This window comes from Oribacterium parvum ACB1 (assembly GCF_000238055.2).
Lineage (GTDB): Bacteria > Bacillota > Clostridia > Lachnospirales > Lachnospiraceae > Oribacterium > Oribacterium parvum.
In genome coordinates this window covers 125,088-182,758 of record NZ_KE148312.1, presented here as the reverse complement: position 1 = coordinate 182,758, position 57,671 = coordinate 125,088, and the positions used below count along the sequence as shown (strand labels likewise).

Annotated in this window: 51 protein-coding genes and 5 pseudogenes (2 of these 56 cut by a window edge); 5 read left to right on the top strand and 51 right to left on the bottom strand. The window is 39.3% G+C overall.

All coding sequences use genetic code 11. From position 1 onward, the window contains the following. The 18 genes and pseudogenes from HMPREF9625_RS00870 to HMPREF9625_RS00785 form a co-directional block, all read right to left on the bottom strand. On the bottom strand, positions 1–1,285 hold the 5' portion of the coding sequence (locus tag HMPREF9625_RS00870) for an ABC transporter ATP-binding protein (RefSeq protein ID WP_009535170.1). 233 nt of this gene lie to the left of the window's left edge; 1,285 of the gene's 1,518 nt are visible here — the first part of the coding sequence; it begins with the start codon at positions 1,283–1,285; its stop codon lies off the left edge, out of view. A gap of 2 nt (positions 1,286–1,287) precedes the next feature. After that, entirely contained in the window at positions 1,288–2,997 is a 1,710-nt protein-coding gene (locus tag HMPREF9625_RS00865; protein ID WP_009535171.1) for an ABC transporter ATP-binding protein, read from the bottom strand. Then, positions 2,990–4,777 carry an ABC transporter ATP-binding protein gene (locus tag HMPREF9625_RS00860; RefSeq protein ID WP_009535172.1) on the bottom strand — a complete coding sequence of 596 codons (1,788 nt, stop codon included), beginning with the start codon at positions 4,775–4,777 and terminating at the stop codon, positions 2,990–2,992. Before HMPREF9625_RS00860 ends, HMPREF9625_RS00865 begins: the two co-directional genes overlap by 8 nt. Positions 4,778–4,878: 101 nt before the next feature. Next, entirely contained in the window at positions 4,879–5,451 is a 573-nt protein-coding gene (locus HMPREF9625_RS00855) for a TetR/AcrR family transcriptional regulator (RefSeq protein ID WP_009535173.1), read from the bottom strand. A gap of 154 nt (positions 5,452–5,605) precedes the next feature. After that, positions 5,606–5,869: a hypothetical protein gene (locus HMPREF9625_RS00850; protein ID WP_009538353.1), complete on the bottom strand. Its 264-nt coding sequence runs from the start codon at positions 5,867–5,869 to the stop codon at positions 5,606–5,608. A gap of 115 nt (positions 5,870–5,984) precedes the next feature. After that, positions 5,985–7,730, bottom strand: a complete 1,746-nt coding sequence (locus HMPREF9625_RS00845; RefSeq protein ID WP_009535175.1) for an ABC transporter ATP-binding protein — start codon at positions 7,728–7,730, stop codon at positions 5,985–5,987. Further along, positions 7,723–9,513, bottom strand: coding sequence for an ABC transporter ATP-binding protein (locus tag HMPREF9625_RS00840; RefSeq protein WP_009535176.1), 1,791 nt, complete (start codon positions 9,511–9,513; stop codon positions 7,723–7,725). Before HMPREF9625_RS00840 ends, HMPREF9625_RS00845 begins: the two co-directional genes overlap by 8 nt. After that, positions 9,503–10,972, bottom strand: coding sequence for an ABC transporter ATP-binding protein (locus tag HMPREF9625_RS00835; RefSeq protein WP_009535177.1), 1,470 nt, complete (start codon positions 10,970–10,972; stop codon positions 9,503–9,505). The genes HMPREF9625_RS00840 and HMPREF9625_RS00835 overlap by 11 nt, the downstream gene beginning before the upstream one ends. Next, the gene (locus HMPREF9625_RS00830; RefSeq protein ID WP_009535178.1) at positions 10,957–11,670 is read right to left on the bottom strand and encodes an energy-coupling factor transporter transmembrane component T family protein; all 714 of its coding nucleotides are present in this window, start codon (positions 11,668–11,670) and stop codon (positions 10,957–10,959) included. Before HMPREF9625_RS00830 ends, HMPREF9625_RS00835 begins: the two co-directional genes overlap by 16 nt. Beyond that, on the bottom strand, positions 11,660–12,256 hold the full coding sequence (locus HMPREF9625_RS00825; RefSeq protein WP_009535179.1) for an MptD family putative ECF transporter S component: 597 nt from the start codon (positions 12,254–12,256) through the stop codon (positions 11,660–11,662). The genes HMPREF9625_RS00830 and HMPREF9625_RS00825 overlap by 11 nt, the downstream gene beginning before the upstream one ends. 127 nt (positions 12,257–12,383) lie before the next feature. Next, complete coding sequence (locus tag HMPREF9625_RS00820) at positions 12,384–13,022, bottom strand: TetR/AcrR family transcriptional regulator (RefSeq protein ID WP_009535180.1); 639 nt, start codon at positions 13,020–13,022, stop codon at positions 12,384–12,386. Positions 13,023–13,162: 140 nt separating this feature from the next. Beyond that, a pseudogene (locus tag HMPREF9625_RS00815) lies at positions 13,163–13,381 on the bottom strand (nucleotidyl transferase AbiEii/AbiGii toxin family protein); the annotation flags it as partial. Further along, a complete protein-coding gene (locus HMPREF9625_RS00810) occupies positions 13,378–13,977 on the bottom strand; it encodes a type IV toxin-antitoxin system AbiEi family antitoxin domain-containing protein (RefSeq protein ID WP_009535182.1) in 600 nt (199 codons plus the stop codon). The pseudogene HMPREF9625_RS00815 and the gene HMPREF9625_RS00810, both read right to left, overlap by 4 nt. A 106-nt stretch (positions 13,978–14,083) precedes the next feature. Beyond that, positions 14,084–14,242, bottom strand: a pseudogene (locus tag HMPREF9625_RS11405) (DNA-binding protein); the annotation flags it as partial. Then, a complete protein-coding gene (locus HMPREF9625_RS00800; protein WP_009535183.1) occupies positions 14,243–15,121 on the bottom strand; it encodes an SPL family radical SAM protein in 879 nt (292 codons plus the stop codon). It lies immediately after the preceding pseudogene. A gap of 18 nt (positions 15,122–15,139) precedes the next feature. After that, positions 15,140–15,682: a ClbS/DfsB family four-helix bundle protein gene (locus HMPREF9625_RS00795; RefSeq protein ID WP_009535184.1), complete on the bottom strand. Its 543-nt coding sequence runs from the start codon at positions 15,680–15,682 to the stop codon at positions 15,140–15,142. Between the two features lie 12 nt (positions 15,683–15,694). Beyond that, positions 15,695–16,309 carry a GyrI-like domain-containing protein gene (locus HMPREF9625_RS00790; protein WP_009535185.1) on the bottom strand — a complete coding sequence of 205 codons (615 nt, stop codon included), beginning with the start codon at positions 16,307–16,309 and terminating at the stop codon, positions 15,695–15,697. Between the two features lie 63 nt (positions 16,310–16,372). Beyond that, a complete protein-coding gene (locus HMPREF9625_RS00785) occupies positions 16,373–17,272 on the bottom strand; it encodes a helix-turn-helix transcriptional regulator (protein ID WP_009535186.1) in 900 nt (299 codons plus the stop codon). 198 nt (positions 17,273–17,470) lie between these two features. On the opposite strand from HMPREF9625_RS00785, the pseudogene HMPREF9625_RS11545 reads away from it, so the two are divergent. Then, positions 17,471–17,596: pseudogene (locus HMPREF9625_RS11545) on the top strand (relaxase/mobilization nuclease domain-containing protein); the annotation flags it as partial. 257 nt (positions 17,597–17,853) lie between these two features. On the opposite strand, the pseudogene HMPREF9625_RS00775 reads toward HMPREF9625_RS11545, so the two are convergent. The 3 genes and pseudogenes from HMPREF9625_RS00775 to HMPREF9625_RS00765 all read right to left on the bottom strand — a co-directional run. Further along, a pseudogene (locus tag HMPREF9625_RS00775) lies at positions 17,854–18,513 on the bottom strand (KilA-N domain-containing protein); the annotation flags it as partial. Between the two features lie 310 nt (positions 18,514–18,823). Continuing rightward, positions 18,824–21,118, bottom strand: coding sequence for an ABC transporter permease (locus HMPREF9625_RS00770; RefSeq protein WP_009535189.1), 2,295 nt, complete (start codon positions 21,116–21,118; stop codon positions 18,824–18,826). Further along, a complete protein-coding gene (locus tag HMPREF9625_RS00765) occupies positions 21,118–21,819 on the bottom strand; it encodes an ABC transporter ATP-binding protein (RefSeq protein ID WP_009535190.1) in 702 nt (233 codons plus the stop codon). The genes HMPREF9625_RS00770 and HMPREF9625_RS00765 overlap by 1 nt, the downstream gene beginning before the upstream one ends. A gap of 352 nt (positions 21,820–22,171) precedes the next feature. Between HMPREF9625_RS00765 and HMPREF9625_RS00760 the strand changes: the two genes are divergently transcribed. Continuing rightward, positions 22,172–22,798 (top strand): TetR/AcrR family transcriptional regulator, encoded by a 627-nt coding sequence (locus tag HMPREF9625_RS00760; protein ID WP_009535191.1) that lies wholly within the window; start codon positions 22,172–22,174, stop codon positions 22,796–22,798. Between the two features lie 624 nt (positions 22,799–23,422). Here the strand turns inward: HMPREF9625_RS00760 and HMPREF9625_RS00745 are convergent. From HMPREF9625_RS00745 to HMPREF9625_RS00655, 19 genes are all read right to left on the bottom strand, one after another. Next, positions 23,423–23,707 carry a CD1845 family protein gene (locus tag HMPREF9625_RS00745; protein WP_009535193.1) on the bottom strand — a complete coding sequence of 95 codons (285 nt, stop codon included), beginning with the start codon at positions 23,705–23,707 and terminating at the stop codon, positions 23,423–23,425. Positions 23,708–23,865: 158 nt separating this feature from the next. Continuing rightward, the gene (gene rlmD, locus HMPREF9625_RS00740; protein ID WP_009535194.1) at positions 23,866–25,668 is read right to left on the bottom strand and encodes a 23S rRNA (uracil(1939)-C(5))-methyltransferase RlmD; all 1,803 of its coding nucleotides are present in this window, start codon (positions 25,666–25,668) and stop codon (positions 23,866–23,868) included. Between the two features lie 118 nt (positions 25,669–25,786). Beyond that, positions 25,787–26,833, bottom strand: coding sequence for a DUF1304 family protein (locus HMPREF9625_RS00735; protein WP_009535195.1), 1,047 nt, complete (start codon positions 26,831–26,833; stop codon positions 25,787–25,789). After that, complete coding sequence (gene glgB, locus HMPREF9625_RS00730; protein WP_009535196.1) at positions 26,772–28,856, bottom strand: 1,4-alpha-glucan branching protein GlgB; 2,085 nt, start codon at positions 28,854–28,856, stop codon at positions 26,772–26,774. Before glgB ends, HMPREF9625_RS00735 begins: the two co-directional genes overlap by 62 nt. 168 nt (positions 28,857–29,024) lie before the next feature. Next, the gene (locus HMPREF9625_RS00725) at positions 29,025–30,335 is read right to left on the bottom strand and encodes an alpha-amylase family glycosyl hydrolase (RefSeq protein ID WP_009535197.1); all 1,311 of its coding nucleotides are present in this window, start codon (positions 30,333–30,335) and stop codon (positions 29,025–29,027) included. Between the two features lie 68 nt (positions 30,336–30,403). Beyond that, positions 30,404–31,573, bottom strand: coding sequence for an aminotransferase class I/II-fold pyridoxal phosphate-dependent enzyme (locus HMPREF9625_RS00720; protein WP_009535198.1), 1,170 nt, complete (start codon positions 31,571–31,573; stop codon positions 30,404–30,406). Next, entirely contained in the window at positions 31,570–32,052 is a 483-nt protein-coding gene (locus tag HMPREF9625_RS00715; protein WP_009535199.1) for an Lrp/AsnC family transcriptional regulator, read from the bottom strand. The genes HMPREF9625_RS00720 and HMPREF9625_RS00715 overlap by 4 nt, the downstream gene beginning before the upstream one ends. A 285-nt stretch (positions 32,053–32,337) precedes the next feature. Further along, positions 32,338–33,048, bottom strand: a complete 711-nt coding sequence (locus tag HMPREF9625_RS00710; protein WP_009535200.1) for an AIR synthase family protein — start codon at positions 33,046–33,048, stop codon at positions 32,338–32,340. 331 nt (positions 33,049–33,379) lie between these two features. Next, positions 33,380–33,805, bottom strand: coding sequence for an ATP synthase F1 subunit epsilon (gene atpC, locus HMPREF9625_RS00705; protein ID WP_009428699.1), 426 nt, complete (start codon positions 33,803–33,805; stop codon positions 33,380–33,382). An 11-nt stretch (positions 33,806–33,816) separates the two neighbouring features. Further along, on the bottom strand, positions 33,817–35,208 hold the full coding sequence (gene atpD / locus HMPREF9625_RS00700) for a F0F1 ATP synthase subunit beta (protein WP_009535202.1): 1,392 nt from the start codon (positions 35,206–35,208) through the stop codon (positions 33,817–33,819). Positions 35,209–35,227: 19 nt separating this feature from the next. Continuing rightward, the gene (gene atpG, locus HMPREF9625_RS00695) at positions 35,228–36,133 is read right to left on the bottom strand and encodes an ATP synthase F1 subunit gamma (RefSeq protein WP_009535203.1); all 906 of its coding nucleotides are present in this window, start codon (positions 36,131–36,133) and stop codon (positions 35,228–35,230) included. A gap of 12 nt (positions 36,134–36,145) precedes the next feature. Then, the gene (gene atpA, locus HMPREF9625_RS00690; RefSeq protein ID WP_009535204.1) at positions 36,146–38,167 is read right to left on the bottom strand and encodes a F0F1 ATP synthase subunit alpha; all 2,022 of its coding nucleotides are present in this window, start codon (positions 38,165–38,167) and stop codon (positions 36,146–36,148) included. Positions 38,168–38,173: 6 nt separating this feature from the next. Then, on the bottom strand, positions 38,174–38,662 hold the full coding sequence (locus HMPREF9625_RS00685) for a F0F1 ATP synthase subunit B (protein ID WP_009535205.1): 489 nt from the start codon (positions 38,660–38,662) through the stop codon (positions 38,174–38,176). Positions 38,663–38,698: 36 nt separating this feature from the next. Next, a complete protein-coding gene (atpE, locus tag HMPREF9625_RS00680; RefSeq protein ID WP_009535206.1) occupies positions 38,699–38,914 on the bottom strand; it encodes an ATP synthase F0 subunit C in 216 nt (71 codons plus the stop codon). Between the two features lie 208 nt (positions 38,915–39,122). Then, on the bottom strand, positions 39,123–39,809 hold the full coding sequence (locus HMPREF9625_RS00675; RefSeq protein WP_009535207.1) for a F0F1 ATP synthase subunit A: 687 nt from the start codon (positions 39,807–39,809) through the stop codon (positions 39,123–39,125). A 276-nt stretch (positions 39,810–40,085) separates the two neighbouring features. Continuing rightward, entirely contained in the window at positions 40,086–41,273 is a 1,188-nt protein-coding gene (locus HMPREF9625_RS00670; protein WP_009535208.1) for an SH3 domain-containing protein, read from the bottom strand. 203 nt (positions 41,274–41,476) lie between these two features. Continuing rightward, the gene (locus tag HMPREF9625_RS00665; RefSeq protein WP_009535209.1) at positions 41,477–41,662 is read right to left on the bottom strand and encodes a hypothetical protein; all 186 of its coding nucleotides are present in this window, start codon (positions 41,660–41,662) and stop codon (positions 41,477–41,479) included. A 154-nt stretch (positions 41,663–41,816) separates the two neighbouring features. After that, a complete protein-coding gene (gene lepB / locus HMPREF9625_RS00660; protein WP_009535210.1) occupies positions 41,817–42,383 on the bottom strand; it encodes a signal peptidase I in 567 nt (188 codons plus the stop codon). Beyond that, positions 42,376–42,684, bottom strand: a complete 309-nt coding sequence (locus HMPREF9625_RS00655; RefSeq protein ID WP_009535211.1) for a hypothetical protein — start codon at positions 42,682–42,684, stop codon at positions 42,376–42,378. The genes lepB and HMPREF9625_RS00655 overlap by 8 nt, the downstream gene beginning before the upstream one ends. 427 nt (positions 42,685–43,111) lie before the next feature. Here HMPREF9625_RS00655 and HMPREF9625_RS00645 point away from each other — a divergent pair, with 427 nt between their 5' ends. Together HMPREF9625_RS00645 and HMPREF9625_RS00640 are read left to right on the top strand one after the other, a co-directional pair. Beyond that, positions 43,112–43,870 carry an exodeoxyribonuclease III gene (locus tag HMPREF9625_RS00645; RefSeq protein WP_009535212.1) on the top strand — a complete coding sequence of 253 codons (759 nt, stop codon included), beginning with the start codon at positions 43,112–43,114 and terminating at the stop codon, positions 43,868–43,870. 14 nt (positions 43,871–43,884) lie between these two features. Further along, entirely contained in the window at positions 43,885–44,679 is a 795-nt protein-coding gene (locus HMPREF9625_RS00640) for a phosphatase (RefSeq protein ID WP_009535213.1), read from the top strand. 217 nt (positions 44,680–44,896) lie between these two features. Here HMPREF9625_RS00640 and rpiB read toward each other — a convergent pair whose 3' ends face one another. From rpiB to HMPREF9625_RS00585, 11 genes and pseudogenes are all read right to left on the bottom strand, one after another. Further along, complete coding sequence (gene rpiB, locus HMPREF9625_RS00635; protein ID WP_009535214.1) at positions 44,897–45,364, bottom strand: ribose 5-phosphate isomerase B; 468 nt, start codon at positions 45,362–45,364, stop codon at positions 44,897–44,899. Between the two features lie 96 nt (positions 45,365–45,460). Beyond that, a complete protein-coding gene (locus tag HMPREF9625_RS00630) occupies positions 45,461–46,759 on the bottom strand; it encodes a UDP-N-acetylglucosamine 1-carboxyvinyltransferase (protein ID WP_009535215.1) in 1,299 nt (432 codons plus the stop codon). Between the two features lie 156 nt (positions 46,760–46,915). Beyond that, positions 46,916–47,578 (bottom strand): HAD family hydrolase, encoded by a 663-nt coding sequence (locus tag HMPREF9625_RS00625; protein ID WP_009535216.1) that lies wholly within the window; start codon positions 47,576–47,578, stop codon positions 46,916–46,918. 19 nt (positions 47,579–47,597) lie between these two features. Further along, positions 47,598–48,377: a DUF6553 family protein gene (locus HMPREF9625_RS00620; RefSeq protein WP_009535217.1), complete on the bottom strand. Its 780-nt coding sequence runs from the start codon at positions 48,375–48,377 to the stop codon at positions 47,598–47,600. Between the two features lie 219 nt (positions 48,378–48,596). Next, positions 48,597–49,253, bottom strand: coding sequence for a YesL family protein (locus tag HMPREF9625_RS00615; protein ID WP_009535218.1), 657 nt, complete (start codon positions 49,251–49,253; stop codon positions 48,597–48,599). Continuing rightward, a complete protein-coding gene (locus HMPREF9625_RS00610) occupies positions 49,254–50,807 on the bottom strand; it encodes a BCCT family transporter (RefSeq protein ID WP_051019845.1) in 1,554 nt (517 codons plus the stop codon). It abuts the gene before it with no gap. A 157-nt stretch (positions 50,808–50,964) separates the two neighbouring features. Continuing rightward, positions 50,965–51,899, bottom strand: a pseudogene (locus HMPREF9625_RS00605) (galactose ABC transporter substrate-binding protein). Positions 51,900–52,058: 159 nt separating this feature from the next. Further along, positions 52,059–53,030, bottom strand: coding sequence for a substrate-binding domain-containing protein (locus HMPREF9625_RS00600; RefSeq protein WP_009535221.1), 972 nt, complete (start codon positions 53,028–53,030; stop codon positions 52,059–52,061). Next, positions 53,027–54,994: a cache domain-containing sensor histidine kinase gene (locus tag HMPREF9625_RS00595; protein WP_009535222.1), complete on the bottom strand. Its 1,968-nt coding sequence runs from the start codon at positions 54,992–54,994 to the stop codon at positions 53,027–53,029. The genes HMPREF9625_RS00600 and HMPREF9625_RS00595 overlap by 4 nt, the downstream gene beginning before the upstream one ends. Beyond that, entirely contained in the window at positions 54,994–56,619 is a 1,626-nt protein-coding gene (locus HMPREF9625_RS00590) for a response regulator (protein WP_009535223.1), read from the bottom strand. Before HMPREF9625_RS00590 ends, HMPREF9625_RS00595 begins: the two co-directional genes overlap by 1 nt. Beyond that, the gene (locus HMPREF9625_RS00585) at positions 56,616–56,933 is read right to left on the bottom strand and encodes a hypothetical protein (RefSeq protein ID WP_009538355.1); all 318 of its coding nucleotides are present in this window, start codon (positions 56,931–56,933) and stop codon (positions 56,616–56,618) included. The genes HMPREF9625_RS00590 and HMPREF9625_RS00585 overlap by 4 nt, the downstream gene beginning before the upstream one ends. A 228-nt stretch (positions 56,934–57,161) precedes the next feature. Between HMPREF9625_RS00585 and HMPREF9625_RS00580 the strand changes: the two genes are divergently transcribed. Beyond that, on the top strand, positions 57,162–57,671 hold the 5' portion of the coding sequence (locus tag HMPREF9625_RS00580; protein ID WP_009535225.1) for an ECF transporter S component. The gene runs 81 nt beyond the window's last position; 510 of the gene's 591 nt are visible here — the first part of the coding sequence; its start codon is at positions 57,162–57,164; its stop codon lies beyond the right edge, outside the window.

Genomic DNA, 57,671 nt, shown 5'->3' with positions numbered 1-57,671 from the left:
TTGGTTCATCATAGATGAAAATCTTTGCCTGTTTCATCATTCCACAAGCTATTGTCAATCTTTGTTTTTCTCCTCTTGATAAAGCAAACGGATGCTTATCAATGTATTTGTCTAAGCCAAGTACATTCAAAATAGACTTTGCCTTTTGCGTATTTTCTTTTTTATCTTTACTTGAAATGCCAAGCAGCATTTCATCAAGTACACTTTCCGAAAATAACTGATAGTCTGAATCTTGAAAGACAAAATAGAACATATCCATTAAATCTTTACGATTCAACTCTTTATCTTTTTCCGCCCATATTTTCCCCTCTTTTATCTTCTCAAGTCCTGAAATCACCCTTGCAAAAGTAGTTTTCCCGGTACCATTTAAGCCGATAAGACCAATGGCTTTTCCGCACTCCATATTGAAATCAAGATGATTTAAGATGTACTTTTTTTGCTTATTTCCAACCTTAGTTGTACTTGGGTAACAAAATTTCAAGCCTTTCCCACTGATACTTTCATCATTTAATTGATATAAATCTTTCTTCTCCCTTATCCTGTATTCTTCTAATTCAAGAGTTCTTAGTCCATTTTCATCCCAAAACGCCCCTTCAAGATGGATAACTTCTTCCCGACTCAAGTCCTGTGCAATTTCTCCCTCTTTCATCAAAAGAAAACGGTCAAATAAAGACTTTACATAGTACAAACGATACTCAATTAGAACAACCGTTGTTCCTTTTTTCTTTAATTTCTCCAAAATGAAAAACAGGTCAAATGTTGCTTTCATATCCAAATTTGCTGAAGGTTCATCTAAAATTAAAACTTTCGGATTCATCGCATAGATGCTTGCAATAGCTATCTTTTGTTTCTGCCCGCTTGATAATTCAAAAACAGATTTTCCTTTCAGTTCCGGAATATCCAGCTCTGCATATACTTCTTCTACTCTCTGTTTGATTTCCTCTCTTGATTTGCAGATAGTTTGAAGACCAAAAGCTATTTCTTCATCTGTAGTTGTCGTAAAAAACTGACTTCTTGGATCTTGAAATACAGTCCCTACAATATGCCCTATTTCATGAAGTAATAATTTGCTTATATCTTTTCCGGACACAAAGGCTTCTCCTTGCATTTTGCCTTTGTAATAATGCGGAATAAGACCATTTATTACACTTCCAAGAGTGCTTTTACCACTTCCACTTTTCCCTGAAATTAAAACAAATTCCCCTTTTTTAATTTCAAGATTGATATTTTTTAAAGCAGTTCGTCCATCTTCCCATTCATAAGAAACATCTTTTAACAAAATCATGGTTACACCTCATACTGCGCTTTCCATAATTTTGTGTAGTAACCATTTTTATCAAGAAGTTCTCCATGCTTTCCTTTTTCAAGTAAATTTCCTTTTTGAAACACAAGAATTTGCTCAGCTTTTTGAATGGTTTTTAAATGATGAGCCACCACAAGTACAGTTCTATTCTTTGCAAGTTCCGTAATGGCATCTTGTATCAAAGATTCATTTACAGGATCAACATTACTTGTCATTTCATCAAGAATTAAAATCGGTGCATCTTTCAGAAACGCTCTTGCAATGGATATTCTCTGTCTTTGTCCACCTGAAAGAAGCCCACCATTTTCTCCAATATCCGTTTCATAAGCTTTTGGTAAACTCATAATGAAATCATGTATCCTTGCCTTTTTTGCAGCTTTAATGATTTCTTCTTTTGTTGCCTCTTTTTTTCCTACTCTGATATTTTCCTCAATTGTATTATCAAACAGTTGAACATTCTGCATAACAATGCTGATACGATTCAAAAGCTCATCATAAGGAATATCCCTTATATCAGTTCCTCCGAGTGTGATTTTTCCTTTATGCACATCATAAAATCTTAATAACAGGTTAGTTATCGTCGTCTTGCCACTTCCCGACTCACCAACCAGTGCAGTCATTGTTTTTTCAGCAATATCAAAGCTCAAATTTTCCATTTTAAATTCATCTTTTTCATAGGAGAAATCTATGTTTTCAAAAGCTATATCATTATCTTTTGGAATAATTCCATCCACTATATCCGGTATTACATCTGCATATAAAATTCTTGAAAGTCTTTCGTAACTATCTACCGCCGAAATATAGTACATATAGTGTTGTTCCATAGAAGCGAACGGCTTATAAAACTCTTTTGAAATTACTGCAAAGATAATAAAATGAAGGACATCAAGATTTCCCTTTACAACAAATATTGTTCCTGCAATTAAAAGAACCAAATATCCCATATCCAGCAAAAAACCAAAGATAGATAATTGTTTTGCTTTGAATCTTGAAGCTGCTTTGCTTGTTTCTCCAAACTTTTTTGTCTTATTCATAAGCTCATTATCCAAGCTCTTATTGTTTGAAAAACTCTTTAGTACAGGTATTCCTCTAACATATTCAACAAATAAACTAACCATATCAAGAAGTGCTGAGTTGTTTTGATTTTCAATTCTTTCTGATTGCTTAATTGTCAGATATAAAAAGATAAGTGCAATCGGAACGGATACTGCCATTATCAGTGCCAACTTCATATCAATATTTGCAAGACCAATAAATACGACTGCAGCTATCAAAAAATCACCAAACATTCTTGACCACATGTGTCCTACAACAAGGGACATATTATCAACATCTTTGTGTAAAATCGTATTGATCTCACCCAGTCTTTCGTTGGTATAAAATCCCAAACTGAATTTTTTCAATTTAATAATCATGCGTTCTCTGATTTGCTGAACAATATCAAAACCTGCACTGTGCTTTTTCATATCCGCAACCATATTGCAAATACCTTTGAAGACTACAAGTAATCCAATCGCAATAAAATATTTATATAGGCTTGCTAAGCTCGTTCCATCAAAGATTCGGAACAGTATAGAAAATACGATAACAATCATGGCTATGGAGCTTAGTCCATAAAGGGCAAAGAATACACTTGATATAATCAAATCTCTCTTGCCGGTTTTTGTAAGTAGTTTTAACATTTCTCTAAACATTTTCTGTTACCACCTCCGTACACTCGCAATCCACTCCGTTCCCTGCTCGTGAAAGACTTTCGTCTTTCAAATTCCATCTGTCTACCTTGTTCTGTGCTTCAACCATATCCTTATAAAAATCACATCTTTTCATCAGCTCTTCATGGCTTCCTGCATCAAGAACAACACCCTTATCCATAACTATAATTTGGTCTGAATCTCTAATCGTGTTTAGATGATGAGCAATTGTAATGATGGTTTTATCCTTACTTAAATCGTCAATTGCTTCGCCGATTAGTCTTTCATTTTCACTATCAACAGCTGCCATTGCTTCATCTAATATCAAAATCGGTGCATTTTTCAGTATCATTCTTGCTATGGAGATTCTTTGTTTTTCTCCACCAGATAACTTAACTCCCATTTCACCTACTCGTGTTTCATATCCATTTGGCAATGCTGAAATAAATTCATGGCATCTTGCTTTTTTAGCCGCTTCTATGACTTCTTCTTTTGTTGCATTTAGTTTTCCGATTGCTATATTTTCAAAAATGCTTAAATCAAAAAGGATAACTTCTTGTTGCACACTGCCAATCAGCATTGAGATGTTTTCTTGACTATATTCTTTTATATCTTTCCCATTTATCAGTATTTGTCCTTCATCTGCATCCCAAAATCCCATAAGCAAATTAGATACCGTACTCTTTCCACAACCGCTTGCCCCTACAAAGGCATTCAAGCTATTTTTCTTAAAAGTCAAATTGATATTTTTAAGCTCAAAGCCATCTTTTCCGTATGCAAAATTCACATCTTTAAATTCTATGTTTCCAAATTCTAAACCTTGTTCTGTCTTTTTATTTGGAAGTGGAACGGTTAAAACTTTTCCAATCGCCTTTAATGCCTCCCTAAACACAATAGAGAAATGTTGCAATGTAGCTGTCTTACTTATAGATGCAGTAAACGCAGAGGATAAAATAATTGCAAGGATAAAATTAGGCGTTGTAATATTCCCCTGATAAAGAAAGATACTTCCCAAAATCATGACAATTACCACTCCAATTTCCATAAATATGTCAATGAGTCCCATTGGAATTGTAATTGCTCCCATGCTCTTTTTAACCCAGTAAATATATTCTCTTGCCGTTTTTAATGTTCTTTCACTAATCTCCTCTTCTTTAGCAAAAGCCTTAATAACAGAAATATTTTTTACATATTCCATTAGCTCTTCTCTCATCTTGTTTTCATGGTTAAAGTAAATAGCAAAGTTTTTATCCATTGTTTTCTGTGAAAGAACTTTTACCAAATACATGAGTGGAACTCCGGCAATCATACCAAGTGCAAGACGCCAATCCACAAAAATCATAGCTACAAAAATAATGGTAGGCAGAAGTGTAACTGACATTATTTCCGGAAGACCATGGGCAAGGTATACTTCCACTTGCTCTACATCATGTTGAACGATATTGGTAAGCTCTCCTGTATTATGTTCTTTGAAAAATCCTAAACTTAGTTTTTTTAAATGACCAATAATATCTAACCTAAGTTCTGTCAATTTTTCGTATGCTTTCTCATGGGCAACCTTTGTTGCAAAATAATAAAACACACCTTTTAATACAAACGATATAAAGATTCCCAAGAATATATACTTTAACTTCCCTTCGTTAATATTGTTTGTGATTAAAGAACTAATCAAATATACAAGTAAGATTTGTGGTATCAAATCACATACTATTTTTAAAGCAAGAAGTGAATTGGATAAGCCATTTTTCCCAATCACTTTTTTCCTTAATTCTTTTTCCGGCATGAACAACGCTCCTTTCAAAATTGAATAATATTGAATTTTAATTCAGTATTAAGGTTTAAAGTAAGACTTTGCTGATTACGCAAAGTCTATTTTTGTGCTGATTACAGGGATTCCACTCCCTTGTAATAACACCTTGCAATAAGTTTTAGCATATCTTTTGCCCACTTTTCACTTTGATAGTGCCTTGCTATTTCAAGAAGCCCCTCTGTAAAGTTACTGGCTAAAATATGGGCAAGCATCGGATCATATTCCTCTTTTGATTGTCTTTTTAAGCTTACTTCAATATGAACCTGCATTTGCGATATGAGTTTTTGTTTTGCTTCTGTATGCTTTGTCCCTGAACTTTTATCCATTAAAATAATTAACTTCTTACGCTCTTTTAAAAGTTCATGAATATAATTTTCTCCAACTTCATCAAACCTTTCAGAAGCAGAACCTTTTTCCAAAGATTCTTCCTCATTAAAAGCTGACTCGAAGTTTATATAAACAGAACTTACTACTGCATCAAACAAAACTTCCTTATTTTTGAAATAGGTATAAATGAGCGCCACAGGAATATCTGCTTCCTTTGCAATTTCTGTTAATTTGGCACCTCTATAATCCTTTTTATAAAATACTTTTTCTGCTGCTTCCAGTATTCTATTTCTAACTTCTTCTTTTAATACTTGTGCCATAGCACACCTCTTTCTATGTTAATATTGAATTTATATTTAATAATAAATTTAAATTCAATATTTGTCAAGAATAGAGTAAAGATTTTGTCAGTTGATAAAGAAATAAAAAGAGAGTAATCAATAATCCTTTGACACAATGGTTTCGACTAAAAAACTATGCAAAGGAGACTACTCTCATAGCGGATGAACCGACAGAAAACATTTCTTTTTTAATTTCCGCATCAGACTGTATCTTATGAATTTTAACGACCTTACTCTTTTTCAAGAAATAATGTAGTGTTACAGCAGCTTGAACAAATTGGGCCGTGATCGTTGCAAGGGCAGCACCTTCAATAGCGTATTCACCCATAACTGTTTGTCCTATAATTTTTCCGGCAAATATTCTGTCCATCAAGGGATATAGACCGATGACTATCATTCCTATAACTGCTGGAACTGATAGCTAAAAGAGTAAGTCTATCGGTCTTTTGGTTAGTAGTTGTTCTTTTATATCCTGTTTCAAGTACTTACTTCCATTTATAATAAATATATTCTTACAGTATTTTTACGCCATTATTTTTATTTTGCAACTCTACCATATTTTTATAAATCCCATTTAAAGCAATTAGCTCATTATGGGTTCCTTGTTCTGCAATATTCCCTTCCTTAATTACAATAATATTGTCGGCATCCCTAATCGTATTTAATCTGTGAGCAATAACTAATAAGGTTTTATTCTTTACCAATTCACTGATTGCTTCCTGTATATAGCTTTCATTGTCCACATCAACACTTGCTGTTGCCTCGTCAAGAATTACAATAGGAGCATCTTTTAATATGCAGCGAGCAATAGAAATTCTTTGTTTTTCGCCACCGGATAGAGTTGCTCCTCCCTCTCCAATCATTGTGTCAAATCCATCAGGAAGTGCCATAATAAAATTATAGCATCTTGCTTTCTTGGCTGCTTCTATAACTTCTTCTTTCGTTGCATTTTCTTTCCCCATGGCAATATTGTTAAAAATCGTATCTTGAAATAAATAAACTCTCTGGAAAACCATACTGATTTCCGACATCAATTCAGATAGGGAAACATCCTTTATATTCACTCCTCTAATCAAAATTTCACCGGAATCCACATCCCAAAATCTTGCCAAAAGATTTGCTACTGTGGATTTACCTCCCCCGGACTGTCCCACGAAAGCCGTCATTGTATTCTTGTTCATCTCAAAACTCATATCATGTAAAACCTCTTTTTCGCCATAAGAAAATTTAACATGATTAAAAGAAATTTCAGGTTCTGAGGTATCCGATTTTGAAATATGTTTTTTGCCTACATCTTGTAATTCAGTTTCATTTAACACTTCTTCCATGCGATCCAAAGCGGCGTTCATTACAGTAAGCCTTGTCGCTTCTCCGTAAAGTGTTTTTAAAGGGCTGAATAAGTCAAATACAAACAAAATAAGCCCCAACATATACGGAAGTCCCAAAACTCCTTGATAATTAAGATATAGAGCTACTGCTAAAATAAATGTAATCCCAATTCCATAAATAATATTTAAACCGGTTGTCCATGGCGTTATTTTATTTTCAAATTTTATAGATGTGTCCTTTGAGGATACAAAATTATCTGTAAGGGATTTCGAATTTTCACCTAAAAGGTTGTAACTTTTAATAACACTGATCCCCTCAGCAAATGATAAAACTGCATCCGTTAGTTTTTCACTTTGTTCTTGTCTAATAGCCGACTCCGATAAAGACATCTTATTCATACTATTTGCAAGCAGTGTTGCAACCAATGTTACACACACCGCAATCAATCCAATTCTATAATCTAAAACAAACATGAATACTGTTAGCACAAGCGTTGATAATACATAGCTCATCATATTGGCAATCGTACTCATGGAAACTTCTTCAATAAAAGCCATATCCGAACTTAAAACGGAATTTATTTTCCCCAAATTTCCTGCTGTAAAATATCCCATAGGGAGCTTTCTAAGATGATTTCCAAGCTCCATTCTTTTATCAGCAAAAATCATAAAGCCGGCTGCACTTTGTAATTTATCACTTAAGAAGTGAACCACTGCTTGTAATAAAACCACTAAAAAAAGCCCCACCCCTACATATAGAAAAGTTTTGGAGGTATTCGTTTTTTCATAAAATCCAATCAAAACGGTAAATGCAATAAATATCGGCATTTTACTTAATATAGATTCCATAAAGGCAAATATAAATGCAGACCTTATTCTGTTTTTGTATTTACCTGATAAATTTAAAATTCTTGAAATTAGTCTAAACATTTTTTTCACCTTCCTTTCTGCTGATTTTCCAATCTTTACTAAATAGCGTCGCATCCCATAATTTGCGATATTCTGCTGAAGATTCTAATAAGTCCTTATGCTTTCCATTTGCAACTAAACGACCATGATCCATAACCAGTATCTGATCTGCATCTACAATAGATGGCAACTTATGTGCAATAACAATTAAGGTTTTCCCTTTTACAAGTTCACGAATAGCCGCTTCCATTTTTTCTTCATTTTCCGGGTCTGCGTAGGCTGTTGCCTCATCAAGTACAACAATCGGAGCATTCTTTAAAATAGCTCTCGCTAACGATATTCTTTGCCTTTCTCCACCGGAAAGCATCTTTCCGGCATCCCCAGCTAAAGAATAAATACCATTCGGAAGTCTATTTAAGAATTCCATGCACTGGGCTTTTTTAGCTGCTTCCATAACCTCATCATCACTGGCAGCTAAATTACCAATGCGAATATTTTCTAAAAGCGAAGTATTAAATAGATACTGGTCTTGTGCTACATAAGAAATTTGCTTATTGAGAGATTCCAATCTTATATCTCGTAAGTCTTGTCCACCAATACTTATGCTTCCATCTAAAACATCATAATAATGAATGAAAAGTTTAGCCAAAGTACTTTTTCCTGAACCGGATTCGCCAACAATCGCTGTCTTTTCACCGGCTCTTGCCGTAAAACTTACATTATGAATAACATTCTTAATATAGGTTTTGGGCTGTCCGTTTTCTCCCATCTTGCTTAACGGATAGCCAAAGGTAACATTGTCATATAAAATAGTATGCCCTGTTCCCTTAAAATCATTTTCTCCCTGTTTTAAAGGAGCCATATTTAAGGCTTGTTCTAAAGCAGAAATCTTATAATTTAACTGTGGCATAGTTGGTAAAAATCCAAGCGCTTTCAGTAGTGGTAATCCTATACTTAAAGAAAGGCATAATATCAGTATTAAGTTAGAAAGACTTGCATAGCCCATGTATACAAAGTAACCACCAAGCGGCAATGTTAAAATAATCGTGCATGGAAGGAAAGCACTGTATAACGCCATCCATGGCCATGCCGTCTTATACCAAGCGAGTGCATAATCTCTGTAATTACTGATATCTTTAGAAAGGCGCTCATAAGACTCTGTTTGCTTATTAAATACTTTTACAACTTCCATACCGTTTACATACTCAATAATGGTATTATTCATTTTTCCACTTGCCATATAATATGGTCCCATTTGTTTCATACCTACAGAGTACATAATCATCATGGCAAGAATGCTAACCGGAATAGAAGCTAATGACATTAACGCTAATCTCCAGTCAATAAAAAACATGGAAACATAAACCATAATAGGTACAATTAGGTTCGCTATTCCTTCAGGAAGGGAATGGGCTAAAAGCACCTCTAAACTGCCAATATCATCCACGAACATTTTTTTGATTGTACCAGTCCCTTTTTCTTCAACAACACCCAATGGCAGATTTTCCATTTTTTTCTGTAAGGATGTTCGAAGTCCAAGCAGCGTGTTGTATGCTGCTTTATGGGATACATTAAGACCGAAACCTCCTAAGACAGCTTGCAACACGAAACAAACTAAAATGCTTGTCAATAAAAGAGCAAGTCTTTCCAATTCTAATTGCTCACCTAAAATAAGCGGATTGATAATCGGATAGGCAAATAGAAAGGGTAGCACACCCATAATTACACTAATAAGCATAATAAAACTTGCTAAGTGAATTGATTTTTTATGCGAACCTGCATATTCAAAAACCTTATTTAACATAGTTTTTCTCCTTCCATAAATTTCCTTTTTTATCCATAAAATCCATGATTAACGCTTCATTTCCCTTTACAGATATTTTTTTATAATCCTTATCACCGAGCATTAAGACGGAATGACAGGTTTTAAATAACAGCTCTAAGTCATGAGTAATTATTATAATTGGAATCTCCTTTGCTTTTTCTGTCATTAAATCGGACATAATTTTCATACTTTTATAATCAAGACCTGATGTTGGTTCATCCAAAATTATCAGCTTACGACCGGATAAAAACGAAGTAATAATCGCCAATCGTTGTTTTTGTCCACCGGATAATTTCTGCGGATGATTGGTTTTTTTATGCCACAGGTCTGTATCTTTTAGATATTCTCGTATTTTTTCTAAATCACTTTCCGAGTTTTTATCTTTACAAAATATCAATTCATTTTCTACGGTGTCTAAAAAAATCTGAGCATCTACATCTTGTAACACGCAATATGAGTTTCTAAGCCTTTCTCTTTGTTTTTGTCCATAGCTGACATCTAAATATTTTTCAGATAATCCACACAATGCTTTTGCTAAGGTACTTTTCCCAATGCCATTAGGCCCAATCACTCCCATTATTTCGCTCTCTCCAAGCTCAAAGGTTAAGTTTTCTATCAAGGTTCTTTTCCCTTGATGGATACAGGCGTTATTTAATTTTATGTAGCTTTTAGCCACAATCGGTTCTTTTTCTGATATCAATTCTCTTTCATTAAGCGTTCTTAACTCAAGCTCCTTACACTTATCATTCCTAAGACTCCCATTCGGAAAAATATCACATATTGTACCGTCTTTTATATAAATCAATCTGCTAAAAATCTCTTTTAAATAATAGAGCCTATGTTCCGCTATAATTATTGTCTTTCCCATCGCCTTCAATCTGAGAAGTATTTCACTGAAATGTTTTATACTATCGTAATCAAGACTGCTTGATGGCTCATCAAAAAAAATAATATCCGTATCATAGATAAGAGTTCCGGCTATAGCTACCTTTTGCCTTTCGCCTCCTGATAATTCAAAAATAGATTTTTTGCTAATATGGCTTATTCCTAACAAGTCCATTGCTTTTTCAACTTTTTCTTTTAATGTATCCCTGTCCAATCCCAAATTTTCACCCACTAAAGCAATTTCATCTTCAACTACATCACAAAAAAATTGATCTTTCGGATTTTGAAATACATTGCCAATATATTTAGCTAACTCTCCCTTTTTATATGTCGTTATATCCTTCCCTAAAATCTTAATTTCCCCGTCCAAATCACCGTCATAAAAGGATGGAATAAGTCCGTTTAGCAGTCTTAAAAGTGTCGTTTTTCCACATCCGGAAAGACCTGTTAAGACTACAATTTCGCCTTTTTTTACAGACATTTTTAAATCTTTTAATATCAAATCCTCTCCATAATGAAAGGATCTGATTTCTGCCTCTAAAATATTTTCCATAAACTCGCCCCCAACAAAATCATCCCTCCGACCATCATTGCGATATCAACAAATGTAATTTTCACCTCATGAAAACTTGTTTTTTTCCCATCGTATTCCATTCCTTTTGATATGATGGAACAAGTTAAGGTGTCACTTATGTCTATGCACTTATACATAAGAGGAACAAAATACAACTCAAAGGTTTTAATTGGTTTGAAAATGCTTGCTTTAAATCCTCTAATTTTCATGCCATTATTTATTTCCTTCATTCGAATAGAGATTTCCGGAATAAAACGAAAAAACACTGTAATTCCTATACCTATTCCACCATCCATTCCAATTTTTCTAAATGCAGCAATTAGATGTGAAGAGCTATAGGAAGACAGAACTCTTCCCAAGATGAAAAGTGGAGCAAACTTCAACACTATAAGTAGCATTGTATATATAGAACCAATCAAAACATTTCCTAAATGAGGTTCCAGCAAATAAATAAGTCCCCATACTATAAGCAAGGAACATATCGTTCTAAATGCTTTTTTAATTGAAAATAAGAATAACAGCCCTAAAACAAAAATAAGGGAAATTAAGTATTGGGTTTGTTCTCCTATTGTTAAAACAACAGAAAATAGCAAAATCAACCCAACTATAGTAAGCGGGTTGATTTTGTCTGATAGTTGGTATTTGTTTATATTATTTTTTTCATCTCTACAAAACACTTTTCTTCTTCCTATCGCTAAAAAATTTATTGTAAATATATGTTCCAAAATAGGCGCCTATAACGGAAGCCACAATTGCAATCAATAAACAAATCAAGATATTTTTAGGTGTGTAAAAATTGGAAAGGAATGTTGCGTAATCGGTTGTAAACATCTTTGGAAATTGCTTTGTAAGTCCTTCTACACCAAATACAAACGTAAAATACATAGCATGTAAGGAATAGATAAACATACCTGCTCCAAACGCAGCCCCAATCTTCCTATTCTTATTCTCATAATTTTCCTTTTTACCAATTACAAGTTCTGCTAAAAGTCCTGCAATCGTACAAACAGCAATTACCGGCCACATTCCCATGAGAACATAGAAAACACCCATCAATAGGAAGTATAAAAATGCGGTACCTCTTTGCCCGACCTGCTTACACATAATAACAAAGACCGGTGCTACAATAATTGTTGGCAGGGCTGATGATAAATATAAACTTGGAAGCATCCCAAACGATCCCGTCAAAAAACCTAATCCCATTGTTAATACAAACCCAATAACAGAAAATACTGCTATTTTTACAATACCTTTTAAATTCATAATTTTGTCCTCCTTGTTTTTTCAATTCGATATATTTCTATTTTCATACAGAAACAATATCCGGTTTTATTTTTATTCTTCTACATTCCGAAATATAACTAAGTTATGTTTCGGGCAAAAAAATTGTTTATATTCCTCGTATCTTTTTCCATCCCTCATTAAAGAACTCCGAAATCAAAGTTGCATTCAATTTCACTTCTTCTTTACTTTTAGAATGAACTGCTACTTCCGATAACGCATAAAAGTACGCATGGTTGATTAGATGAATTCCTCTATTAGTTATCACATTATTTACATGATCCACTCCGTATATCATACTTAAAATTTCAAAGTGATTTTTATCTTCTTTCTCAATAATTCCGTCTAAAAAGTTGTTAAATTTTGTTCCATAAGAACCAAAGACCAGTAATTCAAATGCATCTTTATGTTCAAAGAAATATAGAACCATTTTAATAGCACCTTGTGCTTTTGATTCTAAAATCTTGGAAATCGTTTCTTTCTTTATATGACTTTCTCTTTTATAAACATCAAAACTCTTATCTTCATACATAGCATAAGAGCTTTGTATCTGATTCACGATTGGCTCTACTAATTCGGTGAAAAGAGCTTCCTTATCTTCAAAATGACCATAAAAAGCACCTGTAGTTACACCCGCCGCTTTGCAGATTGCTCTTAAATTAGCTTTTTCAAATCCCTGTGTTTTAAAAATATTCTTTCCACAATCCAATATTTTTTTATGAGTTGCTTCGTAATCGCCATTAGCCACGTTTTACTCCTCCTTTCTCCAAATATAACTTAGTTATATTGTACTGCCTGCCATCTCAAATTTCAAGAACAAAAGTTGTACTATTTTACTTTTATATGTCAAAAAGTATCGAGAATACTACAAGGAACATAAAGCAAATCCATCTGAGTATCCATATCCATCGTACTACGCATATCAACACCGATAAGAGAGGAGATAAGAAGTCCTCCTTTTAATATAAAATTCTCACTATATTTTGATTTGGAGAGTTTTTCAAGTATTCCTTCAAACAAGCACATCTGAAGTAGAGAGTTCGGATTAACTCCCGTTTTCTTAGATATGTTCCTAATCGCTCCTTTTATCTGTTCCGATGTTTTCATAATAACACCTCCGTATATCGTTTTAAAGCTTGCTCCATATTCATCTTAATAGCATATTTCGACAGTTTTAATAAATTTTTCTCCTTACCTGCAAAGTAAGATTTTATTGCTTCGCTAAATACTTGTGCATCTATTCTGTCCTTATCTTTGATAATATCAAGTATGGTTCTTTCTTTGTCATACACTGATATTTCTCTGCCAAAAGGACTGGTTATAGTTATTTTCCCAATATCGTAATAATCTTTTTTTACATACTTAAAAATAATATTATCTCTTGCCGACTTAACTCTGCTGACATTATCTCCTACCTTTACAGTCATCACATAAATAAGGGGCATTCGTGTTGATAATCCTTGTAAATATGCCGCTGTTTCGTGAGAAAAAATACCTTTGGGTATTCTGTATGAGAAATAAAGATACTCATCAATATTCTCATCCGGAAGTGCATAGAGTCCGTTGGCTATTTTTTCAAGTTCTTCTTTTATGGTTAATTCTTTTAGGATATCCTTATGAATACCAAGATTTAAGGCTTCTCTGGTAGTTATAATCCCATTATTTTCTTTTATTTTTTTTAGCAGCAGTTCCCGTTTACTCATTCCTATCACCGCCTTTTCGTTCTTAAATTATAGTATTTATAAGAACAAAAGTCAATATTTTAAAAAAAAGAGCCGGTGCAATCCGAAGACCGCACCGACCATAAATTTATCTCTCCGTTTCTTTTGGCTTTTCTTTACTTTCTTTAGATTTTTCCTTATCTTCCGCCTGATATTTCTTGATAGCTCCAAGGACGGATTCTTTCTTTTCCTCCTGTCCTTTCATCTGTTCTTTCGCCTTTAAGAGCTTTGAGGATAATATCCTTAGTCAAACTTCATCAAAAAAACTAAGTTGCTTTGAAATATCCTTACCTTCAAATAAATTGAGATAGTTAAATATCGCATCATTATCATGAACGATACCGTTCCGCTCACAGAATTCGTGAAATCCACCCATTAGTTTTTTATTGTTTACGCTGTTTGCAACATAATTGTTTCCGTATTCTCTCATGTATCGTTCTTTCAGCTTTGGAAACTTTTTATCTAGCTGCGAATAAAAATACTCTCTATTTCCCTCTCTGAGTGTAACTCCCATACCAAAGCATATTATTCCAAACACTTTTGCTTCCTTGCAATAATTTAAAATACCAATAATGTTTCCCTCCGTATCGTTGATAAATGGCAGTATCGGAGTTAACCAAACTACTGTTGGTATTCCCTCATCACGCAATATTTTTAATGCTTCAACCCTTTCTTTTGTTGTTGAAACATTTGGCTCTATCTTTTTACAAAGTTCTTCATCATAAGTTGTTAGTGTCATTTGAATTACACACTTTGTTTTTGAATTTATTTCCTTAAACAAATCTAAATCCCTCAAAACATTAGCGGACTTTGTTATAAGCGTTATGCCGAAACCATATTTATTTACTATCTCAAGTGCCTGTCTTGTATAATTTAGTTTAAGTTCCTCTTTAATGTATGGATCAGTCATAGACCCCAAACCAATCATGCATTTTTTTCGCTTTCGTTTTAGGCTCTCTTCCAAAAGACTGATTCCATTTTCTTTTACTTCTACATCTTCAAATTTATGATTCATCTGATAGCATTTACTTCTTGAGTCGCAATAAATACATCCATGAGTGCAACCTCTAAACAAATTCATTCCATTCTTTGAAGAAAGTATTCCTTTTACTTTTGTAAAATGCACTTTACTATCCTATTCCGGCTATTTTGACTTACAGTTTTTCTGATGAGCCTTTAGCTTTTTCATTGCCCAATCATAATGACTTGCAGTCGTACTCACAAAATAGGAACCCAGCGTACTCCCTCCAACCCATTTATATACACCTTTTGAAAAAAGTTCTTCGTTTGTAAAGGTTTCAGCCAACTGTAAAACATCGCTATGGGATTTATGAAACATTTTAGTTGCATTTTCAAGAGAAGTATTTTGATGTTTTTTCCAAAACTCCACATTCATATCACCATAAGTTTTCCAGTTATATGGTTCAGGCAAAAATGGTTTTTCTTCGCCCTTTTGATTGGAATGTACCCAATTCAAAATAAGCTGATGCCATTCATAGAGATGGATTAAAACATCTCTTAAGTTTTTATCTCTTTTCCAATGGGCTTCTTTTTTCTTTTCCTCTTTTGAAAAATCAAATGGTGTATTTAACTCTTCCTCAGTCATCTTTGAAATAAGTAAATCTAACTTTTCATAGTTTTCTTTAGCAGCAATCATTAAATCATTTTTTGTCGTCGGTCTCGACATAACAAATTCCTCCTATTTCACTGAATATCTTAATATGGTTTTTTGCTTTTCTTCTGATGTCCTGTTTTTATTACTTAGGTATATTTCTTTATGAAAATCATCTATTCTTGTAAGATCAAGTTTTCTTGCAAATTCATCCATCTGTTCAAATGATTTTGGCTCCTCATCATAACTTCCAACATGTAAAATCTGAATAGATTTACCCTCTTCTATTTCTCTAAAACTCATCTCATCATACAATGCGTTAGGCTTTTTCTTTTTTATATTCTCAAGTGCCTTTGTGAATATCTCTTGTGTAATAAAATCAGGTTGTTTAATCATCAATGTGTATTCCAGTTTATTTTTATCAAGCTCTTCTCCATTTACTTTTTTCCAAAATCCCTCTAACGGATATACCGTAAAATCTGCAATCTCGTTATCAGTTTTATTTTTCGTTGCATTTTTAAACATCATTTTAATGGCATAAGCAAGAGAATATAATGCGGATATTCTATCTGAAAAATCTACTTCATTCGGATTTCCTTTACCTTTTACCAAAATAAATTTTTGCTTTGGCACTTCTACAATGATAGGTGTCTGCTTCACACCATAAAGATTCTTTTCTTGTTTTCTCCATTCATATTTCATTATCCAGTCCTCCCTTTACATTTGGTTAATTTTATTATACAGGAGGATACTTGACACCATTTGTCATATTATATATTTCCCCGCCATTTTATTTATCATTTCTTTAATCTGCATTCGTATCTCTTTTGGCTCTAATACTTCTGCCCCATCTCCGAAAGAAAAAATATAATTGAATAAATTATAGTCATTCGGTATTTCTATTTCAGCATATAAATTTCCCTCATCGTCTTCTATGATTTCTCCGTTTATCTCATCATATACTCGAAAAGCAACTTTACGATCAAACTTAACTTTTATATGCACTGTGTTCTCGTGTGGCATTTCTTTCTTGAGTATTGCATCTTCAAAGTTGTCATCAAACTTTTCAGTATGGATTTCTAAATTCTTTATCCGGGACAATTTGAAATATCTAAAATCATTTCTAAGTAAGCAGAAAGCATATAGATACCAGTCCTGACTCTTGAAAAGTAGTTTAACGGGTTTAACTCTTCTACTTGTTTCTTTTTCATTGCTGCTAAAATATGTGAACGAAATAATGTTTTTACTTAAAATTGCCGACTTAATATCATTAAATGTTTGTTCATACAGCTTACTGTTTTGCCAATTATTAAAATCAACCTCTATCCAACTGGTGTTTTTCATTTTAAAGAGTGCGGAAAGTTTTGTTAGAAGCTCATTCTCATGTTGTATCGCGGTATTATCCAATCCTTGAAGAGCTGACATAATTTGCTGTTTCTCATTTTCAGACAGTAGTGATTTACTAAGCTCAAAATCTTCAGCAATTTCTATTCCGCCGCCCTTTCCTTGCAACGCATAGATGGGAATACCGGCACTGCTGATAGAGTCAATATCTCGATATATTGTCCTGACTGACACCTCAAATTTATCTGCAAGTTCACTTGCCGTAACTTTTCCCTTTTCTAAAATATAATATAGTATCCTAAATAACCTATTATCTTTCATCGTCTTAACATCTCCTATATTTATTATATCATATTAACTTGACATATGTTGTCATATTAAAAGCTTTTTTTCAATTCTGATGATATTACTTACCTCATTTGGTATAACATAAGATATACATTTAAAACTTGCTTAATGCTTGCTACCATAATCATTCTTTTGTAGCAAGCACAGTAAGTGTACGGACACTTAGGAAAAACGCCTGAAATGGCACACCAGATTGGTCTTGAGTTATGTAAAAAAATCCTAAAAGATGAATATGAGTTTGTCTTATCAACGCATATAGATAAAGAGCATATCCATAATCATATCATCTTCAACTCTGAATACGATGGCGGAATCCGTTATTTTCATCAGAGAACATGGGCTTAAATCCGTTCAGCAGCTTGACGAATTTATTCAAAAAAGTGCTGATGAAAGGCAAAATTTACAGGATAAAATCAAGGTTATTGATAAGGAAATATCTTCAATTCTATCCCTTATTGTTTTGTAATCCATGTTTTTATATCTCCTTTTTTCAAACAAAAAAGGCGGTTAGATTTTACTCTAATCACCTTCGCTATATACCAAATATTATTACTCTATTTCAATTTTTTAATTGATTCACTTTCAGATAGTATCTTCATTTGTTCAATAGCTATTGCATTTAATTTTTCCAATCTTTCAGATTGGCTCATGCCTTCATTTATAAATACCGCATTAAGATTCTCAAGATTAGAAAGGCAGACAAGCTGTGATATATCCGCATAATCTCTAATATTGCCTTTTAAATCCGGATTTTCATCACGCCACTCCTTAGCTGTTATTCCAAATAGAGAAACATTAAGAATATCCGCTTCACTTGCATAAATAAAATTGATTTTTTCTTTTGAAAGTTTATCCGGTACAAGTTTGTTTTTAATGGCATCTGTGTGAATTCTATAATTGATTTTTGCCAAATTTCTCTTAATATCCCATCCTAACTTCTTTTGTTCTTCTTCCTTTAGGCGTTCAAATTCCTTGATTAAATATAATTTAAAGTATGGCGATACCCAAGAAGCAAACTCAAACGCTATATCTTTATGAGCATAAGTTCCACCATATCTTCCTGCTCTCGCAACGATACCGATAGAATTAGTTTTTTCCACCCATTGCTTGACCGATAATATAAAATGGTTAAATCCTGCTTCATTTTTAATTCCCTCGAATTCGGGGGAATTAAAATTCGTGTTATACATTTCTTCCCAAATACCTAAAAACTCATATCAGATAATTCCATTTCCCACTTTGCTGTCGTTATGCAAGCCTTGATATTAGGTTTCTGTTCGTCAGGCTACGATTTTGCTATTGCTTCTTCTCGTCCACACCTCACGATGTGAATCTTGCAAGTCACTATGGAGTTCGTCGGCAACTACGCCCTTTGCGGACTTTCACCACAGACTGACGGCATGCCTGTCATACATAAAATAGGCAATAGGATTTATTTCTATTACCTAAATACTAAATAACTTATTTAATTTAGAAAAAATTTAATTATTTTCTAATACAATACCCCTATATTCACCGTCTCCCTTATTCAATAGATTTTAACGCTTCAACCATGTCAATTTTTCTTATTCTCATAGAAACAACCAAATTGACTAAAACAGAAAATCCTATAACACAGAATATAACTATCAAAAAATGGTCTTTAGCAATAATAGGAGTCCATTCCATACTATCCATGGAAACAACTCTTATATATAACTTCAAAAACTGCTTGCTCAAAGGAATTCCTATAACAAATCCAGTCAAAAGATTTAGAACACTCTCCTTAAATACCATTCCCATAATTTCACTATGTTTAAATCCTATGACCTTCATTGTGGCATATTCACGATAACGTTCAAGATATGACAAGATACCAAGATCATATAGAATAACGACACTTAATACAAATGCTGCCACAATCAATATATACATAATTGAATGAACGCTATCCATCATCTCCTTCATGTTGTCCTGTTGCTTTTTTATAGATATTATATTGCTTATTGATTCTTCTTTTTTTGCTTGTTCATAAGCTTCACTATCTCCTATATAAATTGTGTTAGGTTCAAAGTTTTTTACCTTATCTTTGTATATAAAAATACCTTGAGGGATCTTTGCATCCACGATTGCCGTAACAGTAACCCTATGCTCGTTTAATGAACTCTTAGTCTTATATGCAATCTTATCTCCAACTTTAACATCAAGTTGTTCTGCCAACTGAGAAGCAATTGCTACCTCATCTTTTTCTATCCTGATTTTCTTTTTTGATTTTGCGTCAAAAATTCTAATTTTGTCACCCGAATCAAGCACTAAAAGAGAACCCGATTTTTCAATTCCGTGGAAAGAAAAATCAGCCGTTTCACTCTGTGCAAACTGAACATCAAAAGAATTAAATTTGTGACTTAAATTATTATAAGATTCTCCGTATACCTGTCCAATATACTTATAACAGAATTCATTATTATAAACATCTTGATATGAACTATAAAGAGAATCCCACACACCAAGACCGGCAACCATCAATACAATGCTCCCCACGATTGCAGTTATACTCATGAATGTTCTGATTGGATGAATGCGAATGCTCCTGAGCGTCCAAAGCCAATCATATGACAATCTTGATTTTTTGTATATTCCGGGACCACCTGACTTCTTATCGAGCATACCTTTAATTGTAAAAGAAGGATTGTTTTTAACCACCTTCCTTGTAGTAATAATCGCAGCCAAGGTACAAACCGTAAGAATCAGTACAATCAAGATCATACTATCTATGCCAAAGGATTTTTTCCATATAGGAAGCGTTAGTGTCGCCTTTTTTATATTCATAACAAGATTTGCCACCACTGTATATCCGAAAATCACCCCAACAAGGCTTCCTATGATAGCCACCAAAAATCCATATGCTCCATAGTGAAAATAAATTTGTCTGTCGTAAAATCCTAAAGATTTAAGTGTGCCAATCTGAACCATCTGATTACTTATAAGACGGCTCATCGTAGTATAAATTGATAAAATTGATAACAAGATAAATACAATTGAAAACAGCATCGCCATTTTGTGAATTTGATTTATTTCCTCATCAACCTGAGTGATAGAAATTTTATTCTCCTTCATGACTACTGATGAAAAAGAATCTCCCATTATCCGTTTAATATCTTTTTCCAGCTTTGACTTGGAAACCGGTTTTTCCAGTAAATCAAGTCTCACTTGATTATAAGATACTATTCCCAAAATTTTATTTATATATTTTTCACTTATATAAGCATAACCGTGTCGTTTATGATCCGGAACTGTTTCTGCATAAGAAGTAATAAAATATATATTTTCTGCATCAAGAACAGTCCCCAAAATCTTTACTTTCTTCTTAATCCCCTTAAACTCAAGTACAATCTTATCACCCTCTTTCAGATTGTGTATCTTGGCGTAATCTTCGTCAATCCATATACCTTCTTCATCATCTTTTAGGGGGTGCCCGCTTCTAAGGAGCGGATTCATGAGTTTTTTAGTGCTGCTTGTAAATGAATTAATATAAAGCTCTGAATCTTCATTATCAATTTTCGTATTAAACTTAACAAACATTGATCCTTCAGCCTGATTTACATAAGGCAATTTTTTTATATTTGAGATATCTTCATCGCTTATATTTACCCCATCGATATAAGCATCTGCTAAGTTAGTTTTTTCTTTGTAATCAGTATATGATTCATCCATCCCAGTCCACACTGAACTCATTCCACAGTAAATCGAAACCGAGATAAGAGCCATAATAAGTACCGACACAAACTGTTTCCACTGTTGCATTATATCTCTAATAAATTTTTTATTTAAATATTTCATTACCAGAAAACCTCCTCCATAGAAATAGGATTTTTCTGATCCATAATTTCACTGACTTCACCATCTCTAAGTCTGATAAGTCTATCTGCCGCAGGTGCCACTGCAGCATTGTGAGTTACCAAAACTACTGTATGGCCATAATCTTTTGCCATGGAAGAAAGCGTAATTAAAACTTTTTTCCCGGTTTCGCTGTCAAGAGCCGCTGTAGGTTCATCACAAAGAAGCAGCTTAGGATTCTTGCAAAGAGCTCTTGCTATGGATACTCTCTGAAGCTCTCCTCCCGATAAGCGAGACGGCAAATTTTCTGCTCTGTCTTTCAATCCTACCATTTCTAATGCTTCATCAGCCGAAATGGAAACATCAGATAATTTGGATACCATATCTACATTTTCATAAGCTGTAAGAGTCGGTATAAGATTATAAAATTGAAAAACAAAACCAATATCTTTGCGACGATAAAGAGTGCGTTCCTTATTGGTAAATTTTGATATATTGTTCTCTCCTACATAAATCTCTCCTCTCGTAACATAATCCATACCTCCAAGAAGATTTAAAAAAGTAGATTTTCCTGAACCGGAAGGTCCTAAAATCACTGTAAAATCACCTTGTCTAATTTCTAAATTCACATTATTCAGAGCCTTTATTACATTACTTCCAACATGATATTCTCTTGTTACATTTTGAAAACGAATAAAACTCATCTTTTTTCTCCTTTCTGCATAACATAATTTTTAAACTATATATTGGGTTTTCCCATTGCTCTTAATCACGTCAGATACCTGTTATTGCAAGTATATGGCTTATTAAAGCGTATTATTAATGTGAGCTATAGCTCATGTTAATAATACTTCTTTTTTTGCTGCTTTGTCAATATAATATGAGTAGTTGCTCGTATTATGTTCTTGATTTTTTTAATGAACATGATACACTTATATTGGAAAACTTTTGTTTAATTAATTTGTCTGTAAAATCTAGATTTGTACAAGATTTTAATTGAGAGACTCATCGTTATTACAAAAAATTCAACACCCACTGTTGCGTATTGGAGATGTTATGAAAAGTAAAGAATCAAAACAAAAGAATACTAGAATACCGAAACAAAAAAGAAGTATCGAAAGAAAAAAACTCATAAAAAATACTGCTCTTCTCCTTTTTTCAGAGAAAGATTATGCAAATGTAAGTACAAATGAAATTGCAAAAACTGCGGGCGTATCCATTGGTTCGCTTTATAGCTACTATCCAAATAAAAAAGCAATTTATGATGAGCTCGTAAAAGATCTTTATTCAAATATCTTAGAAAAAATCATTCCGGAAGATTTATCACAATTTTCATTCTTTGAAATAATTAAAAAATATATTATATTTATCTTAGATAGTCACAGTTATCTAACATTGTTTCAAAAGAAAATTACGGCTCTTTCTTATCAAAGCGATGATTTTCGTGAACTTGAAAAGCCTTATCGCATATTTGCTACAAATAAAATTCTCTCATTGCTTGAATTTTATAGTCCAAATCTCAAGATAAAAGACCTTTCCACAGCATCATTTATAATTCATACAACTGTGGAAAGTATAGTTCATGAACTAGCTTTTTATCCTGATGAAACACAAAACAAAGAAAAAGTAATTAATGAATTTGCGGAAATGTTGTATAACTATCTCTTCAAAGAGCCTCTTTAATTAATGTCATTACACCATTTCAACTCTTTAAAAGGATCTGTAAATAATTTTGTGCATTAACCTAAACCTTAATAAAGGCTCTCTTTTTTCTCTTCCATGTGTTCAGCCTAGCTCATAAATATGTGTCCAGAATTCTGGGTACATATCATTTTTGATTTACTGTTCTGTGTTAGTTTTTATTAAATTGTTAGTTATGCAAACTGTGGTTTGCTGAATGGATTTTTCAACCCCTTCTCGTTTTACCCACATCTTTGCAATACATTCCATTATGACCGTAGCGGTGTCAAAGTTTTTATGAATGATAGAAAGTATCTTGGCATTTTCTTCAGCGTTATTTTCATCAGAGAACATGGGATTAAATCCGTTCAGCAGCTTGACGAATTTATTCAAAAAAGTGCTGATGAAAGGCAATATTTTTTACTTCAGAAGTTAAATCTTTGAACTTCTGTACTACTGATTTTTCTTGCAGCATGCTTAAGAAGTCTTTCACATAGATAATGTTGGGCTTTCCAAGACCAACTCTGACTCTTTCTATCAGTCCTATTCCATTCTTTTTATCTAAAATTCGCAAAGAAAAAAGACGACAGTTGTTACCATCGTCTTTTGCCACCACTAATGAAATTTTTAGATTGATTTTACCCCTTTGTTGACCACATGGAGAAACGCAATAATACTTGCACCAAGCATCGGAATGCCATAAGGACTAAACAAAAATCCTAAAAACAATGCTTCTATGCCCAGTATAGTTTTATTTTGGATAAAGGAAGCTATCGCTCCTACCACGCATATTATCATGAGAAAGTATAGCAATACCGTACCTATGCCAAGCAAAAAAGCCATAAAAGCTATTAGGATACTTAATAGCAGGCTGATTGGAAACAAAAGTATCTTGATGATCCATCTTAACATTACTTAGTCCTCTCTTTCAAAATCAGTCTTTGTGTCTCCACACACCATATCAATACAAACATTCACATCAGCATGATTTTTTAGGATCTTTTTTCTTCCTCCATCGAAATCTTCTACAGACACAAAATGCTTGTAAAACTGCCTAAAATGGAGGATTTTCACGATTCCTCTTTTTGTAGTAACGCTATAGTCTCCACATGGCCGCTTCTCGAGAAATTATCAATACCCACCCACTTCTCCAGCACATATCCACTTTCTCTTAGATACTTCATATCTCTTGCTAGGCTTCCCGGATCACAACTTACATAGACAATTCTCTTGGGGCTAAGTTCCAATACTGCGGAAAGGCAAGCTTCGTCACATCCTTTTCTGGGGGGATCCAAGGAAACCACATCCACCAGATGTCCCACGTCCTTGCCTTCTCTCTTCTGTTCTTCTACCCACTTGGGAAGGACTTCCTCTGCCGCTCCCACATAGAATTCTGTATTATGGAGGCCGTTCTTTTCCGCATTTTTCTTGGCATTCTCTATGGCTTCCGGAACGATTTCCAGCCCGTAAACCTGCTTAGCCTTTTGGGCAAGAAATAAGGAAATGGTGCCGATTCCGCAGTAACAGTCCCAAACGGTTTCTTCTCCTGTAAGGGCTGCATATTCAAGAGCTTTCCCATAGATTTTCTCGGTCTGGGCAGGATTTACCTGATAAAATGAAGGTACGGAAATAGAGAAGCTAAGCTCCCCGATTTTATCCTCTATGCTGTCTTTTCCGTAAAGGCAGCGGGTTTCTCTTCCCAAAATGGCATTGTCTCTACCTTCGTTAATATTCACGCAAAGACCGACAATCCTTCCTTGAACTGTCCCATTTTTCCAACAATGATCATTGACTTTGCTTTGTACATCCATTCCATAAGGAATATCTGTTCCGCAGTGTACATCCACCCCACAGCGCACATCTACTCCGCTTTGTACATCCATTCCACAGGGAATATCCGCTTCTCTTTGTAAATCGCCTTCCTCAGCACTTAGCGATAACCCCTGCAACCGCTCCCATAGCTCTTTTCCATGGGGCAGGCTCTTTCCGTTTAGCACAAGGCAAAGCAAGATTTCTCCGGTAGAAAAGCCCTTTCTTAAGAAAATATGGCGAAGTAGACCCTTCCCTGTTTCCTCCTCATAGCCGGAAATTTGATATTCCCTTGCCCATTCTTTGATGCAGTTTAAAATCAAGGGATTCTCTTCACTGTTAATCAGGCAGTCCTCGGTTTCGATAATGCGGTGGCTATGAAAGCCGTAGAAGCCCATCTTTAAGCCCGAAAGCTCTTTTCTCACTACGGACATGGAATTTATATTTCCTTCTCTTTTCCCGTCCACAATGCAATTTTTTGCCGTTTTCTTTTTCCTATCAAGAGCAGAATTTTCTCCTATCTGCTCTGTTTCAACATGCAATTCTTTCCCGTTCTGCACCGGATACTGGGCTTTATTCCGATAGCGCACAGTCTTTCCCCCGAGGATTCCCTCTCCTCTCTTACGCACTTCCTCTTCCGGAATGCCTGCAATCCGAATGAGGCTTTGGGCGATTCTATCTTCCTTCCATGCAAGCTCTTTTTCATAGGACAAATGTTGCAACTGACAGCCTCCGCATTTTCCCGCGACAGGGCAAAGGGGTGTAATGCGATACGGGGAAGGCTTTAGTAGCTTTTCCACCTTGGCATAGGCATAATTTTTCTTCACCTTTAGGATTCTAGCCTCTACCAGATCTCCCATCACACTGTCCTTCACGAAAAAAACCAAGCCGTCGCTTTTTCCGACGCCCTGGCCTTCTTCCGTTAAGTCCGTAATTTCTAAAATGATAAGCTCATTCTTTTTATAGCTTTTCGTATTTTGCACTCTTTCCTTCGACTGTAAGCTTTCTTCCTGATTGCTTTCCTGATTGCTTTCCCGATTACTCTCTTTTCCTATTTTCTGCATAGACCTCTTCAACCTTACTGCTTTAAAAGCAAATTCTTCACCCTCAGCTATTCAAGCTTTCGTACTTCAACCTTTCTCCATTTATCCGGTTCCGGACTTCTCCTCCTATAACTATGGGCTACCAACGCAAAAACAAACTCACAAGGCTCAAAAAAGGGAGCGCCCCTTGCTTCAAGATGATTGTCTTATCCGAGCTGAGTCCTCCATACACCGCAACTAAAAACATGATGCTTAAAATCACAACGGAAAGCTCCATGTTTCCGCCTCCCGGCCTGTAAGTACTGTAAAGAAGGGCGATTCCCAATAAACCGTTATAGATACCCTGATTTTTAAAGAGTGTATTCAGTTTTTTCCCTTTCAAGTCCTTCACACTCATTTTGAATACGCGGGCGGTGCTCTCACTGTCCGTCATAAAGGTTTCCAGCAGCATGATATACAAAAAGAGTACCGCACTGCCGCTCATAAGCATCTTATTTACGATACTGAATTCCATCTTATTTTTCTCCCTGTTTCGCAGAATGTTTTCTTCTATCAGTCTGGCATAGAACATGTTGCCGTATTGGTAGCGATAGCCGCCATTTTCTTCGACAGCAATCTTATTTCGGTAGGGGACCGTCTTCCCTCCGGACATTTCCTTCGCAAAGCTCTCCGCAAGACTGTCCTGATACAGACCGCCATGCTCCTTCACATAATAGAGAAAGCCGATTCCGTAGTTGTAGGCCTGCCAAACCGACTTTTCATCCAGAGAAAGCTCTCTCGCCTTCGTTTTTAACTCTTTATAATAGCTTAGTCCCTGTTCAATGGACTCTTCCGTATCTAAAGTATTTACGGGCAGTCCCTTAGATTCGCTGGACTGCATAACATCCTTAAGTCTTCCCCCGGACTCTACATTCATAATCGCGTAAAGTACTTCGAGATCGGCACTCAAGTCTTTTTCCTTGGCTACCTGCTCCAGCATCTCCCTATGCATAAGTACGCTTTTCGGAAAATGCCAACGATAGCTACTATTCTTTTGATACAGCAGTAGAAAAAGAGCAAAGCCAAAGAAAACAAGGAAAACAAGAAGCGCAGAATGAAAGAAGCTCCCCTTCTGCGAGTTTTTCCTATGCTGTCCGAGAATTCTTTGCCACCAGTTCCCCTTGCTGCTCTTTCTCTTCCTTTTCATTCTCTCCCTTTTTCAGCTCCGACTTTTTATCCGGGCAGGGTTTTGCGTTGGCAACACGATCTTCCTCTTCTTCAATGAAGGAAAATAAAGCAATCCCGTAACCCTTTAAGGGATAAGCAATGTGGTAATCCCTTCCGTCACACTCTCCCTTTACTACCGGGAAATATTTATCCTCCTTCACCAAGCCTTCCTCTGTAAGAAGGAGCTTCACCTTCTTCGTTTTCGGAAGTCCAACCCAATAATTATCCCTATCTACCCCTGTCATATTCACGACAAAGAGAAGACTTTCCTTCCGCTTAGTTTTTCCGCTTGTGAAAGCTCCCTTCTCTGTCTCTATTCCCTTTCCTACTTTCTTATCTTTACCCATATGGTTTTTGCAATTTCGGATAAAGCTATAAATCGAGCGGGAGCTGTCATCCGCATTTACCCAGGAAAAGCCCTCATACTCGTAGTCCGCCTCGTAGAACGCCGGATACTCCTGATAAAGATGCAGTAAATCGCGCAGGAAATTATGGAGGGAACGATTCTCCTCCTGCTCTAAAAGATACCAGTCTATGGAACGTGCTTCACTCCACTCACTGTACTGCCCGAAGTCCTGTCCCATAAAGAGAAGTTTCTTTCCGGCATGCCCCAGCATAAAGAAGTATCCGGCCTTCAAGTTTTTAAAGCGTTCCTCATCCGTACCCGGCATCTTTTCAATCATGGAGCGCTTCAGATGCACTACCTCATCATGGGAAAGCACCAAGATGAACTTCTCTGAGTAAGCATAGCTCATCCCGAAGGTCATTTTGTTATGGTGATAGCAACGGTAAAGCGGATTCTCCTCCATATAGCTTAGGAAGTCATGCATCCAGCCCATATTCCACTTGAAATGGAAGCCTAGACCTCCGTCCTCCGGAGCCTTTGTGATATCCGGCCAGGCAGTTGATTCCTCCGCAATAATAATCGCTCCGTCTTCTCTTTTTCGAATAAGGGAGTTCAGATGCTTAAAGAACTCAATCGCCTCCAGATTGCCGTTTCCGCCGAAGCGATTCGGTAGCCACTGTCCGTCTTTTCTGCCGTAATCCAAGTAAAGCATAGATGCCACGGCATCGACTCTTAGTCCGTCAATATGATACATATCATACCAGTAGAGTGCATTTCCTATCAGGAAGTTCTCCACCTCGGTCTTTCCGTAATTAAAAATCTTCGTTCCCCAGTCCGGATGCTCTCCGAGACGAGAATCCGGGTGCTCGTAGCATGCTTCGCCGTCGAAATCGGCAAGGCCATGGGCATCTTTTGGAAAATGTGCAGGCACCCAGTCCAAAATCACACCGATTCCGGCATTGTGCAGGATATCCACCATTTCCATAAAGTCCTTCGGACTGCCGTGGCGCGAAGTCGGTGCAAAGTAGCCCGTAACCTGATAGCCCCAGGAGCCGTCAAAGGGGTGCTCCGCAATACCCATGAGCTCCACATGGGTGTAGCCCATATAGTTGCAGTATTCCGCAAGATCTCTCCCCGCCTTCTGATAGCTGATGAAGCCGTTTCTTTCTGGATTTCCCTCGCGCTTCCAAGAGCCGATATGCACTTCATAGATAGCCATGGGACTTTCTTCCCAGTTTGTCTTTTTCCGGCTCTTCATCCATTCCTTATCGGTCCAAGGGAATTTTTCTATATTTGCCGTAACGGAAGCATTTCCGGGACGGAACTCGCTGGAAAAGGCATAGGGGTCTGCCTTATAAATCCACTCGTCCTTTTGTGTCAAAATAGCATACTTATAGAGCTCATTTTCTCCCATCTCAGGAATAAAGCACTCAAAAACACCGGAGTCCGCCACATTAATCATGGCATTTCCTTCCGGATTCCAGCCATTTCTGTCACAGACCAGGGATACCGCCTTCGCATGGGGTGCCCAGACCGCGAAGTGAACTCCCTTCTTTCCTTCATAAGTACAGGGGTGTGCTCCCATTTTCTCATAAATCTGATAATGTCTTCCTACTCCGAAAAGATAGCGATCCAATTCCGAAAAAAATCTGTCCATAATCCTCCCCCTATGCGTTGTAGCTCTTGTTTTACTCTTTTACCTCTTATATTACTTACTCTTCTTTTGCTCTTTTCTCTCTTATAATGCCTGTTATTTCCGCTTTTCCTGTCCTATAATACTAGTTCTGTCTTATTTCATAGTTCTGTCTTATTTCATAGTTCTGTCTTATTTCACCTTAATCATTCTTCCGCTGTGTGCAGCACAGAAAACTTTGATTTGCCCGTACTCATCCATTTCCACTTCTTCCTGCTTTATCAGATCAAAGGCAAGCGTTGCGGGAATCGGCAATTTCAGCCGAATATATTGGTCCATCGAGTCGTTGTTTAAGAGCACCAGCACTCCGCTGTTTCCGTCCGTTCGAATAAAGGCATAAAGGCGATGGTCAAGATAAAGTTCCTTGTAAGCGCCTATTTGCAATTCCGAATTCTTCCCATGAATCTCCGAAAGCTTCGCCAGATAATTCGTAAAAGCATCCGGCTTATGATCCTCCGGGATAAAAGGATTGGAAAGCAGTGCTTCTTCCTTTCTTTCCCGTTTTCCGGGTAATGCATACTCTGCGCCATAGTATAGAGAGGGCCTTCCCGGCAGAGTAAAGAGCGCCATATATATTCCGTACAAGTTCGCTCTATCCGTCAAAACCGAACTGATTCTGTCCGTTCGAGGACTCTCTAAAAAGCTGTTCATTTGCAAAAGAACCTCATGATTCTTTCCCATCGTATATGCCAGATCGTAAAAATTTTTTTCGTTAAAGGCCTTTACCAAAGCCTGGTAAAAATCATAGTGGCAAAGAGACTGGAGCGTTTCCGAATTCACATACCGTAGCGGTTCCCCCTTCCGTAAGTCTCCCAAAAGGAAGAATTCCGGTTTCATTTGTCCTGTAAAGTAACGTAAGGATTTTTGAAAATGGATGTCCAGGCTCGTGCAGTTGGCAATTCGGATGCCGTCAATGTCAAATCGCTTAATCCATTCCTTTATTTGGTCAATAATATAGATTCGAAGGTCTTCATCATCAAAATTAAAGAGCGGGTACTGCTCCTTTCTCTTCCAGGAAGCATAGGAAAATCCATCGTGAAAGGAGGAATCTCCTTGAAAATCCACATTCTTATACCATGTTTTATAGGGGGATTTGTCTCCCTTTTCGAGGATATCCCGGAAGATAAAAAATTCCCTGCAACTAAATACCACCGCTTCATCAAAAAGTACACGGATTCCCATACTATGTGCTCGATTGATATAGCGGCTGAGCTCTTCCTCGGTTCCAAGCTTCGGATTCATTTCACTAAAGCTCTTCATTCCGTAATGCAAGGGATCTCCGGAAAAAAGAGGACCAAGGATTACCGCATCCACACCCAAAACCTTGAGATACGATAAATATCCTTCCAAGCGAGATAAAGGAGACTTTTCTCCGTCTCCCTCTTCCCCGAACATTCCTCCGGGGAGAATATGGTAAAATATCGCACCATCGTACCAAGCCATCTGCTCGCTCCTCTATGCTATCTCCAATATTTCTTTTACTGATTTTTTTTACGATATCTTCTTAAACTTTATTCTTTCACTTCCAGCCGTTTCACAAACTCTCCAATCCTCTCCATGGCAATCTTTAAGTTCTCCAGGGAGTAGGCATAGGAAATACGGATAAATCCCTCTCCGGAATCTCCAAAAGCTGTTCCGGGAACTACCGCAACCTTTTCTTCCTTCAGTAATCTCTCTGCAAATTCACTACTGGAAAGGCCAAATTTCTTTATAGAAGGAAAGACATAGAAAGCTCCAAACGGTTCAAAGCAGTCCAAGCCCATTTTTCTAAAATGGTATAAAAGGAAGCGCCGCCTTTCATCATAGGCTTCACGCATTCTTTCTACATCTGCGTCTCCGTTTCGTAAGGCCTCTATCGCGGAATACTGGGAGGTGGTCGGTGCGCACATAATCGCAAACTGATGGAGCTTCAGCATCTGCTTTAAAATCCGCTCGTCCGCGCAGGCATACCCGAGTCTCCAACCGGTCATTGCATAAGCCTTGGAAAAACCGTTGATATAAACTGTTCTTTCCCGCATACCCGGAAACTCAATAATCGAGTGATGCTTTCCTTTGTAGCTTAAGGCAGCGTAAATCTCATCCGTTAAAACATAGAGATTATGCTTTAAAATAAGGGGCACTATCGCCTCCAAATCCTCTTTTTCCATGATGCTTCCCGTTGGATTGTTCGGAAAGGGAAGCACTAAAATTTTAGATTTTTCCGTAATCGCTTCTTCCAGCTTTTCCGGTGTTAAGCGAAACTCGTCCTTTTCTTCCAGAGGAATCGGCACAGGTACACCGTAGGCCATCTTTGCGCAAGGAAGATAGGAAACATAACAAGGCTCCGGAATTAAAACCTCATCTCCCGGGGTCAGGATCACACGCATGGCAAGGTCAATCGCCTCCGATCCGCCCACAGTAATCATCACTTCATCCTTCGGACTGTAGGAAATACCATGCATACTCTCTACCTTACGGCTGATTTCCTCACGAAGCTCCAAGAGTCCGGCATTCGAGGAATAAAAGGTTCTGCCCTTTTCCAAAGAATGAATGCCCTCTTCCCGAATATGCCAAGGGGTATCAAAGTCCGGCTCACCGACACCAAGGGAGATTGCATCCTTCATTTCCGAGACCAGATCAAAAAACTTTCTTATTCCACTCGGCTTAATCGAAAGAACCTCCGGATTTAAGTCTTTCATCATGGGGATACCTGCATTCTTTCATCGGATTTAGCGACATTGAGCCTTGTTCCATGATCCTTATAGCGCTTCAAGACAAAGTGCGTTGCCGTGGAAAGCACCGCCTCCATCGGTCCTAATTTCATAGACACAAAATTTGCCACTTCCTTCATGGTTCTACCCTTAATCATCACCGTAAAGTCATAGCCCCCACTCATAAGATAGAGTGCATCCACTTCTTCATACTGGTAAATACGCTCTGCAATATTGTCAAAGCCCATTCCCCTTTGCGGAGTAACCTTAACTTCAATGAGAGCGTCCACCCGTTCATCTTTCGTATTATCCCAATTAATGAGGGTGTGATAGCCACAGATTATCCCTTCCTTCTCCATAGCCTCTACTTCTCTTGCCACACTCTCCTTATCTTCTCCCAAAAGAGCTGCCAGGTCCTCCATACTAAGCTTTGCATTCTTCTCTATAATACTTAATATTTTTTCTCTCATACCGCTTCCTATTCTTCCGTCACTTTCTTTTATTATCCCATTAAGAAGACAAAGCCTTTCTCTTCGGGAATCAATAGTCTCCTAAATAGAATTCTCCGTCCTATAAAATTCTATATTTCCCAAAACAGGGAACTCTTATTCCATCTATTTTACCCAATATACCAATCGCTAGCAAGCCCGCGGAATAAAAAGATAAAAAGCCGGAATGTAAAAAAAGGATAGGAAATCGGAAAGAATTCCTATCCAAGCATCTCTGTTTTTTCTTTATGTAAGTTTCTCTCTTCTTTATGTAAGTATCCCTGTTTCCTCTTTTGTGAAAATCTCCTCCAAGCTGTCCCTTTCCTGTTTATAGAGATAAGACTCTCCGTACTCATCCTTCCGAATCCGCTTTTTTTCTTCATGAAAGCGCCCGATGCAGCTCGCCTCTATTCCCTTTTCTCTTGCAAGACCTGCAAAGTCCTCTCCCCTTTCAAGGCGAAGAAGAAAGGCGCCTTTCGAGTGAAGTGCATAAGGGGAAAGCTGAAAATGCTCGCAAAGCTCGATGGTACTTTGCAAGAAAGAAATCTTACTGTAGGAGAAGGAAAGTCCTCCCCCTCCAATCTCTCCTAAGCCGGCAAGAATTCCTCCCTTCCCAAGAGGTAAAACTTCGCTTAGAGAAAAATCACTTGCAAAGCCGGGAAACAAATCCTCTATCTTTCCTCTTTTAATTTCTCCTGCATTTTCCTTTGCCCGGATATCCTTCTCATAAAGAGGGGTAGCTTCTCCGTTTCTCTCCTTATCTGTAAAAAGATAGATATTTTCCGCGGAAAAAGAAAGCGTTTTCTCCTTCCAAAAAAGGCGGGGCAAGTCCTCTATTCGCTGTCTCTCTTCTTTTTGGTAACGTGCGGAAAAGGGAAGTGCATTTCCTTTTTCCCATAAAAAGCGGCTACCCGAGATGCCCGGGTAGCCCAGTAAAACCAGATCCTCTATCTTTTTCTCAGATTCTTCTTTATTCATCCTTTATTCCGCTTTTTACTTTTTCTATGATTAATGTTCTTTTCGTTTTGATTCCGCAAGCTATATACAGTTTTTCCGCCTACTATCGTATGCCGTTTCCCTTATTAATACTGTTTTATTACATTGTTTTACATTACTGACACTGTGTTTTTACTACACAATTACATTCTGCTGAGAAGCGGTGTCAAAACCATTCCCAAAACCATGAGAGCTGCTAACACAAGAACAATCACAGCGGTAATCGACTTTTTTTGTTTTGGACTAAGCATAAATACTCCTTTCCCTTAAAGCATTCCGATATGAGCTATAAGAATAACATGCTTTTCAGACTTTATAAATAGGTCTTCTTATAAAATTCCAGTCTTCCCAAGGCTCTTGCCAGCGCAGCCTGCGATTTCTTATATTCCATATAGCTTTGCTTCTGTCGAAGCTCCTCTTCGGCTCTCTCCTTCGCTTCCTCGGCTCTTCGAATATCCATCTCTTCCTTTGTCTCCAAAGTGTCTACAAGAAGCGTCAGACGGTTATTGGCAAATTGTAAAATGCCCTTCCCGACCTCAACATGTACCCAAGAGCCGTCCGGCTTCTGGGCATCCAGTACACCAATTTCCACCGCAACGACGATGGGAGCATGGTGCGCCATAAAGCCAATCTGTCCATCCAATGTTCGAACATTCAGATACCGAAGTTTATCATCATAGTAGACCTTGTTCGTTGCGATAACCTTTGCACTGAACAGGCCTTCATTTCCTCGCATCATAAGGAACTCCTTTAGTTCTTTAAGCTTTCCGCCTTCTTCTTCACATCATCGAGATTTCCGACATTGAAGAAAGCAAGCTCCGGAACCTGATCCATTTCTCCGTCAATAATGGCCTTAAAGCCTTCAATCGTTTCTTTTAGAGGAACATAGCGACCGGCAACACCGGTAAACTGCTCTCCCACAAAGAAGGGCTGAGAAAGGAAGTTACGTATCTTTCGTGCGCGGTACACAAGAAGCTTGTCTTCCTCGGAAAGCTCTTCCATACCGAGAATCGCAATAATATCCTGTAATTCCTTGTATTTCTGTAAAATCTGCAGCACCGCCTGTGCTGTCTCGTAATGCTCTTTTCCCACAATATCTTCTTCCAAAATACGGGAAGAAGACTCCAGAGGATCCACTGCAGGGTAAATGCCTTGCTCCACAATCTTACGGGAAAGCACAGTTGTGGCATCAAGGTGCGCGAAGGTTGTCGCCGGTGCCGGGTCGGTAAGGTCATCCGCAGGTACATAAACCGCCTGTACGGAGGTTACGGAACCGGACTTCGTGGACGCAATACGCTCCTGCAGCTGTCCCATTTCGGAGGCAAGGGTCGGCTGATAACCTACGGCAGAAGGCATTCTTCCGAGTAGGGATGAAACTTCTGAACCCGCCTGCACAAAACGGAAGATATTATCGATAAAGAGGAGCACGTCCTTATGCTGTACATCTCGGAAATACTCCGCCATAGTAAGCCCCGTCTCCGCCACTCTCATTCTGGCACCGGGCGACTCGTTCATCTGCCCGAAGACAAGCGCCGTGTTCTTGATAACACCGGACTCCGTCATCTCGTTATAGAGGTCATTTCCCTCACGAGAACGCTCCCCTACACCGGTAAAAATGGAATATCCGCCATGCTCTGTTGCGACATTTCGAATCAATTCCTGAATCAGGACCGTCTTTCCTACACCGGCACCGCCGAAGAGGCCGACCTTTCCGCCCTTCGCATAGGGAGCAATCAAGTCAATGACCTTGATTCCGGTTTCCAAGACCTCCTGCACGGGACTTTGCTCGGTAAAGGCAGGCGGTTTTCTGTGAATTTCCCATCTTTCCTCTGTCGTAATCGGGTCTTTTCTGTCAATGGTCTCTCCCAAAACATTAAAGAGTCTTCCGAGAGTTTCCTCTCCTACCGGAACGGCAATCCCTCTCCCTGTGGACTGCACTTCCATATCTCTTTCCAATCCCTCGCTGGGAGATAACATGATACAGCGGACTGTATTGTCTCCTAAATGGTCTGCCACTTCCATGGTCGACTTTACCCCGTGGTTGTCCACCGTAAGAGCTGTCTTAATGGTAGGAAGCGGATTTTCCATAAATTCCACATCCACAACAGGACCCATAACCTGTACGATTTTTCCTGTTTGCATCTACCCTTCTCCTCTCTTCCTATTTTTTCTTCGCCTTTGCAGCCCTTTGTGCCTTGGCTCCGGCAGCAATTTCCGTGATTTCCTGTGTAATCTGTGCCTGACGCACACGATTGTACTGAATGCGAAGCTTCTGCTTCAGTTCATTTCCGTTTCGATTCGCCGAATCCATCGCGGTCATTCTGGCATGTTGCTCCGCACAAAACGACTCTACGAGAGCACTGTAGATATAGCCGTTTAAGTAGTCCGGAATAACATTTTCCATCAAGGCATCCGGACTCGGGAAAATATTAAAAGCTTCGTAATTCGCCGTTATCGGCACTTTCACAAAGACGGGGTGCAACTTATCTAAAGGTAAAAGCTGCTCCCCCAAGCTTTCCATCTCTAAAGAGCTCTTCATCCTGGTATAAGCAATATGGAGCTCATCAATTTCTCTATTCTGAAAAAGCTCCAGCATCTTTCTGGTAATAACTCTCGCTCTATGGAGTGTCGGATTCTGCGCCGTGTAGCGAAAGGTTTCATCAATCGGAATCCGCCTTGTATGAAAATAACTTCGCCCCATCTCACCTACTACGAAAAGTCGGCTGTTTTTATATTGCTTTAAAAGCTCCTCCGTCTCTTTAATAACATTGTGATTATAGGCGCCGGCAAGTCCCTTATCCGCCGTAACGCAGATGATGGCAACCTTACCTTCTCCCTCGGCTGTTCCCTCTCTTGAATCCAGAAAGGGGTGTGTATACTCTTCGGGCAAATGTCGCATAACACGCGCAATCATAGACTGCAGGGTGTAAAAATACGGCTCTGTCTGGGCCAGCTCCGCCTTCGCCTTACGCATCTTCGTACTGGATATCAGATACATCGCATTGGTAATCTTCATCGTATTATCAATGCTGCCGATTCGATCTCTTAGTTCTCTTGTTGTAGGCAAAATATGCCTCCTTTATGATTGTTCTTCCGCCTCTTTCTTCCGGAAGTCATGGTAAACGGAAATAATCTGCTCTACAAGGTCGTCTGCAAGCATTCCGGAAATCTCGATATTGCGTAATACATCCGGCTCTTTCTCTTCAAAATATTGAAGAACTCGATTCTGCAAGCTCTTGACCTCTTTCTTATCTACGTCCAAAAATTCTTTATGAAGAGCCAGAACAAGGGTCACCACCTGTTCTCCTAAGGAAAGCGGTCTTCCCAGAGGCTGCTTTAAAAGCTCCATAAGAATCGCCCCCTGCGTAAGCTGGGTTTTTGTGCTCTCATCGAGGTCGGAGGAGAACTGGGTAAATACCGCCATTTCTCTATATTGTGCAAGGTCGATACGAAGAGATCCGGCTGCCTTCTTCATGGCTTTCGTCTGTGCCGCACCGCCTACACGGGAAACGGAAAGTCCTACATTAACTGCAGGACGCTGCCCCTCAAAAAAGAGATTACTCTCCAGGAAAATCTGTCCGTCTGTAATGGAAATGACATTCGTCGGAATATAAGCGGAAACATCACCGTCCTGGGTCTCAATAATCGGTAAAGCGGTGATACTTCCTCCGCCAAGCTCATCAGAAAGACGGCAGGAGCGCTCTAAGAGGCGAGAATGCAGGTAGAATACATCTCCGGGATAGGCTTCACGACCGGGAGCTCTTCCCAAAAGAAGAGAAAGTGCACGGTAGGCTACTGCATGCTTGCTTAAGTCGTCATAAACAATGAGCACATCCTTCCCCTCGTACATAAAGTACTCCGCAAGGGAGGTTGCCGCATAGGGCGCGATATACTGAATCGGTGCCGGATCAGCCGCTGTCGCCGCAAGGACGCAGGTATAGCTCATGGCATCATGCTTCTTTAAGTTCTCGACAAGTGCCGCAATGGTGGACTCCTTCTGTCCGATTGCCACATAAATACAAAGGCAGTTCTTCCCTTTTTGATTCAAAATGGTATCCATTGCAATGGATGTTTTTCCGGTCTGTCTGTCCCCAATAATTAACTCTCTCTGTCCTCTACCGATGGGGAACATGGAATCAATCGCCAAAATACCGGTCTGCAAAGGAACATTGACCGTTTTTCTATCAATAATTCCGGGTGCAGGCTGCTCAATCGGGCGATAATCCCGAGTAACAATTTCTCCCTCGCCGTCAATCGGATTTCCGAGGGCATCCACAACTCTTCCAAGGAAGGCATCTCCCACGGGAATACCCGCCATTTTATTGGTACGAACGGCACGACTGCCTTCCACGATTCCCTCTTCCTCTCCAAAGAGGATGACGCCGATACGATTTCTTTCAATATTTTGCACCATACCGCGGACACCGTTATCAAATACAACCACCTCTCCATACATGGCGTGGTCCAGTCCGTTGATAACCACAATGCCGTCTCCTACGGAACTGACAAAACCGATTTCCTTCTTCTCCGCTTTCAGGTCGAAATCGTCTACCGAACTTTGCAGGATACTCACGATATCCTGACTGCTTCCACCGAGACGCTTACTCATTACTTCATCGAGAAACTGTTGTCTTCTGCCCTTGGTACTCCAGTCATACTGGTCATTGCCCACCTCAAGAATAAAGCCTCCGCCTAAGGAAGCATCCTCTTCGAGTCTCATTTCAATATTGCGTGTATGGTATTTATTATAGACAAAAGTCCGGATTCGCTTTAACTGCTCTTCCTCCGGTTTTGTTACATAACGAAGGCGCACACTTAACTTTGTGGACTCCTCTTCGGAAACCCTTCGGTATTCATCGGCAATATCCATCCAGGAGCCTAGCAAGCCATTCTGACATAAAACCTTTAAAATATCCCTTACTTCTGTAGGAAAAATACTGTCGATTATGGCCAGTCTATTTTCCAAGGGAACAGTAGGGTCAGACAACTGAGACGCTGTTTCCGGTAAAACTTCAAAAATGCGACTGGTTTCCTCGATTTCACTGTTGGGAACATGCATTTTATAAAGCTGTTGTGCATAATCACTGACTTTTTGCAGCATAATCCTTTACCCTTTCTTCTCTGCATCCTCTAGGAAAGTGTCGTAAAGCTTCTGGTTATTCTCCACGGAATCCTTGCTTGCCGCAATCTTATAGGCAGCCTTTGCCACAAGCATAGCCACTTCCTCTTCCATCTCGTGTTGCTTTTGCTCTGCCTGCCTCTCAGCCTCTATCTTTGCATCGGCAATAATCTTCGTCGCCTTTTCTCTGGCATTTCCTATAATTTCATCATACTCGCTCGTTGCCTGCAATCTGGTCTTCTCGAGCTTTTCCTGGCGTTCCGCGTCAACCTGCGCCATGGTATCTTCATACTGCTTCTTTAAGGCGTTGGCCTTCTGATTTGCTTCTTCCGCTTCTCTATAGGAGTTATCCAACTCATTCTGTCTAGCTACAAGAATTTCCCGAACCGGCTTAAACAAAAAGCGGTACAGAAAAAACACCAGCACAAGAACGTTAATCACGGTAAAAATAAAAGTTCTTAAATCAAGGCTTAGCATCCTCTTCCTCCTTAGCTTAACAATCGTCTCTTAAGTTTACTTTAAGAAGAGAATAATCATTAAGCCGATAACGAATCCGTAGATTGCGGTTGCCTCCGCGAGGGCACATCCTAAAAGTAAAATAGTCATAATCTTGGAACTGGCCTCAGGCTGTCTTGCTACCGCCTCTGTGGCCTTTCCGGTTGCAAGACCAATGGATAAACCTGCTCCAATACATGCCAATGCTGCTATTGCTGCTCCTATTGCTGTCATAATTCACACTCCTATTCTGTCGCTTTTGCGACCTGCTCTGTTTACTGTTTTTTCTATTTATAGATTACTGTTTTTTCTATTTATAGATTGCTGTTCTCCGGCATTTCTTACTATGTTTCAATTTCAAATCGTGCTTCTTTTTCCGTCTTTTACTGTTTACCCTTAGTGCCCCAGTTCTCGGCACTTTTCCGGTTTTCTCTTTCAGTGCTTACTCCACTGCCTCCGCAATATAGAGCGAGGTCAAAAAGACAAAGACATAAGCCTGGATGAGACCGTCAAAAACATCAAAGTATAGGGATAATATGGCCGGTACCCCTACCGGAACCACTAAGGTCACCAGTTCCATGATAACGAATGCGCCAAGAACATTTCCAAAAAGACGCATACATAGAGAAAGTGGTCTGATAAATATCTCCAAGATATTAATGGGGGTAAGGATTGCCATAGGCTTTGTAAAGCGTTTCATCCATCCTCCAAGCCCAAACGCTCGGATTCCTGCCGCTTCCACCAAAACAATGCTCATTACGGCAAGGGCTGCCGGAATATTTAAATCCTTTGTCGGCGGTTTCATGCCGAAAATACCGGTCAAATTCACAAACCCGATAAAAAGGAGTACCGATGCCATATAAGTGCTGTACCCAGCCGCTTCCTCTCCGAGAGTTCCTTTCGTAAAAGCGTCCAGTTTTACCACAATCAGCTCCGCAATCTGTTGCCTCTTCCCCGGATTTCGAACACGTAAGTTCCTTCCTAAAAGAAAAGCTGCAAGAATCAAGACCGCCATGACAATCCATGTCACAAATACCGATTCCGAAATAGGAATGCCTCCGAAAACCGGTATCGTAAAGGCAGTCTCTACATTTAACTCTTCCAATAGGGACCGAGCAAGTTTTTCCATTTCCTTCCCCCTTCCTGTCTCTAAAGCTTTAATTTCTATTTAATGCACGTTTAGCATTATATTCCCACTATTTTGTATTGCAAGTTTTTTTAGAGAAAATAATCTCTCTTCCGAAAAAAATGAAATCAGAAGCATCCTTCTCTCTGTCCATCCTAGTAAAAAAGAAGTTGTGAATAACAGAAAATTCAAATCCAAAAGTGAATCTCTTCTTCACAACTTCTTTCCTCGTTTAGAAAAAAGTATGCTGAACTTATAATGTCATCTCAGATGTTTCCTTTACGGCGCAACCGTTAAAGTTGTAGAGCCGTTGCTGCTTGAGCTTGAGCCTGATTCAGTACTCGTTACAGAATTGCTGCTCAAGTTTTGTCCAGGACCTGCTGCAGCAGAGTTTGTTGAAGACACAGTGGTCTGCACTTCTTCACTTCGAACATACTGCTTGGAAATGTAGGCGTCCTGTCCGTTATAGTTAACCATTACCCACTCATTGTCGTAGTCCGCCTTATACTGAATCTCCGTGCCTGCATCCAAAACGGTAAGAACCTCCGAATCCGTCGTGCTCGGCTTTGTTCTTACACGAACTCCGGTGGTTACGAAATAGCGCTTCGCCGCTTCTGTAGTTTCTTCCACCGTGCTTTCCGCTTCCGTGCTTTCCTTGGTTTCCTGTACAGTGGTTACTGCAGCAGTTGTTTCCACCACTGCCTGTCTTCCCTTAAAGACAAAAAGTCTTATCAGAAGAATCACTACCAAAAGAATCGCTACCGGTAAAGCAATCCGTAAAATATTGTATAAATCCGGTTCCTGCCTGGTCGGTCTCTTACTCTTTCTCGGATTGCCGCCCTGTCTTGTTACAGCTCTTTTTCTGGCAGGAACGCTTTTCTGCCCCGGTTTTACACGCCTCGTCTGTGTAGCAGAACCCCTGTCCGTTCTACCCGACTTTTCATTACTTCTCCGAATAGGAATTCCCAGCGCTCCGTCATCTTCCTCTTTAACAGGGACAGACACGGTTTTTCTTTCCGGATATCCTTCTGTCCTAAGTCTTGGTGCCTCACTTCCATAAGAATCTGCATGCACTTTCGTTACAGTACTTTCCATTTTCCTTTCTCTTCCTTCCTGATTCTCATCCATATAGGAAGAAAGAGCGTCTCGAAGCATAGAAAATGAGTCATTCGCATCCTGTGCAGAAGTATTGTTTCCCATCTCCGCAAGTTCTCCGAATGCCCGAATGCCATGATAAGCATCTCTTGCCTGTGCAGAAATAACTCGTCCGTCATAAAGCTGATTGATATCCCCTTCCAAATTACTGGATACCATCAAAGCCTGATCTATCTGCATGCGAACCAAAAGTGCCAAAATTTCTTTATCTAAAATAACAGCTTCTCTATACTTTCCGTTTAATAAATAATTCTGCACATCCGAAAGCTGTACTCGGATCTTCCCCCAAACACTGTTTTCTCTTTCAGCCATACTTCCTCCTTGTGCCCTAAGATTCATGAGTAGTATACCTAGAATACTATCTTTCTTCAAGGAAGAAATGTAAATTCACTTTCTTATTTTTGATTATTTCCATTAAATAATTAATATCACTTTTTTCTCCATTCCTTATCAAATCTATCTCTTGTACATCCGGCAATTTTAACCCCTTCTGCTTACAGTTCCACTTTCTCCATTTATGCTATTTCGAAACGCCCCAAGCTTCTTCCCGCAAACGGCCCGGGGGTTAGTCTGGAATAAATCTTTTCTTTTCCTGTATCGTCTATGAGTGCTACGCAAAAGATATTTACGTCTTTTCCTTCATAAAACTGCCCATCTGTTAATCCTTCAAAAAAACTGTCTCCAATATATTTCAGTTTCATAACCTTTTTCCTCCCCCTATCTCCCTCTTTGAAATCTATTTCAAGAAAAATTAAATAATAAATGGTATATCGCAATATTTTCCAATAAAATAAGCATGTTTTTGTACAAAAAAATACGAAAAAGAAGTTTTATTCTTCTTTCCCGTATTTTCTTCTAAAGTGATGAACGTCTAAGTATAGTAATGACCTTCCCCTTAATTTCTTTTTTATTTACAGCTCCGAAAAGACGACTATCCTTTGCTCCGGAACGCATATCCGCCATAATAAAGTATTCGTCGTCCTTTAGTGTAATCGGATATCTTACCGCCTCCGTATCATAAGGTCTCGTATCATAAAAAATACCGTCTTCAATCTGTAAATTGCCGTTAATCATAAGTCCGCCTTCGTCCGGAATATTAATGACATCACCCGGCTGACCGATAACTCGTCCTACAAATTGCTTTCCATCCTTTTGATAAACCAAAACATCGGAAGGCAGTATTTTGTCCTCTAAACGATAATAAAGCATAAGATCTCCTGCACTGAGCTTCGGTTTCATATCATCGTTTTTCACCGGTGAAATCCCAAAGATGATAAAAAACATGACATAAATCAAGCCTGCCATCAATATAAGATGGGATATAAAAGAACGTACATCCGACATCTGTCGATAAAAGGCTCTCTTTTTCCGGATTACATCCAGTGGAAGCAGAGCTTTCCTTTCTTTCCTTGTCTTAGCCATTCACGCCTTCTCCTTTGTATGTCGCTATTCCGGAAATATCATTTCTCCCACCGTCTCCTGTCCTATCCGAAAGACGGTTTTTCATAAGTGAAAGTTTCTTTTCCAACTCTGCAATCTTCTCGTCCCTCTCCTTAAGCCTTGCTTCGTAGGAAAGTTCCTGTGCATAGAATACAGAACGGTATTCACTGTCCAAGTCTTCCAGTTTCTTCCACATGGAGGCAGGCTGGATTCCGAAGAGTCCCTTTCGAAAATGCATTTTCTTCATATACTCTGCTACTTCTTCCAAAGTTTTTGATGCCATATTTTCTTCCCTCTTTTCTTCATACAGAATCTGCTCCTTATCTCTACCCTGTTCCGTCTTTTTGAAATTCTTTTTCTCTCAGCCTGATACTAAGCACAATTGTATATTCTGCTATGGCAGATTCTTTGTTTTCTGTTTTTTCGTTCTCTTCTCCGTTTTTTATAGTATAGCCTGCATTTTTCTTTTTGAATAGAGATAAGCCCGGAGAACTTTCTTGCCTAATCCCCTGTTTCGATATAAGATAAGCCAAAAGCTAAGAAAGGATTATTTCTGCTTCTACACTATCCTTTCGACAAAAACTAGGCTTTTCTTAAATAAGAATCATCTCATGAAAGAATGCGTGCTGTTCTTTGTTTAGGAAAACAAGCTGAATGATAACTTAAATCGGAATTGCATTGATATTACCTGATAGATAGAAAGGACTTTTATGAAAAAATTAATCTCTTGGAATGTCAACGGGCTGAGAGCCGTGCTGGGCAAGAACTTTATGGAGGATTTTCAAAAACTGAATGCGGATATTTTCTGCTTACAGGAAACGAAGTTACAGGAAGGACAAATCCATCTTGATTTACCCGGTTATTTTCAATACTGGAATTATGCGATAAAAAAGGGCTATTCCGGCACTGCCATTTTCACAAAAGAAGAACCTCTATCCGTGCAATATGGAATCGGAATCACGGAGCATGATCAAGAAGGACGCGTCATTACTTTGGAATTTAAAGACTATTATTTGATTACCGTCTATGTACCGAATTCCCAAAATGAATTAAAGCGTCTTCCCTATCGTATGGAATTTGAAGACGCTTTCCTAAACTTTATTTTAAATCTGGAAAAGAAGAAACCCGTGATTTATTGTGGTGATTTAAATGTCGCCCACGAAGAAATCGACCTGAAAAACCCGGATACCAACCACTTAAATGCCGGTTTCTCCGATGAGGAAAGGGCGAAGTTTTCAAGGGTACTCTCAAGCGGTTACCTCGACTCATTCCGCTATTTTTACCCGGATAAGGAAGAAGAATACAGTTGGTGGAGCTACCGCACCAAAGCCAGAGATCGGAACGTAGGTTGGAGAATCGATTATTTCGTAGTTTCCGTAAAACTGAAGGATAAGCTCCTGTCCGCGTCCATCCATCAGGAAGTGATGGGATCCGACCACTGTCCGGTAGAGATTACCTTGGATATATAGAATGAGAGGTTTTTATGCAATTACAATGTGATGTTCATACCCATACGATATACTCCCGGCATGCCTATGCCACCATTTTGGAAAATGTACGTGCCGCAAAGGAGGCAGGGCTTAGCCTTTTAGGATCTACGGACCATTTTTCCTCTATGCTTTATCCTGATTATGAAAATATTCGCCACTATCAGTATCTCTGTGTCAGTCATACCTGGCCAAAGGAAATCGATGGCGTACGACTTTTGCAGGGCTGTGAGGTGGATATTGTGGACCTCGCAGGAAATCTTTTCGGCTATGACATTCCCATTGCAAAGAATATAGACGGCGATTTTTACACAGATAAAAAGACTCTTTCTTTATATGAAAGAGTCACCAAGAAAATGGACTATGTGATTGCCTCTGTACATCGTCACAGCTTTGCAGATGCTGCAACACCGGCGGAATGCACAGAGCTATATTGCAATGCCCTACAAAATAAAAAGGTACTTATCTTGGGGCATATCGGTCGATCCGGTCTTCCCTTTGAAATTGACCCCGTCCTCCTTGCCGCAAGGGATCTCCATAAATTGATTGAAATCAACGAGCATTCCTTAGATGTCCGTAATCACTGCGGAGAACGTTGCAGACAGATCCTCAAGCGATGCGCAGAGCTTTCGGTCCCCATCTCCGTTTCCAGCGATGCCCACTTTGCCACGGCAATCGGTAAGTTTGACAAGGTAAATAAAATGCTTGCGGAGATTCATTTCCCTGAGGAACTAATCGCAACAAGGTCAAAGGAAAGCTTCCTAAGTGCCATGAAAATGGCAGGTTTATAACAAAAAGGGGCTGTAAAAAATCGAAATAATAAAGGAATTCTTTGCAATATAGGTCTGAATGCGGGGGTAGTCTGAGCCCGTCGGTACTTGCGAAAAACAAGAGAAACGCAGTTTTTCGCTTAGTATCCGTTACGTGGCGAAGCTAGCGAGAGCGTGCCCCAAATTCAGACCTATATTGCTTAGAAAATTATTTTGATCTTTACAGCCCCTTTTTTGCTTAAAAATGCTTCTTCCGGAATGCTTCCGCATTCTCTTCAATCTCTGAAATTAGAGCCACGCGCTCAGCATGTCTTCCCCCCTCAAATTCAGCAAGAAGGAAACTGTCTACGATCATTTTAGCCAGTTCAATACCGATCACTCGTGCACCGAGGCAAAGTACATTGGCATCATTATGTCTTCTCGCCATCATTGCGGAATAGGGTTCTGTGCAGGGAAATGCACGAATTCCCTCTACTTTATTGCAGGATAGAGATATGCCGATTCCCGTTCCGCAGATAGCAATGCCGAAATCCGCCTTCCCTTCGGCAACAAGGCTTGCCACTTGAAAGCCGGCAAGCGGATAATCATATCGTTCCGAACTATCCGTTCCTACGTTAATGATTTCTATCCCCTGCTCCTCCAGATACTCTTTCAGCTCCAGCTTCATTTCTACTGCGGCATGGTCATTTCCCATGGCTATCTTCATGATTTTTTCTCCTTTTTTGTCACTTCTACTCATTTCCTGCTAAATCGTAAACGCTCTATTCATTCTATATCCTACGAAAGCAAGAGAAATGAGCTCTTATACCGCTTTCATGCGAAACTTTTTTTGTTCTTTTTCATTTTCCGCTAAGGAAATATCCGCACCCAAGCCACGGAGCTTCGCTTCAAAATGCTCATAACCTCTTTGAATATAACCGATTTCATGAACCACCGTGATCCCCTCTGCCGCAAGGCCTGCAAGCACCAAAGCGGCTCCGGCACGAAGATCCAGTGCATTCACGGAAGCTCCTCCAAGGCTCTTCTGACCCTCTATCACGGATACATTTCCTTCTACCTTTATTTTTGCGCCCATGCGGGTAAGTTCATCCACATATTTGAAACGATTTTCAAAAATAGACTCGGTCACTACAGAGTTTCCGGAGGCTAAAGCCAGGGTAACGGAAATCTGCGGTTGCATATCTGTAGGGAATCCCGGGTAAGGCAATGTCTTTACATCTGTAGACTGCTGCTCAAGCTTTCCGATAACTCGAATGCTCTCATCGTACTCTATGATGGTATTCCCCATCTCAAGAAGCTTTGCAGAGATAGACTCCATATGCTTCGGAATGACATTCTTGATGAGGACATCACCTCTTGTAACTGCTGCAGCACACATAAAGGTTCCCGCTTCAATCTGGTCGGGGATGACGGCATAGGTCGTGCCGTGAAGACGCTTCACTCCTCGAATACGGATGGTATCGGTTCCTGCTCCGCGAATATTGGCTCCCATACTGTTTAAAAAATTGGCCACATCTACGATATGCGGTTCTTTCGCAACATTTTCCACGATAGTCAGGCCTTCCGCCAATGCAGATGCCAGCATAATATTGATGGTGGCTCCTACGGAAACAACATCCAAATAAATATGACTTCCAAAGAGCCCTTCTTCCGCCTTTGCTACCAAGTAGCCGTTTTCCACCTCTGCCTGTGTTCCCAAGGCACGAAACCCCTTTAAGTGCTGGTCGATTGGACGCTGCCCGATGGCACATCCGCCGGGAAGCGGTACTGTAGCCTCATGGTATTTTCCAAGCAATGCACCGATAAAATAATAAGACGCACGAATCCTTCGAATGTATTCATCGTCAATACTGTGCATGCTGATATTTTTTGCCTCAATTACCGCTGTATGAGCATCCACGCGATCCACCTTCGCTCCTACCTCTTTTAGGGCCTCCAGCATAACATTGACATCCCGAACATCCGGCAAATTCTCGATGGTAACTTTATCTTCAGTCAGCAAGGCACCGGCAATGATTCCCAGTGCCGCATTCTTTGCTCCTCCTATAGTAACCTCTCCACGAAGGGGATTGCCCCCTCTCATGATGAAAACTTCATTCATGATAGACCTCAACTTATTTGATATTCCAAGACACTTTAAAGCATCTTCCCTTTTCTACTCTTTTTTTACAACAAAAAAGGACATCCCTTCTGTAGAATGTCCCATGATTATAGTGCCTTTTAAGAAAAAGTGCAAGAAAATAAGTTCTTAAGACCTCTATCCCTTGAACTCTTTCAAGAGTTTCGGAAGTTCGGATAAACCTTGAATCTTAGCTGCATACTGTTTCGGACTTCCAAAGCCGTAGCCGGCAAAGATAAAGGCAATCCCGGCCTTTTCTGATGATTCTCTATCCAGTTCCGTATCCCCTAGGTAAACGGTTTTTTCCTTAGAAAGCTTATTTCGTTCCATAAGCAAAGAGATATTTTCCGCCTTGGATTTTCCGGTATTTCCAAAGCACTCTATATCCTGAATGTCCTTTCCCGCTCCCAAAGATAGCTTAGCTGCACTAAGCATTGCCTCTATATAACCGGACTGACAGTTTGAAACAATATACAGTTTTTTTCCATTCTCCTGTAAGTTCTTAAGGCAGGTAAAAAAATCAGGATAAAACTTTCCCGGATGCTCTGCCAGATAGACATTTTCATAGTCCATGGCATAACACATAATTTCTTCCCGCTTTTCTTTGGATAAATCCGGAAGAAGTCCCTCTCCAATCTGCTCCATAGTAAGCCCCATATAGCTTTCCAGATCAGAGGCATGGACTACCTTATCCTTTGTCTCCGGAAAACGGGAAAATGCCTCCGTCCAAGACTCTGCCACCTCTTGTACAGCATCCCATATTGTACCGTCCACATCAAAAATCACTGCCTCTATACTCATTCTCTTTCTCTTTCCCTCCCTACTCTTCTCCAACAATTTCTTTCCAGTACTTTTCCCCTTGGAAAATGCTCTTGCAATAGCAGTCTACCAATACCTTTCTAAGCGGTTCCGCCACTTCCAAAAGCTCCAAAGACCTCGGAATGAAATATAAGGCATCGGCAATGTCCTGTGCCATTTTCTTTGCCAAAGATTCATCCTTCATCCGAAGCAGTCCGAAAACCGTAGAGGAATAACTCTTATCCTCTACACAGGTTTCTATCCAAAAGGAGGCAAAAGCTTTCCACTCCGCCACCTTGCAAAAATCCTGCAAGCTCTCCTTCTCCGTGGTCTGCGCATTTCGATCCGTTTCTCCGGTATACTTTACTTCCTCTTTCTGCTCTATTTGATTCTCATATCGCTTTTTTTCTTCCGGAAAATCAAAGATCTCCAGTAATTCCTTCAGTTCTTTCTTTTTCGACTTTTTGTTCCAAAAGTAAATACCTGTACGTCCACTAATTAAGATGCTCATCCAAGCAAACATATACTTATCCAAACAAGGATTATCATTTCTGAAAAATCCACCGCTTTCTTCCCTTTTCTCTTCGAGGAGAGGATGCCTATTTCGAAGGAGCAAAAGCCTGTATTCTTCGATTCGCTTTTCCTCTAAAGTATTTTCCGCATTTTTCTCCTCTCGCTCCAGGCTTTTTATTTTTTCCAATACAAGGGCTTCTCTTTTTTTCGGGTCTCTTTCCTCATAAAATGCCCTCGGCCAATCTGAAAAAGGATCCTTTTCTTCTATCATTTCTTCTTTATACAACATCCCTATACTCCTTTTCAGGGAATTCTCATCGTTTTCCCTTTCTTTGGTTCATGGTTCATTCATATTTTGTTATCACATTGTTTACAGCATAAACATAGTTTATTCATGCTTCTTTTTTATACTTACTTCCAGATAACGAGATAAACGTTATTCATTTAATAGATTTTTTTCATAATACTCGGCAGGAGCATCCTCACGGTTGCTCCTGCCTCCTCCCTTTTATGGGGTATTTTCTTTCTTCCTTTTCTCGTACTGCATAAATATTTTTCTAAAAAATACGGAGTTCATCCATGCTAACAATGGAAATCCCAAAATAAAAAATACCGGAACAAAGATAGGCATAAAGCGAATCAAAAAATATACAAGAACCACCGATAAAATGTCCAGCGCGAGCATCCCAAGGGTAAACGGCAGATGGCGAATCGACATAAGAAGAGCGTGGACCATGGTCTTTTGCCAAGTATTTTCAAAACGGGAAAGCAATGGCCACACATATAAAAAAACAAAGAGCCATAAGAGTATTAATGCATCCGTAACTCCCCTTAAAACAAAGCGAAGAAGAGTGTTATTCATAAATACAGCGGAAAAAAATCGATGATCCAATATAAGGATCAATAAAATCGGAAGCAAAATCAGCCAGATAATCAAGCCCTCTTTCCAGTTCTTTTTAAAAGAACGTAGAAACATTCTTATATTACCGTCATCTTCGTCCTTTACTATTTTTAATGTGCAATAATACAGTGCCGTTGTGGAAATTCCGAATGTTACTATGGGGAGGGAAAAGAGAATCCACAGCAAGTTTAAAACCATGATATCGGCAAGTCTTCCCACAAAGCGCCATATATCATTGTCATAATTAAAAAAACCTTGAAACATCTACTCCGTTCCTTTCTGTTCCTCCATATATTTTTTTGCATCCTTCAGAAAGCTGAAGCTGATCAGCAAAATGACAAAGCCAATTGGGAACGCGGCAATGATGGAGACGGATTGTAAGTTTACCATAGAACTCTCTGAAAAAACCAGTGCTAATGGGAGAAGAATCAAAAGAATAGCCCAAAAGCCCTGCACTTTTTTCCCGGGTTCCTCCCCTTCCGCAAGGCTTTTATAGCTGTATTGCGAAGCTACCAAGGCGATAGAGTCAAAGGAGGTCGCATAAAAGGCAAACATGGTAAGCAGCAAAAGAAGCAAAACAAGCGGAGCAAGCGGTAAAACCTCAAGACATTTTACAATTGTCTCGTAAAGAGACTGACTGCTCTCATAAATCTGCACTACAGGAAGCTTATGAAAGACTTCCAAGGACAAGCTGTAATTTCCCAAAACGAGGAAACTGACAAAGGTACTGCCCACTCCAAAGCCATAGCCTCCAAGAATCGTCTGTCTTATTGTACGTCCTTTGCTGATACTTCCTATAAAGAAGGGAGCGGCAACACACCATACCATCCAGTATGCCCAGTAAAAAATAGTCCAGTTTTCCGGAAAATGATTTTCTCCCATGGGATCCGTATAAGTTGCCATAGTCGGGAAATGCTCCACCATTTTCCCCAAAGCAAGAAAAGCATGCTTTAAAATAAAGTTTCCCGCTCCACCTGCAAAAAAAATATAGAGTAGAAGTGAGTAGAATAGCCAAGTACAGGCCTTTGCCAGGAAAGAAATTCCCATCATTCCCTTTAGCAAGGAGAAGGTATACACTGCGCACGTTAGCACCAGAATCAACAGGGTCAGGTCTCTTGTGGAAACGCCCGGCAAAACTTTTTTCATTATTTCCGCCATAAGCGGTGTCGCAACGGAGAAAGTAGTTGCAGTGCCGGCCAAAAGGGCAAATACTGCCAAAATATCAATTCCTCTTCCCACAATGCCGTCCGTCTTTCCTTTTAAAATCGGTCTGCACGCCTCGGAATAGCGCTGTTTACTCCGCTTACGAACATGAAGCATGAAGCCGAAGGCTGCCGCAAGAACCAAGTAAAAGCCCCAAGGAATCAGACCCCAGTGAAATAGAGTATATGCTGTTGCCCATTCTTCTTTTCTTCCTAAACTCTGTACATATGGCTCCTGCACATAAAGAATCCATTCGCAAAAGGAATAAAACATAATATCTGCCGCAAGACCGGCTGTAAACATCATACTGCCCCAAGTAAAGAAGGAATATTTCGGCTTTTCATGCGGTTCTCCGAGTACGATATCTCCATAGGAAGAAAAGGAAATATACAAAGAAAGCAGAAAGATAAACAATCCCAAACCAAGGTAATACACCGCAAATTCCGTACCTAAAAAATTACGAATTCCGCTTAAAATACGATTGGAGTTTTCCGGAAAGATAAAAAAGAAAAAGCACAAAAGCACAATGGCAATAAAGGGAATGCCACTGATTCCATAGTCTATCCTGTTTTTTTGCCCCTCTCCTCTTCCTGCCGTCTTTGTATCCCGTTTCATTTCCTCTACTGTTTCCTGTCCGACTTTCTTTTCCCAAGCTTCCATCTTCTCCTCCTTTTTTCAGATGATTCATAGTTCAAGTTCCACAGATTTTTGTTATTCTTTCCACTCTGCGGATTTTCCATATTTTTAGAAAGTTTCTCTCTACCGTTCTTTTTTACTGTTTAGAATCCCTTTCCTCTTCTTCCAAAAATTCTGCACAATTTTCTTTCGTCACCTTCGAATAAGGTAGTCGAATGATTTTTCGAATTCCGCTGTCTTCTCCTTTTGTTTCTTCCCCGGAAGCAAGCTGAAAAGCCAGTTGAAAGAGTGCTTTTGCCTGTCCCCGACCATCATTATATACCGTGGCGCGAAGATTTCCTTTTTCCACTGCCCTTAATCCCACCTTTGTCCCGTCAATTCCATAAATAAACGGTCGATTGTCCTTAGATACCGCAATTTTATCATAGGCGTCAATCACCCCTAAAGCCATATCGTCATTGTTGGAAATAATCAGCTCAATGCGATCCTGAAATTCGGAATAAAGCTGCATCATTTTGCTTTGTGCCTCCGCTCTATTCCAGTTTGCAATGCCGTATCCGAGTCTTTCAAGAGGAATCGATTCCTTCATTAGAGTTCCGGTAGCATACTCTGTACGCATAATAGCATCCTGATGTCCGGGTTCTCCCTCAAAAATAATGTATTGAATCTTTCCGTCTTGATTTTTATCCACTTCAGGAGACAAAGTAACAGCCCCATTTTCCCCCTCTCCATCTTCCAAAACATCTTTTGCAATCAATTCCCCTTGTAAGACACCGGACTGCTTTGCATCCGCGCCGACATAGTAAAGACGGTTCCATTGAGAGAGATCTTCTTCCACCAGCTCTCGATTAAAAAATATCACCGGTATATTTTCTTTTTTGCCATATCAATGATTTCCGACGGAGCCGTTCGGTCCACCAAGTTAACACAGAGCACATCACAGGAATTTTGCAGCATTTCTTCAACCTGTTCATTCTGTAAGGCCTGACTTCTGGCTGCATTATAACGGGAAACGCTCACTTCATATCCCTTCGAACGTTTCTCTGCCACTTCTCCGTCAAAAGCTTTCATATAATCACTGATAAAGGTGTCGTAACTGTCATAAAGACTGATGCCTATTTTTATTTTTTTCTTTTCTCTCAGTTCTTCCTTTTTCCTGCATGAAATGAAAAGCAGCATGGCGAAAAAAAGGAAAAGGAGTATTCTCGTTTTCTTCCTCATAAAAGCTCCTTATTGTCCGGTAGGAAAGAGAATTCGTTCCATTCCGTCTGCATACATATTATCCGCCCGAACCACATAGAAGTCTACTGACTGATCTCCCGGTGTATTTCTACTGTTGGAGAGGCGCTGCCAGAGATTCACCACCGCAGAATATGCCATCTGATACTGGTCAATCACAATAAGGCTTCGAATCATACCTACATCCAAGCTGTAAATGAGCTCATCCGAATCCCCTACTCCGTAAAGCTCTACAAACTGTCTTCCCGTATCCCGAAGATACCTTGTCGCAATTTCCAGGCTATCATTATCCAAAGCGATGATAATGTCTACACTTCGCTTATGATTTGCCACCTCCAGGTCTTTTCGCGGCTGTCCCTTGTCCTCCATAATCCAGACAATTTCCTTCTCACTTTCTTCCAGAACCTTCTTAAGGGCATCCAAACGTTTTTGCATATTTCCCTTGTTCTGGTTTCCTGCAAGAATTCCTATCCTTAGTCTTTGATTCTGCAGGTTGGATTGCAGGACCTCTTTTCCAAGTGCCTCTCCCAAAGCTTCCTCATCCACACCTATGGAGGAAATGGAGACGGTAGGGTCCGTCACCTCCTTCTCGCAGTCTACCAGTTCCAGCTTCGTGCTTTTCCCCAATTCGTTAAGCAAAACTCCGGTTCCCTCCGTAGCACGAAGCTCCGTAATGATTCCGTCCGCTCCGTTTTTGATTTCTCTGGACAGACTCAAATATTCCTGCTGAATGGAAAGGAAACGACCGGTAGTTACAAAATTATATTCGATATTGTATTTCTTTGATGCGGCATTCAGTCCCTTTCGGAATTTATCCCAGCCGGCAGAACTGCTGCGATCCACCACAATGGAGATTTTATACTTTTGAGGCGCATTTTCTCCCAGCAGTCTTCCCAAAGAAAGGGCAAAAAGCATTATGGCTACAATTCCAACTCCTACAGTAAAGATTCGATTCTCTTTCATGAGTTTCTACCTCCCCCATGAAATCCACTGCTACTGCTATGCATATTTCCATGTTCCATGCTCTTTTGTGTCTCCTCGCTATACTCAATCGGAGGAAGTCGAAGTTGAACCGTAGTTCCCTCGTCCGGTGCACTGATAATCTTCAGTCCGTATCGGGATCCGAAACGAAGCTGAATTCTCTTGTGTACATTGATTAAACCGACGCCTGATCCTCTCTTTTTCCGGTCGGAAAAACTGGATGGCTCTACTTCATTATCCAAAAAGGATTCCGCCTTCTCTACAGGCATACCGAATCCGTTGTCCTCTACGGATAAAAGAATTACCGGCAGGGAATTTTCCTGAATGATTTTTCCCCGAACATCAATTTCTCCGTCTCCATCCATTCCCTCCATACCATGGTAGATGGCATTTTCCAGTATCGGCTGTAAAATCAGCTTTACGGTAAGGCAATCCAGCACTTCCTCCTGCACGTCAAAATGTACGGCGAATTTATTCTTAAAGCGGATTTTTTGTATGTTCATATAATTCTTGGCATGCTGAATCTCCTGTGAAAGAGGAATAATATTTTTCCCTCCGGAGAGCGAGATGCGGAAAAAGCTTGCCAATTGCGTTACCATAAACACGGCGTCTTCCTTCTTTCCGCTTTCAATCATCCATACTACGGATTCTAATGTATTATAAAGGAAATGCGGGTTAATCTGGGATTGCAACGCATCCATCTCCGTCTGCCGCTTTTCTTCCTGCTGCTGGATTTTTTCCTCCGTCAACTCATCAATTTTTCGGAAGGATTGCACAAGTGTCTGTCCCAAATGAATGATTTCGGTACTGCCATAGTTGGAGATTTCCTCTATAAAGCGCTCTCTGTCTCCCATATTTTCCAAATCTTCATTCAGCTTACGAATCGGATAAGAAAGTCGAAGAGAAAGCAACTGATTAAAGAAAAGAGAAATCAGAAGCGTTAAGGATATCAGCATAAACACATAGTAAAGCGTTCCGCCCGGAGTGAAAACAGGATTCTTTTCCTCCAAAACGGAAACCATTTTCCAGCCCGTATAGCCTATAGTATCCAAAATAACGGTTTCTTTTCTTCCGTCTTTCTTTATATAGTGGAGTCCGTCTTCCCATTCTGCAACATCTTCCGTATTTTCCTGAAAAGACTTTCGAAGGATTTCCCGCATACGAGGATGATATATCAGCTTACCCTTCTTATCACAAAGATAAAAATAACGAGAATCATCATCTCCATTCAGTTTTTCCATCATTCGCTCTATGGTATCGTAATTCATATCTACCAAAAGTACGGCATTGTTACTTACTCCGTCTCTATTCAAGTCCACTACACGGCTCAAAGAAATAACCCAGTGCGTACGAAAGGAAGGATCATCAAAAAGATTCTGCACATGGGGAAGGGAAAAATGCAGATTTTCCACCTGCTGTACGGCCGTAGAAAAAAAATCCTGCTCCACTACCTTTCTATTTTTCTTCTCTGCAGATATCGGAACTGCCGAAATCAGCTTTCCTTGCGAAGAAAAAATGGCAACAGAAACAAGATTATCCTTATGGGCCTCGTATAAGAGGTTCATTTCTTCATTGAGTTCCGACATATTCAGATCCGGAACCTTAATCACATTATAATACATCGCATCGGAAATCCGGCGCATACTCACCAGATATTCCTCCAGTTGATTTGCACCCTGCTTTAAGAGCTGTTCCGCCTGCGTCTCCCGCTCACGCTTTAAACGGGAAGAAAATTGCAGATATAAAACCGAGGACAAAAACAGGATAATGATGACGGAAAGAAGCATAAAGCTTAGAAGAATCATATTGTGGAAAGAGCGAAAGGGCGACTCCATGGAAAGAGGAAAAAAATACCCCTTTTGAAAGAAAATTTCCTTAAGGGAGGCCTTCTTGGAATCTATTCTCTTTTCTCCTTCCTTGGAGATAATTCTTTCCTGATTGTGCATTATTTTGCCTCGTTTTTCATACCGCTGGTCTTGTACTTAGAGGGAGACATCCCAAACTTCTTCTTGAATGCATAGCTGAAATAGTTGGGGTCGGAATATCCCACCGATTCCGCTATGATATAGGTTTTCTCCTCCTCTTCAACCAAAAGGCGAAGTGCCTTTTCCATCCTGTAATCCGTCAAATAATTGATAAAGCTCTTTCCCGTCTCTCTCTTAAAAACCGTGGAAAAATAAGCTGCGGAAACATGAAGTGCAAAGGAAAGTGCCTCTACGGAAAGATCCTTATCCATATAATGGCTGTGTACATGCTCCACTGCCTTCTTTACAAACGACTTGGTCTTATCGCTTCGCTTTTCCTGGATTACAACTTGAATTTTCTCACAGATTCGTTTCATCCAATCGGAAAGCTCCGAAAGATTAAACTGCTGAACCTTCTGATATACATCTTCCTCTTTCGGAAAAATAATTCCCGCATCCAGCTGATTGGACAAGAGAAACTTATGAATATTGGTTACCAGATCCATGAGGAAAAACTGGTATTCCTGAAGAGAAGGATTGTCCAGGCTGCTATTTTTGATATAGAGGTCAATATCCTTAAACAGCTCTTCCTTAGAAGCCATGCGGATACTTCTGTAAATATCCAAAAGTCGTTCTTCATCTAAAAGTTCCCTATTTAAAGAACGATTTTCCTTTTCCTCCGGATTGATATCGGAAACGGCAATGGCTTTACCCCTTCCGTATATCACACGATAGGCTACAGCATCTCTTGCTCCCATATAGGATAGAGGCAAATCCATTAAAGATGCGACCGTCTTTCCGATACCTGCCGTAATCGTAGCATTGCAGACGTGCTTTGCCATCCGACAAAGTGTTTCCATCTCATCCGTGAGGCGATAACTGTCTTCTTCCTTATCCATCTGGGTAATCACGACCGTATTTCCTAAATAGGTAAAGAAACAGGCCTTCCAATTTTTACTGAGTCTCTCTTCCGCAAGCTTCCGAATAGACATACTGATAAGCACCGGGTTAATGCCCTCCGGTGAAAGACTGATGGAATTATGCAGCACTACCACACAGTAAAGCTTTCCGGGCAGGGTAATCTGGTAATCCAACATAGTTCGTTCCATATCTTCCTGTCTTACATTTCCTTCTATCAAAGAAGTATAAAAGCTTTCCTGTAAAATGGGCAAACTTTCCATGTAATAGTTTTTTAAACGATTGATATTTTGCTTTTCGTCAAACTCTTCATCCAAGCGTTCATGCACTTTTTTGAAAATGCGAGAAAGCTCTACACTGTCCACCGGCTTTAGCATATACTCTTCCGCTTCCAGACGAATCGCTTCCTTAGCATACTCGAATTCATCAAAGCCGGAAAAAATAATAATCTTTACGGAGGGATATAACTCCTTTAGTTTATGAGAAAGAGTAAGTCCGTCCATATACGGCATCTTAATATCCGTGAGTACCACATCAACTTGCTTTTCCTCTGCAATCTCCAAGGCTTCCAAGCCATTCTTAGCATAGCCCAAAAGGGAGTAGCCCATGCCCTCCCAGTCAATCTTTTGTATGATGGCTTCTACAACATCTTCTTCATCATCTACCAAAAGTACGGAATATTCCTTCATTTCCCATCTCCACTATACTTTTCCTCTATACGTTTAAACTGTATGCTGATGAGAATAATACTGAGAAGAATTAAAGAAATACCCAAAAACGGGTGAATCAACATCGCTAAGGATGCCAACAAAGAGATGGCTGCAAATGCAAGAACAATGATTCCCGCTTCCCTGCCATATCCCTTCTTATCTTTAACAGGAGGACGCCCCTTTGGACGAATACTGTCCACATCCTCAAAAACCAATAACTTTACCGCATAATATAAGAGCAATACCGTAAACAGCAGGGGAAGTCCCATTTCCTGCAAAATTTTTTCCATCATATCCTCGACACCCCACTCAAACTTCTTCTATAGATAAATCCTCTTGAATTCCTATTAAAAGGAATGCATACACTTGCCCCATTTTACAAAATAGCGTACACCAATGCAAGAGACAGCCGACTGTAATATATAAATAATTCAAGTCATTTTTCTTTCGATTGACAGTTCCCATACTGCCATGTAGTATTTTCTTGTTGTATTATTTTTCTTGTTTTGTAAGGGGTTTTTATGAAAAATTCTCTCTTTGTCCGTAAACTCGTCGGAACTGCCATTCTCACCGCCGTTGTTCTAAGCTTACAACTTGTGTTGGGCAGTGTTAAGTTCGGACCCTTTAATATTACCTTTACCTTGGTACCCATCATTTTGGGCGCAGTACTCTACGGTCCTCTAAGTGCTGCCTTTTTAGGTGCGGTATTCGGTCTGACGGTCTGCTTTTCCGTCATTTCCGGAAATGACGCAGGGGGCTTTGTCCTCTTTAGCCAAAGACCGATAATAACTCTTCTTCTTTGTCTTGTGAAAAGCACCGCCGCAGGGTACCTTGCAGGGCTTTTTGCCAAACGAAAATCCACTGTATATCTCTCTGCCGCCGTTGCTCCTCTCGTAAACACCGGTATCTTTATTTTGGGCTTGGTCGTATTCTTCCGGGATACCCTTGTCCTTTGGGCAAATGGAGAAGAAGCTGTGATGCAATTTATCCTCTTCAGTATCTTGGGAGTAAACTTTTTAGCGGAGCTTCTA

Coding starts and splice junctions, on each gene's coding strand:
- HMPREF9625_RS00865 (WP_009535171.1), bottom strand. CDS start 2,997: ATGTTTAGAGAAATGTTAAAACTACTTACAAAAACCGGCAAGAGAGAT.
- HMPREF9625_RS00860 (WP_009535172.1), bottom strand. CDS start 4,777: ATGCCGGAAAAAGAATTAAGGAAAAAAGTGATTGGGAAAAATGGCTTA.
- HMPREF9625_RS00855 (WP_009535173.1), bottom strand. CDS start 5,451: ATGGCACAAGTATTAAAAGAAGAAGTTAGAAATAGAATACTGGAAGCA.
- HMPREF9625_RS00850 (WP_009538353.1), bottom strand. CDS start 5,869: ATGATAGTCATCGGTCTATATCCCTTGATGGACAGAATATTTGCCGGA.
- HMPREF9625_RS00845 (WP_009535175.1), bottom strand. CDS start 7,730: ATGTTTAGACTAATTTCAAGAATTTTAAATTTATCAGGTAAATACAAA.
- HMPREF9625_RS00840 (WP_009535176.1), bottom strand. CDS start 9,513: ATGTTAAATAAGGTTTTTGAATATGCAGGTTCGCATAAAAAATCAATT.
- HMPREF9625_RS00835 (WP_009535177.1), bottom strand. CDS start 10,972: ATGGAAAATATTTTAGAGGCAGAAATCAGATCCTTTCATTATGGAGAG.
- HMPREF9625_RS00825 (WP_009535179.1), bottom strand. CDS start 12,256: ATGAATTTAAAAGGTATTGTAAAAATAGCAGTATTTTCTGTTATTGGG.
- HMPREF9625_RS00810 (WP_009535182.1), bottom strand. CDS start 13,977: ATGAGTAAACGGGAACTGCTGCTAAAAAAAATAAAAGAAAATAATGGG.
- HMPREF9625_RS00795 (WP_009535184.1), bottom strand. CDS start 15,682: ATGTCGAGACCGACGACAAAAAATGATTTAATGATTGCTGCTAAAGAA.
- HMPREF9625_RS00790 (WP_009535185.1), bottom strand. CDS start 16,309: ATGAAATATGAATGGAGAAAACAAGAAAAGAATCTTTATGGTGTGAAG.
- HMPREF9625_RS00785 (WP_009535186.1), bottom strand. CDS start 17,272: ATGAAAGATAATAGGTTATTTAGGATACTATATTATATTTTAGAAAAG.
- HMPREF9625_RS00770 (WP_009535189.1), bottom strand. CDS start 21,118: ATGAAATATTTAAATAAAAAATTTATTAGAGATATAATGCAACAGTGG.
- HMPREF9625_RS00765 (WP_009535190.1), bottom strand. CDS start 21,819: ATGAGTTTTATTCGTTTTCAAAATGTAACAAGAGAATATCATGTTGGA.
- HMPREF9625_RS00760 (WP_009535191.1), top strand. CDS start 22,172: ATGAAAAGTAAAGAATCAAAACAAAAGAATACTAGAATACCGAAACAA.
- HMPREF9625_RS00745 (WP_009535193.1), bottom strand. CDS start 23,707: ATGTTAAGATGGATCATCAAGATACTTTTGTTTCCAATCAGCCTGCTA.
- rlmD (WP_009535194.1), bottom strand. CDS start 25,668: ATGCAGAAAATAGGAAAAGAGAGTAATCGGGAAAGCAATCAGGAAAGC.
- HMPREF9625_RS00735 (WP_009535195.1), bottom strand. CDS start 26,833: ATGAAAAGGAAGAGAAAGAGCAGCAAGGGGAACTGGTGGCAAAGAATT.
- glgB (WP_009535196.1), bottom strand. CDS start 28,856: ATGGACAGATTTTTTTCGGAATTGGATCGCTATCTTTTCGGAGTAGGA.
- HMPREF9625_RS00725 (WP_009535197.1), bottom strand. CDS start 30,335: ATGGCTTGGTACGATGGTGCGATATTTTACCATATTCTCCCCGGAGGA.
- HMPREF9625_RS00720 (WP_009535198.1), bottom strand. CDS start 31,573: ATGATGAAAGACTTAAATCCGGAGGTTCTTTCGATTAAGCCGAGTGGA.
- HMPREF9625_RS00715 (WP_009535199.1), bottom strand. CDS start 32,052: ATGAGAGAAAAAATATTAAGTATTATAGAGAAGAATGCAAAGCTTAGT.
- HMPREF9625_RS00710 (WP_009535200.1), bottom strand. CDS start 33,048: ATGAATAAAGAAGAATCTGAGAAAAAGATAGAGGATCTGGTTTTACTG.
- atpC (WP_009428699.1), bottom strand. CDS start 33,805: ATGATGCGAGGAAATGAAGGCCTGTTCAGTGCAAAGGTTATCGCAACG.
- atpD (WP_009535202.1), bottom strand. CDS start 35,208: ATGCAAACAGGAAAAATCGTACAGGTTATGGGTCCTGTTGTGGATGTG.
- atpA (WP_009535204.1), bottom strand. CDS start 38,167: ATGCTGCAAAAAGTCAGTGATTATGCACAACAGCTTTATAAAATGCAT.
- HMPREF9625_RS00685 (WP_009535205.1), bottom strand. CDS start 38,662: ATGCTAAGCCTTGATTTAAGAACTTTTATTTTTACCGTGATTAACGTT.
- atpE (WP_009535206.1), bottom strand. CDS start 38,914: ATGACAGCAATAGGAGCAGCAATAGCAGCATTGGCATGTATTGGAGCA.
- HMPREF9625_RS00675 (WP_009535207.1), bottom strand. CDS start 39,809: ATGGAAAAACTTGCTCGGTCCCTATTGGAAGAGTTAAATGTAGAGACT.
- HMPREF9625_RS00670 (WP_009535208.1), bottom strand. CDS start 41,273: ATGGCTGAAAGAGAAAACAGTGTTTGGGGGAAGATCCGAGTACAGCTT.
- HMPREF9625_RS00665 (WP_009535209.1), bottom strand. CDS start 41,662: ATGAAACTGAAATATATTGGAGACAGTTTTTTTGAAGGATTAACAGAT.
- lepB (WP_009535210.1), bottom strand. CDS start 42,383: ATGGCTAAGACAAGGAAAGAAAGGAAAGCTCTGCTTCCACTGGATGTA.
- HMPREF9625_RS00655 (WP_009535211.1), bottom strand. CDS start 42,684: ATGGCATCAAAAACTTTGGAAGAAGTAGCAGAGTATATGAAGAAAATG.
- HMPREF9625_RS00645 (WP_009535212.1), top strand. CDS start 43,112: ATGAAAAAATTAATCTCTTGGAATGTCAACGGGCTGAGAGCCGTGCTG.
- HMPREF9625_RS00640 (WP_009535213.1), top strand. CDS start 43,885: ATGCAATTACAATGTGATGTTCATACCCATACGATATACTCCCGGCAT.
- rpiB (WP_009535214.1), bottom strand. CDS start 45,364: ATGAAGATAGCCATGGGAAATGACCATGCCGCAGTAGAAATGAAGCTG.
- HMPREF9625_RS00630 (WP_009535215.1), bottom strand. CDS start 46,759: ATGAATGAAGTTTTCATCATGAGAGGGGGCAATCCCCTTCGTGGAGAG.
- HMPREF9625_RS00625 (WP_009535216.1), bottom strand. CDS start 47,578: ATGAGTATAGAGGCAGTGATTTTTGATGTGGACGGTACAATATGGGAT.
- HMPREF9625_RS00620 (WP_009535217.1), bottom strand. CDS start 48,377: ATGTTGTATAAAGAAGAAATGATAGAAGAAAAGGATCCTTTTTCAGAT.
- HMPREF9625_RS00615 (WP_009535218.1), bottom strand. CDS start 49,253: ATGTTTCAAGGTTTTTTTAATTATGACAATGATATATGGCGCTTTGTG.
- HMPREF9625_RS00610 (WP_051019845.1), bottom strand. CDS start 50,807: ATGAAACGGGATACAAAGACGGCAGGAAGAGGAGAGGGGCAAAAAAAC.
- HMPREF9625_RS00600 (WP_009535221.1), bottom strand. CDS start 53,030: ATGAAAGAGAATCGAATCTTTACTGTAGGAGTTGGAATTGTAGCCATA.
- HMPREF9625_RS00595 (WP_009535222.1), bottom strand. CDS start 54,994: ATGCACAATCAGGAAAGAATTATCTCCAAGGAAGGAGAAAAGAGAATA.
- HMPREF9625_RS00590 (WP_009535223.1), bottom strand. CDS start 56,619: ATGAAGGAATATTCCGTACTTTTGGTAGATGATGAAGAAGATGTTGTA.
- HMPREF9625_RS00585 (WP_009538355.1), bottom strand. CDS start 56,933: ATGATGGAAAAAATTTTGCAGGAAATGGGACTTCCCCTGCTGTTTACG.